This is a genomic window from Desulfofalx alkaliphila DSM 12257 (assembly GCF_000711975.1).
Taxonomy (GTDB): domain Bacteria; phylum Bacillota; class Desulfotomaculia; order Desulfotomaculales; family Desulfohalotomaculaceae; genus Desulfofalx; species Desulfofalx alkaliphila.
Map to the genome: position 1 here is coordinate 230,685 of NZ_JONT01000001.1, position 57,671 is coordinate 288,355.

Sequence of the window (57,671 nt, forward strand, 5' to 3'; positions counted from 1 at the left end):
CGGTGTGAATTTGTATATTTGTAGCAAACTCACACCTACCACCATAAAATATAGAGAGGTGGTATAGAGTGAGAAGCAACAAAAAAATCGGCCTGGCCCTGGGGGGAGGCTTTCTTCGTGGAGCAGCCCATATCGGTGTGCTGCGCGTGCTGGAAAAGGAGGGTTTTAAGCCTGACATGGTGGCCGGAACCAGTGCCGGGAGCATAGTGGCTTCACTGTATGCGGCGGGCTGGTCCGTTGATCGCATTGAAGATATGGCTTTATCATTAAGTGCCAAAGAAGTGTACGATGATGATTTGTCAACACTGGTAAATATAGGGTTGATAGCTGCCGGCAGCATTACCGGCATATTTAAACTACCCTGGCCCTTTAAAAGGCCCCTGGGTTTAATGAAGGGAAAAAGGCTGCAAAAATTTTTAGATAACAACTTGCAAGACCAGGAATTTAAAGATTTGCAAATGCTCTTAGCCATAACTGCGGTGGATGTAAATTGTGGTACCAAGGTTATATTTGTCCATGAACCGGTGCGCATCAGCGCCGCTCTGGATGAGGTATATTTACGCAAAGGTCGGGTGGCAGATGCGGTAAGGGCCAGCACAGCCGTGCCGGGCTTGTTTGAGCCTAAAACAATAGGCAATTACCAACTGATTGACGGCGGTTTAAGGGAACAGGTGCCTGCTGAAGTGCTGCATAAACTAGGGGCTGATGTTGTGTTGGCAGTTGATGTGGGTTATGACGGTGACCCCTATACCCGGGTCAACAGTATATTCCATGTGTTATTACAAACACTGGATATTATTCGGGCCGATGCCATTAAGCGGGAGTTGAGTCAATACGCAGATCTGGTATTAAGACCTCCCTTATCAAAGATCAGTCCCATGGACTTTCACCGCATACCCTTTGCCATAGCCCAGGGCGAAAAAACGGCCAGAGAGATGCTGCCGGAGATAGAGAAATTATTTAGATCTAGCTAGTGGGGTGATTTCAAATGCCCGTGGACTATCACCTGCATACCGCCCGCTGCGGTCATGCCAGTGGAACCATGGAAGAATATCTAAAGGTTGCAGTGGACAAAGGTATAACTGAAGTAGGTTTTGCAGACCATATTCCCATTTACTGGCTGCCCCCGGAGCAAAGGGATGGGGGTTTAGCCATGGCCAGTGAAGAGTTGCCGGCTTATGTGGTAGAGGTGAACAACTTACAAGAAATCTACCCCCAATTGAACATTAAATTGGGCTTGGAGGTAGACTATATTCCCGGCCACCTGCATACCGCCCGGCAATTGATAAAATCGTTGCCATTGGATTATGTGCTGGGCTCGGTACACTACGTTGAAGGTTGGGGTTTTGATAATCCTGATCTTATTGGGGAATATAAGAAGTGGGATTTAACAGAACTCTACCACAAATATTTTGAACTTGTTCGTCAAGCGGCAGCCAGCGGCCTTTTTGACATCATTGCCCACACCGACTTAATAAAAAAATTCGGTTACCGCCCCAACATGGACCTAAAACCCATTTACCGAAAGCTTGCCTCTACCTTCAGGGAGTGTGGCGTCTGTGTGGAGGTGAATACGGCGGGCTTGAGGGTGCCTGCCGGGGAATGTTACCCCTGCATAGAATTACTGCAAATGCTTTATCGGTATGGTGTGCCTGTGACCACCGGTTCCGATGCCCACAAACCGGAGCAGGTGGGTGAAGGACTTGACTTGGCCATTAACTTAATTAAATCGGTGGGCTACACCAAGATCACAGTTTTTAAAAATAGAAAAAGGCGATACATAGAAATATAGGGCCATCCTATCTTAATAGGACAAAGGTCCTATTTTTTCTTTTTCTTCCAGCGGTGGAAGGATTTTTAACACCAATTGTTGAATAAAAGTGGAGTGAAGTGGAGGAAAGTGGTGGATAATAACCCGTCAGTGGGGTGACTGGGCATGTTCATGGGTGAATACTCGCATACAATTGACAGTAAAGGAAGGCTAATTATTCCTGCCCGCTTCCGCGAAGGTCTGGGAGACAAGTTTGTTGTGACCAAAGGACTCGATAACTGCCTTTTTGTATACCCACAGCCTGAATGGGCTGCCTTGGAACAAAAACTTAAGTCGCTGCCCTTTACACGGGCAGATGCTCGGGCCTTCGTTAGATTTTTCTTTTCCGGTGCCACCGAGAGCAATCTGGATAAACAAGGGAGGGTATTATTGCCTTCTAATTTGCGTGAGTATGCCCAGTTGTCTAAAGATGTGGTGGTTTTAGGGGTATCATCACGGGTGGAAATCTGGTCTAAGGAGCGGTGGGATGAATACAACACCGCTGCAGGCCAATCCTTTGAGCAAATAGCTGAAAAAATTGTAGATTTGCTTTAGCAGCTTAAAGGGAATAACTAAGGACATAAACTACTTTGAAAGGTGAGTCTTGCAATTGGATTTCTACCATGAGCCTGTGATGTTGGAAGAAGTGATGGAGGGGCTAAAACTAAAGCCCGGCGGTGTATATGTGGACTGCACCTTAGGCGGTGCGGGGCATAGCAGCGAAATTTTGAGGCGCACTGCCCCCGACGGCCGGCTGATTGGTTTAGACCAGGACCCGGAGGCATTGAAAGCGGCAAATAAACGGTTGTTGGAATTTGGCCGCCGGGTGACCACCGTCAGGGCAAATTTTTCCGACCTGCAGAGGGTACTCCAAGAACTAAATGTGACCCAGGTGGACGGCATACTGTTTGACCTGGGAGTTTCTTCACCCCAGCTGGATAACCCCGCAAGGGGGTTCTCCTATATGCATGATGCCACCTTAGATATGCGCATGAATCCTGACCAATCCTTCACAGCAAAGGACCTGGTTAACAGTTTTTCGGAAGATGAACTGTTCGGTATAATCCGTGACTACGGTGAAGAAAAGTGGGCCAAGAGAATAGCGCGTTTTATTGTTGAACAGCGGCAAAAACAACCCATTAATACCACCTTTGAGTTGGTAGAGATAATCAAAAGGGCGATACCAGCCGCAGCAAGACGCTCTGGACCACACCCCGCCAAACGCACATTTCAAGCTATACGCATCGCAGTAAATGATGAATTAAATATCTTAACGACTGCTTTTTCCCAAGCAATTGACGCCTTGAAGCCAGGGGGCAGATTGTGCGTCATTACCTTTCATTCGTTAGAGGATCGCATTACCAAAGATTTGTTTAAATATAAGGCGGCTCCCTGTACATGTCCGCCGCGGCTACCGGTCTGTACCTGTGGCAAAAAGTCAGAAATAAAAATAATTACCCGCAAACCAATAGAATCTTCAACTGCCGAAGTGGCGCAAAACCCACGGGCGCGCAGTGCAAAATTAAGGATTGCAGAAAAACTGGCATAGGTTCTAAATTGCCGGGAGGGTGAATAAATTTTGGTATTAGCAAGGGAAAGTAAGGAATATAGCCTATCGCAAGAGGAAATTAAACAGCCACCTCAGCCCCAAAGACAAGGGCGGCGGGCCTTTCGTCGCTCGGTGGTAAAACAAAAGCTTGTGCTCACTGCCATGGTGTTGTGCTGCTTTGTGATGGGGGTTATGGTGGCTTACTACTATGCCCAAGTTGCCTATGTGGGGTACAAGATTGACTTGCTACAGGGTAAGCTGGCAGAGTTGAGGATTGAGAGTAACAATCTGGAACAAGAGGTAAATAAGCTAGTATCGTTAAAACAGATAGAGGCCATTGCCATGGGTGAATTAGGCATGGTTAGACCCGACGGTGACAAGGTGGTATTGGTGGCCGGGACGTCAGTAACTCCGGAAACAGCAGGGGAAGAAAGGTCGGCCACACATAGGGACACCGCCTACCGGGACAGACCGCGGGAGAGCATCACCATGCAGGAAACACCCCAAGACCGGCAAACACAGCGCAACAGCATTATCCAAGCCTTTACCGAGATGGTGCAGCGTTGGAACTCTTAAGCTGAGTCACAGGGAGGCAGGGCCTTTACAGGAGGTTTGTAATGAGAACCACCAATATAGTCACACGTAAACGCATTGCCCTGCTGTTTTTGGGAGCAATTGTTCTCCTGTCGCTGCTAATGCTCAGGCTGGCTTGGATACAATTTGTACGGGGCGATGAACTGAGCCAAAAGGCAGCCTCCTATCGAATGCGGGAAGTACCCGTTGAAGCCAAAAGGGGAACGATATATGACCGCAATATGAATGAGCTAGTGACCAGCGTCAGCTCCGACTCGGTATACGCCATCCCTTCCCATGTGGAAAACAAAGAAGAAACGGCTAAACACCTGGCCCAGTTATTAAATATGGACGAAGAAACAATACTAAATAAATTAAAAAAACAGAGCTCCTTTGAATGGATTAAGCGCAAGATGGATTGGGATACCGCCCAGAAGCTAAAGGAGCTAAATTTAGAAGGAATCGGTTTTGCTGAAGAGAGCAGGCGCTTTTACACCCAGGAAGGGCTGGCCTCCCATTTGTTGGGCTTCACCGGGATGGATAACCAAGGGCTAATAGGGATAGAAAAAAGCTATGATGAGCAACTGATGGGCATACCCGGTCAAATTGTAGTGGAACATGATGCGGCCGGGCGGGAAATACCCCATGCCCTGCATCACTATATACCGCCTGAACAGGGCAATCACCTGGTTTTAACCATTGACCAAACCATTCAGTATTTTGTTGAAAGGGAACTGGATAAAATTGTTGCTGATTTCAATCCCACCAGTGCAGTAATTATAGTAATGGACCCCAATACCGGTGAAATTTTAGGGATGGGCAACCGCCCAACCTTTGATCCCAACAATTGGCAGGATTATCAATCCTCCATTTGGGATCGCAACCATGCCATTTGGTATAATTATGAGCCCGGTTCAACCTTTAAAATTATTACCGCAGCCGCTGCCTTGGAAGAAAATGCAGTGAAGTTAGATGATCATTTTTATGATCCCGGCTACATAAAGGTGGCAGATCGTCGCATCCGCTGCCATAAGGCCGGGGGTCACGGCAGTCAAAGCTTTCGGGAGGTGGTTTGCAACTCCTGCAACCCCGGCTTTGTTGAAGTTGGACTAAATTTGGGTGTAGAAAGGTTCTATAAATACATTACTGCCTTTGGTTTTAACCAACTGACCGGTATAGAACTGCCCGGCGAGGCCAAAGGGATCTTGATTAACGAAAAAAATGCCACCAACTTGAACATAGCCACCATGTCCATGGGGCAGTCAATTGCGGTAACTCCAATCCAGTTAATTAGTGCGGTTTCGGCTACCATTAACGGCGGCAACTTAATGAGGCCCTACATAGTAAAAGAAATACGCGACAGTGAAAATAAGGTGGTAAAAAATTTTAAACCCCAAGAGGTGCGGCAGGTTATTTCAGAGGATACATCTAAGCTGCTGAGGGAACTGCTGGAGGATGTTGTGTTAAACGGTACCGGTAGAAATGCCTATGTGGAGGGTTATCCCGCCGGGGGTAAAACCGGTACTGCCCAGGTGGTGGGTAGCAGCGGTGGCTATGTGAGCGGTAAGTATGTATCTTCCTTTGCCGGTTTTGCACCGGTGGATGACCCGCAAATTGCTGTACTGATCATGGTGCAAGAGCCTAAGGGCGGTATTTATTACGGCAGCCAGGTGGCGGCCCCGGTCTTTGCACCCCTGGCCAGGGATATTTTAAGGTATATGGGTATTCCTGAGACCAGGGACATGGAGCGTCCGGTGAGACCCTTTGAAACAGTTGAAAAGCAGGTGGAAACGGAAGTACCCAATGTGGTGAATTTGCCCTTGACTGAGGCCCAGAGGGAGTTAAGGGCAGCCGGGTTGGCCTTTCAAACCAAGGGTGAAGGCCAGGTGGTTTACCGGCAAACCCCAAAGGCCGGCGCAGTGGTGAAATCGGGTTCTACGGTGATAATTGATGTTAATCCCCCGGAAGATTTGCCTGAAGGCAAGGTCACCATGCCCAATTTACGCGGCTCAACCATAAAAGAAGCCGGGACGCTGTTAGAAAGCATTGGTTTGCGTATGCAACCCACCGGCACAGGCTTGGCGGTCAGCCAAAGCATAAAGGCAGGAACACAAGTTAATAAAGGTAGCACAGTGCAGGTAGAATTTAAGCCGCCCGGTGCCACACAGCAACAGCAAGAACAAACTCAGGTAAGGCCATAGAAAGCTATGGCCCCCTGAGTTTTTTAAAGATAGAAAGTTGCTTCAGGAAATATTTGCATAATATTTGGGAAACAATAGAAATAAGATAAATTAGGTACGACAGATGTAAGCTATGGCGAAAACTGAGTCAAATGGGGGGAGGAAAAAAATGCTGCTTAGCGAATTAGTGGTGAATATAAAGGTATTAGATAGCAAAGGTGATTTGGCGGTACCAATCAAAGGTATTGCCTATGACTCCCGCAAGGTGCAGCCGGGGTTTTTGTTTGTGGCTGTGCCGGGGTTTGTAACTGACGGTCACCACTATATAGACCAGGCCGTGGCCAAGGGTGCGGGAGCTTTGATTGTGGAAAAACCCTCGGAAGCGGATATTCCCACTGTCCAGGTGGAAGACAGCCGCTTGGCGCTGGCCCTGGTTGCGGCGGAGTTTTACAATCATCCTTCCCAAAGCTTAACCATAACCGGCATTACCGGTACCAATGGTAAAACAACCACCACTCACCTGGTGGCGGCCATATATAAGGCTGCCGGAAATAGGGTTGGTTTGGTAGGTACCATTCAAAATCTAATAGGCGGTAAGGAGGCACCGGCCAGCAACACTACGCCGGAGTCTTTGGATTTACAGCGCTTGTTTAATGATATGCTAAAGGCCGGCGTATCCCATGCTGCCATGGAGGTTTCATCCCATGCCCTGACACTGAACAGGGTTGCCGGGGTGGAATTTAACGCTGCGGTGTTTACAAACTTATCCCAGGACCACCTGGATTTCCATAGGGACATGGACGACTATGCTGCAGCCAAGGCAAAGCTTTTTACCCGGTCTCCTTTGGCGATAATTAATGCCGATGATGCCCGGTCCGGCCAAATGATTAAGGCCTCCACAGGGAAGGTAGTCACTTACGGTTTGAAAAACCAATCTGATGTGGGAGCCAAGGATATTAAAATAAGCACCCGGGGTGTTTCTTTTGTTACCACTGGCATATACGGCCAACATCGGTTAAACTTAAAGCTGACCGGCGAATTTAATGTCTATAATGCTTTGGCGGCCTTTACCGCTGGGATGGCCCAGGGCTTTAATGGGGAATTGGTGGTATCTGCCCTGGAAACAGTACCCGGCGTGGCCGGAAGGTTTGAGCTTGTGGACCAAGGTCAGCCCTTTGCAGTGGTGGTGGATTATGCCCATACCCCTGACGGTCTGGAAAACATATTAAAAACTGCTAAACAGATGGCAAAGAAGAGGTTGATATCGGTGTTTGGCTGTGGCGGTGACCGGGATCGAAGCAAAAGGCCCATTATGGGCCAAATAGGAACATCCTACAGCCATTTGGCAGTAATTACCTCAGACAATCCCCGTACCGAAGATCCACAGCAAATAATTGAGGATATTTTGATTGGGGTAAAAAGTCTTGCCAATGCCCAACACAAATATGAGGTAATACCCGACCGTCGAAAGGCCATTGCCTATGCCATAGGGGAGGCCGGCCCTGGAGATGTGGTAATAATTGCGGGTAAAGGCCACGAAACCTATCAAATTATAGGCAATAAAAAATATGATTTTGACGATCGCGCAGTTGCTGCCGAAGCTTTGGCATCGCTGGGATATCATCAAGAAAAACAGTAAGGTGGAAATGTATGAAAAAGGTTACCATAGGAGAAATTGTTTCTGCAGTTAAGGGAGATTTGCTGCAGGGAGATCCAAACAGGCCGGTGGAGCGGGTGAGCACTGACACCAGAAGCTTATTGCCGGGTGATATTTTTTTTGCACTGGTGGGAGCAAACCATGACGGGCATCAATATGCCCTGCAGGCGGTGGATAAGGGTGCTGCTGCACTGGTGCTGGCCAAGGCCATACCCGGTATTGACAGCAGGGTACCGGTAATAAAGGTGTCAGATACCCTGCTGGCCCTACAAGCTCTGGCAGCTTACAACCGGCGGCAATTTGACATTCCGGTGATAGCGGTTACCGGCAGTAACGGCAAAACAACCACTAAGGATTTGATATATTCAGTCTTAAGTCAGAAATATCGGGTACTAAAGACCAGGGGTAATTTCAATAATGAAATTGGCTTACCCCTTACCCTGTTAGAACTAAACGAAGAACATGACATGGCAGTGCTGGAAATGGGAATGCGTGGACTGGGGCAAATTGATGAACTGTGCAAAATAGCAGGCATTAATGCCGGCATTATAACCAATATTGGTGAAACCCACCTGGAGGTGCTTGGCAGCATAGAAAATATCGCCCAGGCAAAGGGAGAAATATTGCAAAATGTGCCCCCGGAAGGTTTTGGCTTGATACCGGCGGAGAGCCAAGAAGCCCTAAAACAGGCAGGGCGCTGTAGAGGTAAGGTGCTGACTTTTGGGTTGGATTGTGTCGGCGACTATGTGGCCGTTGACGTCCAGACGGGACGGTGCGGCAGCAGCTTTGTTGCTGTTACACCGGTGGGTGAACTCTTAATAAAACTGCCCTTGCCGGGGAGGCACAATGTTTCCAATGCCATGGCTGCCCTGGCGGTGGGTTTAAAAATGGGCTTAAGCTTAAACGAAGTTGCCACAGGCCTTGCCAAGGCAGAAATTTCAGATATGAGACTGCAAGTTATACATACCGGGAAGTTTACCATAATAAACGACGCTTATAACGCTAACCCCCAGTCAACTAAAGCGGCCCTGACCGCCTTGGCCGATTTGGCCGGCGAGCGCCGTCAAGTGGCAGTGCTGGGTAACATGTATGAATTGGGCCAGCGGGAACAGCAGGGACATTATGAAGTGGGTTTGGCGGCAAAGAACGTTGACATGTTAGTAACAGTGGGTCAGTTGGCAAAATATACTGCCCAAGGGGGCAGACTTTCCGGAATAAAGCCGGGGAACGTATATTGGTTTGCAGACAATGGTTCTGCTACTGATTTTTTAAAAAAAGCCCTTAAACCCCACGATGTGATATTAGTTAAAGGTTCCCGGGGGATGGGAATGGAGGAAATTGTAGAGTCCATTAAAGATATGTAGCCTTGGCACCTTGGCTTCTGCCCGGGCCCATGCTTGACCGTCATAAATGGGCACATTTTTGTGTTTGTTTGGGCTTTTGGGCATGAAATTAACAGGGGGCTTAGGCCCTTTGTCGGGAGGTCTCAGCTTGGAACAGATATATAAATATCTGGGCGTGGCTTTTATTATGGCCTTTGCCATTACGGCGGTTTTAGCGCCTCTATTTATACCGGTATTGAGAAGACTTAAATTCGGGCAGAACGTACGGGATGACGGACCGGCCAGCCATTTGAAGAAAAGCGGAACACCTACCATGGGTGGCGTAATTTTTTTAGTGGCCATTGCCATTGCCGGCTTAACCCTCTTGCGGCCGAAAATACCACTGCCGGGTGCCACCGAAGGGTTAGTGGTGCTGGCGGTGACACTGGGATTTGGTTTAATAGGTTTTCTCGATGATTTCATTAAAATTGGCATGAAAAGGTCATTGGGCCTGCGGGCACGGGAAAAATTATTGGGACAAATAATTTTGGCCCTGGGCCTGGCTTATATTGCGGTCTCTGTATTGGGACGGGGCACCGATGTGGTGATACCCTTTTCCGGTTTTTTTGTTGACAATGGCCTGCGATATGACCTTGGTTTAATTGGTTTTTTGCTATTTACCACCTTAGTGGTGGTGGGGACCACCAATGCCGTTAACTTAACAGACGGCTTGGACGGTCTTGCTTCCGGCACCACCCTGGTGGCCACCCTGCCCTTTATAGCCATTGCCCTTATTAGCGATAAGGCCGGTGTTGCATTGGTGTTGGCAGCGGTTGCCGGGGGCTGTTTGGGTTTTTTATTGTATAACCGCTATCCTGCAAAGGTGTTCATGGGTGATACCGGCTCACTGGCGTTGGGCGGAGCGCTGGGAGCAGCTGCAGTATTAACCCGCAGCGAGCTGTTCCTGGTAATTATTGGCGGTGTCTTTGTAATAGAAGCTTTGTCGGTGATGATTCAAGTTATATCCTTTAAAACCACCGGCAAACGTGTTTTTCGCATGAGTCCGCTACATCACCACTTTGAGTTAGGTGGCTGGTCTGAATGGCGGGTGGTGCTGACATTTTGGCTTGCAGCTGTCATCCTTGCGGTTGTGGGGTTAGCGGCCCTATATAACTTAACTTAGGAGAGTAGAGGTATGCACTTAGATGATAAAAAAATACTGGTGGTGGGGGCGGCCCTGAGCGGCATAGCCGTTGCTGATTTTTTAGTTAACAAGGGTGCGCAAGTAACCCTCACCGATGCCAAATCTGCGGACAAGCTGGATCAGTCAGTTCAGCGCTTGGCAGACAAGGGGGTTAAGTTAGCCCTTGAGGGCCAATACCCCAATCTGGCAGAAGAACCATATCACCTGCTGGTGGTAAGCCCCGGGGTGCCGCTGACCGCCCCTCCGGTGGCCCAGGCATATGAGAGAGCTATACCGGTCATAGGGGAATTGGAATTGGCCTTCCGATTTGCTGAAGCACCCATAATTGCTGTCACCGGAACAAACGGCAAAACCACCACCGCCACACTGGTTGGTGAAATAATGAAAAATGCCGGCTTTAATACGCTGGTGGCGGGCAACATCGGTTTACCTTTAATCAGTCAGGTGGAAAATGAGCAAAGGGATTACATAGTGGCCGAAGTTTCCAGTTTTCAACTGGAAACCATACAAACCTTTCGGCCGGCGGTGGGGGCCATACTTAACATAACCCCCGATCATTTAGACAGGCATGGCACCATGGAGAATTATACATCTGCCAAAACAAAAATATTCGCCAACCAGGTGCCGCTGGATTACACCGTTTTAAATTATGATCAACCGGAAACTGCAAAATTGGCAGCACAATCAATGGGACGGGTTATATTTTTCAGCCGCAAGCATAACTTAGAAACAGGGGTATACATCCAAAATCACCATATGGTGGCAACTTTGGATGGTGTTACCACAAAAATTATGCCGGTAAATGAACTGAACATACCCGGCGGGCACAACTTGGAAAATGCCCTTGCTGCAGTGGCCTGTACCTTTGTGCTGGGGGTAGAACCCAATACAATAGCCAAAGCCCTGAGAAACTTTAAAGGGGTGGCCCATCGCCTGGAACCGGTGGCTGAAATCAATGGGGTGCAATACGTTAATGATTCCAAAGGAACTAACCCCGATGCAACCATAAAGGCATTGGAAGCCTACAAGCAACCAATAATACTGATTGCCGGCGGTCTAAACAAAGGCAGTGACTTTACCCGGCTGGCCAAAGTAATTAAGGAGAAGGTGCGGGTATTGATACTGTTGGGCCAGCATGGGTATCAAATACAAGGGGCAGTGGAGAAGGAAGGTTATAACACCTTTGTCAATGTTCAAGACTACATGGAAGCAGTGAAGGTGGCCCACCAAGTGGCCAAACCAGGAGAGGTAGTCTTATTGTCGCCGGCCTGCGCAAGTTGGGATATGTTCAAAAGCTATGAAGAGCGCGGAGAGGTCTTCCGACAGTTGGTGCTCAAACTGAGGGGGTAAAAATTTTGCGGTTAAAGAAAAGGTCACCGGACTTTATCCTTTTTCTAACCGTCTTAATGCTTTTGAGCGTGGGTATTGTGATGGTGTTCAGCGCAAGTCAATATGTTACCATAATACGCTACCAAAATGCCTTTTATTACTTTGAACGGCAGATGTTGTGGGCCTTAATAGGCGTCACCGCAATGATTGTGATTATGAACATTGACTATTACCGCATTAAACGGTGGATTGGCCCCATTGTGGTGATAGCCTTTGTATTGTTAATTATGGTGCTGATACCGGGTATTGGAAAAGAAGTTAACGGTTCAATGCGGTGGATAGATTTAAAGATAATCAGCTTTGCACCGGCTGAATTGGTAAAGCTGTGTCTAATAGCTTTTGTAGCTTTCGGTCTTTCCAAAAGACCGGGCCTGGTGCAGAATTTCAGCAAAGGCTTATTGCCCTACTTGGCAATTATGGCTGCCGCGGCAGGCCTAATACTAATGCAGCCTGACCTGGGCACGGCGGTTACCCTGTGCGGCACCATTATTATTATGTTTTTAGCCGCCGGCGCAAGAATATCTCATATTTTAGGTCTTGGTGTCGCCGGCCTGTGTGCGGTGATGGTGGCAATTATCGTGAAACCATACCGGGTAAAACGTTTTTTAGCTTTCCTTGACCCCACTGCAGACCCGCAGGGATCCGGTTATCATATCATTCAATCCCTATATGCCTTGGGCTCCGGGGGACTTTTCGGAATGGGCTTGGGTCAGAGCAAACAAAAATTTTTGTACCTGCCGGAAAACCACACCGACTTTATATTTGCCATTATTGGTGAAGAACTGGGTTTTATTGGTGCCTCACTGGTGATACTCTTATTCATGTTGTTGGTATGGCGGGGTTTAAAGATAGCCATAACCTCACCGGACCCCTTTGCCAGTTTACTGGCCACCGGAATAACCTGCGGCATAGCACTGCAGGCCATCATTAACATTGGTGTGGTCACCGGTTCAATGCCGGTAACGGGGGTGCCGCTGCCCTTTATTAGCTTTGGCGGAACTTCCTTGCTATTTACATTGATGGGAGTGGGAATACTATTAAATATTTCCAAATATACCTCTCCACGCTAACTTATTAAATTGCTGGTAACGAAAGAAGGTGAAGGTGCTTGCGGGCTATTGTCACAGGTGGCGGCACAGGGGGGCATATCTACCCTGCCCTTGCCATTGCCAAGGGAATTGAAAACCGCTACCCCGGCGCCGAAATTCTATACGTGGGTACAAACAAAGGTTTAGAGTCAGATCTTGTGCCTAAGGCGGGCTATCCCTTTGCATCAATAGAGGTATCCGGCTTTCGCCGCAAGCTGTCACCGGAAAATTTGAAGGTGCTTTGGCAGGCGGGGCGAGGAGTTTTTCAAGCGGCCCAAATAGTAAAAAAATTTAAACCGCATGTTGTTATCGGTACCGGGGGGTATGTTTGCGGCCCCGTGGTGATGTCGGCGGCCCTGAGGGGTATACCGACCTTAATTCATGAACAAAATGCCCTGCCCGGTGTAACCAACCGAATTCTTTCCCGCTTTGCCAGCAGAGTGGCCGTAACCTTTGAGGACTCCATAAAACACTTCCCAAACAAGGCCGGTGTAAAGCTTACCGGCCTGCCTGTGCGTCCGGAAATACTTAATTGTAATAAGGAAGAAGCCTATACTAAACTGGGCCTACAACCGGGCAAGCCGGTTCTGCTGGTATTTGGCGGCAGTAGGGGTGCCCGGCGCATTAACATGGCCATGGTTAAGGTTGTACAAGTTTTTTCCCAAAGAAGTGATATTCAGATATTGCATGCCACCGGCCAGGTGGGTTATGATGAATATCTGGCAGAGGTGGAAAAGTTAGGTATAGCACTGGTTAATAATGGGAACATTACCACTGTACCCTATTTGTATAATATGCACCACGCTCTAGCTGTCAGTGATTTAGTGGTGTGCCGGGCAGGCGCTGCCACTCTGGCAGAAATAACTGCCCTGGGTTTACCCAGTATATTGGTACCCTACCCTTATGCTGCAGAAAACCACCAAGAGCATAACGCCCGGGCACTGGTAGAACGGGGTGCAGCCTTAATGATTCACGACAGCGAACTCACCGGTGAGCTGCTGGTGAAAAAAATAGAAGAGTTACTATTATCGCCAACTAAACTGAAAGAGATGGCTGAAAAAAGTTCTTTCCTTGGTCGTCCAAAGGCTTTGGCTGATATTATAGAACTGGTTGACGTTATTACAGACAAGCAAAGTAACACATAAAACTTTTGTTGCATAATATATCCCGAGCACATCATTGCTGTGGGGTGGCCTGTTTGGGAAGGAGATGAAAGCATAGTGAAAGAAATCCCCAGGAGAGTTCACTTTATAGGAATTGGCGGAGCAGGTATGAGCGGCATTGCCCGGATATTAGCAGGTTTGGGTTATCAGGTCAGTGGCTCGGATTTAAACCGGACCGAAGTAACCCGTAAACTGGAGGCCATTGGTATTAAATGTTTTACCGGTCACAATGCAGATAACCTAACAGATGCCCAACTGGTGGTGGTATCCACAGCCATACCCCCCCATAATCCTGAGTTACTGGCCGCAAAAGAACGGAATATACCAATTGTTCACCGGGCACAGATGCTGGCCCAACTAATGATGCGGCAAAAGGGCATTGCTGTTGCCGGAGCCCATGGTAAAACCACCACCACCTCTATGTTGGCCTTGGTGATGGAAAGGGGCAGCTATCGTCCCACCATTGTAATAGGAGGTGAACTGAACGACATCGGTGGCAACGCAAAACTGGGAGACGGAGAGTACCTGGTGGCGGAAGCCGATGAAAGTGACGGTTCTTTTGTATTATTAAATCCATACCATGCCATAATCACTAATATTGAAGATGATCACCTGGATTATTATGGCAACACAGAGAGAATATTAGATGCCTTTAAGCAGTTTTTAAATAATATCCACCCGGAGGGCGTGGCGGTATTATATGCAGACGATGCTAATATTCAAAGAGTTGCGGCGGATTATAAAGGAAAGATAATCACCTACGGTTTTAATGGCAAGGCTGATTATACCATAAAAAACATGTCCTTAAACGGTAAGGCCAATGGGGGGGACGTGTACCGGGGTGAAGGGTTCATCGGTCGCCTGGAATTGGGTATTCCCGGTCAACACAACCTTTTAAACGCCCTGGCCGTTACTGCCATGGCAATGCATATCGGCATAGATTTTGACACCGTGGCCCAATCACTGAAGGACTTTAGAGGAGCTCACCGGCGCTATGAAGTGCTGGGTGAAGTGAGTGGGGTAAAAGTAGTTGATGACTATGCCCACCATCCCACCGAAGTAAAGGCAACCCTCAAGGCGGCAAGGCAGGCTCACCCAGGAAGAATAATTGGGGTTTTTCAGCCCCACAGGTACACAAGAACTAAGCATTTATATCAACAGTTTGGCAAAGCCTTTGAAGATGCTGATATTGTGGTAATCAATAATATATACAGTGCAGGGGAGCAGCCCCTAGAAGGTGTCAGTGCTCAACTAATTGTTGATGCAGTTAAAAACAACACCGGCGCCGAGGTTATATATATCGAGGACCTAGGTGATGTTTCCGAGTATCTTTTAAACATTGCCAGGCCGGGAGACATTATTTTAACCATGGGTGCAGGAAATATTTGGACCAGCGGAACAGAGCTGGTTAAAAAGTTAGAGGAACGTAATTAATGAATAAAACTGTAGTACAGCATACACTGCAATCAAAGTTAAATACCAAGCTGCTAATTGGTGAGCCAATGCATAAACATACCAGTTGGCGGATTGGCGGCGAGGCAGAGTATTTTGTTGAGCCCACAGACCTTACGGAATTGCAAAAGTGTATTGTGCTCGCCAATGAACTGCAAATACCGCTCACAGTGATTGGCAATGGCACAAACCTATTGGTGCTGGACAGCGGTATACAGGGATTGGTGGTTAAAATCGGCCGCGGGCTGGACCATATAAAAATAGATAAAACCACCATTACCGCCGGTGCCGGTGCCCTGCTGCCGGTGCTGGCCCGCCGGGCCATGGAAAAGGGCCTAGCGGGGTTTGCTTGGTCGGCAGGTATACCGGGAAGCATTGGCGGTGCAGTGATAATGAATGCCGGTGCATACGGGGCCAGCATCAGTGATGTTATACAAGCTGCCCTGGTGCTGGATCAAGACGGTCAATTAAGGAGACTTAATAAAGAACAAATGGGCTTTGGCTACCGTACCAGTGCTTTGCAAAATGGCCCTTGGGTGGTGGTAGAAGCGGTCTTTAATTGTTTGCCCGGAGATAAAGAGGCCATTAAGGCACAGATGGATGAAAACAATGCCAAACGGAAGGCTGTGCAGCCCCAAGGCTACCCCAATGCCGGCAGTGTGTTTAAAAATCCACCGGGGGATTCTGCCGGCAGATTGATAGAACTGGCAGGTTGTAAAGGTTTGAAGGTGGGCAATGCTCAAGTTTCAACCCACCATGCCAATTGGATTGTTAATCTCGGCGGTGCCACTGCCCGGGATGTTTTAAGTTTAATAGATATTATCAAAGGGAGAGTAAAAGAGAAGTTTGACGTTGCCCTCCAGCTAGAGGTACGTGTGCTGGGCTAGCATACCTGGAGGTGCTGCAGCGTGAGTATTTCTAGTCAAAAGTTCCTCATTGTAGGCAAAAGCAGGTTAAAGGGAACAGTTAAAATAAATGGCAGCAAAAATGCCACCCTTCCCATCTTGGCGGCCACCCTATTGTGCAGTGAGACTGCCACTGTAAAGGACTTACCCAACCTACATGATGTCAATACCATGAAGGATGTGCTGACCTATTTAGGTGCGCGGGTTAATCGGGAAGGAAGAAAAATGATTGTGGATAGCAGCGAGGTACAGTCGCTGGAGATTTCCGAAGACCTGATGAGACGGATGCGGGCTTCCAATTTGGTGCTGGGTCCGCTATTGGCCCGTTTTGGCTATGTTAAGATAAGTTACCCCGGAGGCTGTAACATTGGCAGTAGGCCGATGAACCTGCATCTTAAGGGTTTACAGGCCATGGGTGCTGTGATTACAGAAAAATTTGGTTACATTACAGCGGAAACCCCCTTTGGTTTGCAGGGGACGGAAATTCATCTAGATATGCCCAGTGTAGGGGCCACTGAGAATTTAATGATGGCGGCGGCTTTGGCAGATGGTATTACAACCATACGCAATGCAGCAAAAGAACCGGAAATTGTTGATTTGCAAAGCTTCCTCGTCTCAATGGGGGCTAAAATTTCCGGCGCCGGCACAGATACCATTAGAATTGAAGGGGTGCAAGCATTAAAGGGGACAGAACACACCGTAATACCGGATCGCATTGAAGCAGGCACCTACATGGTGGCAGCAGCCATTACCAATGGCGATATTACTTTAACAAATGTGATACCTGTTCACCTGGATGCTGTCATTGCTAAACTAAGGGAGGCGGGTGTTCAGGTAACGGTAAATGAAGACACCATACGGGTGCAGGGTGTTGAAAGACCCAAGGCGGTGGATATTAAAACTATGCCCTACCCGGGATTCCCCACCGATATGCAGCCACAGTTTTTAGCCCTGATGTCCATTGCCGAAGGTACCAGTATTATTTCTGAAACAATATTTGAAAACAGATTTAAACACGTGGCAGAGCTGCGGCGCATGGGGGCTGATATCCGTTTAGAAGGAAATACTGCCATAGTACGGGGCGTACCCGGCCTTACCGGTGCCTATGTGGAAGCATCGGACCTGCGGGCGGGGGCGGCATTGACACTGGCAGCCATGGCCGCTGAAGACGGTACGGTGCTGGACGGCATTGAACATATCGACAGGGGCTACGAAAGGATGGAGAAGAAATATAACCCCCTAGGGGCTAGGATTATTCGTGTAAACAGTTAATCACATCCACCCATTAGAAGACGGCTTGTGGCGGCGGACGACAGAGTCCGCCTTTTTTGTATTTACCAACTATAATTATTATAATTATTCCCTACCACATCATTTATTTTTGGACAAGGTCAGGTCTGTTCGGGTATAATTATTAACAGAAAGTGGTTTCCTCTGCAAAAATATGGTATTGTAGGTGAAGACATTGACCGGAGTTAGACCGCTTCCGCCCAAGAAAAAGCACAATATGCTGCAAGGGGCATTAATTATTTTCCTGGTAGGTTTTACCATGTATGTTTTGCTGCAGTCAACGGTTTTTGAAGTGCGCCAAATTGAGATTGTAGGCAGAAATGAAATATCCCAGGATGAATTGATTAAGTTATCCGGTGTGGTGCTGGGCAGCAATATTTTTAAACTGGACTTAATGAGCGGGGAAGAAAAAATTAGACTGCTGCCAATGATCAAAGAAGTAAAACTATTGCGCAAGTATCCTTCTACAGTGGTAATTGAGATTTTGGAAAGAAAACCCGTAGCCCTCTTACCGTTTAATGAAGGTTTTTTAACTGTTGATATTGAAGGTATTTACTTACGGGAAGGCAGTATAAATTCAGATTCCTTGCCTGTCATCACAGGCTACAACGATATTAGGGCTGTGCCCGGTCAAAGGGTGGAAAATGAAAAGGTTGCCACCGGGCTGCAGGTAATAGGCGATTTGCCTGCCCCCTTAGTGGAAAACCTTTCAGAAATACACATTGACCGGCAAAACAGGGTATTTATATATACCACCGATGGCATCCAAGGCAGATTGGGCTTGGCAGAAAAAATCTCCAGTAAGGGTGAAATCTTTTTGCAAGTAATTGAACAAATTTCTCAGGATCAGCCGGTGGACTATGTTGATATTTCTTCATTTAAGTCACCGGTTGTAAAGTATGCCGATGAGGCAAGGGGGGGTGCACAGTGAAGGTAAAGGGCTACCTATGGGGTATTGCTTTGGTGGCAGTGGTGTTTGGTTTTATGCTTGCCATGCAGCTTAAGGCCGACACAGTGGAGGACCCTTCCCTGGAAAGTACCAACAGATTAGCCGAACAGATCGAGCAGAGGCAAAAGGATGTACAGGAATTACAAGAGAAGGTAGACAACATGCGCCTGGCATTGGAAGAGGCTGCAAATCAACCTGAGTTAAGAACTATTCAAAGGCAGCTAAGTACCGCCAGCATTATGGCCGGCGTCACTCCCGTAACCGGGCCGGGAATAGAAGTTGTTTTAAATGACAGTAATGTGGTATTACAGCCGGGGCAAAACCCAAATCTGTATGTGCTGCATGACGAGGATGTATTAAAGGTGCTAAATGAACTTAAGGCTGCCGGGGCAGAGGCCCTGGCTCTTAATGACCAACGAATGATAGCCACCAGTGAAATCCGCTGCACGGGTCCTACCATTTTAACCAATGGAAATAAGCGCCTGGCTGCCCCCTTTGTAATTACAGCCATTGGCGACCCTGACACCCTGTACAATGCCTTATTTATGAAGGGCGGCGTGGCAGAACAATTAAAATTTTGGGGTATACAGGTGTCAGCCAAAAAAATGAAAGAAGTGGTCATTCCCAGCTACGGTGGGGCAATATCCTATGACTTAAATGTAGGAGGGGAACGGTCTTGAAAAAGAGCATGTACCTTTCACTCCTGGCAGTGGGTGTGGTGCTGGGCTTGATGCTGGCCCTTCAATTTCGGACCAATGTCGGGGGTGCACCCTATGATCGTCCCCAGGCCTTAGCCCAGGAATTGGCACAGCTGGAACAAAACTATCAAATGTTGCTAAAGGAAGCTGCGGATTTACAAGGCAACTTAGAAAAAATAAATGAGGGTACCACCATGAGTTACGATGCCCTACAAAAGGAGTTACAAAAGGTTCGCCTGGCAGCAGGAATGGAGCCCGTTACCGGGCCTGGGGTGGTGGTAATTTTGGAAAACATTGAGGAAGACCTAAGGCCCGGAATTGACCCCAGTGCCTTTACCATTAAGTTTGAAGATTTACTTCGAGTGGTGAACGAATTGCGGGTTGCCGATGCCAAGGCCATATCCATTAACGGACAAAGATTGGTGGCAACCAGCGAGATTCGCAGTGCCGGTAGATTTATAGATGTGAACTTGGTCAGGTTAGCACCGCCCTATCAAATTAAGGCAGTGGGCGATCCGGAAAAACTGGAAAGCAGTTTAAAAATTAAGGGTGGTCTGGTGGATACGTTGCGGGAGTGGTCCATAGGGGTGACAGTAATCCCGGAAGAAGAGTTAACTGTTCCTGCATACGAAGGGCCTGTAGAATTCAATTATGCTAAACCCCTGAAGGAAGGTGAGAATAGGTAATGTGGCTGGGAATTTTAATAGCGGGCCTAGGATTGTTTTTAGGCCTCTTTATCGGACTTAATATACCTATTGTACTTCCTGAGGGATATGCACCCTATCTGGGTTTGGCAGTGCTGGCAGCGCTAGACTCAATCTTTGGCGGTATTAGAGCGGGAATGGAAGATAATTTTGATAATGGTGTTTTTTTATCAGGATTTTTTAGTAATATTTTGCTGGCCGCAGGGCTGGCTTACATAGGTGAGCGTTTGGGTGTACCCCTTTCCCTTGCTGCAGTGGTGGCCTTTGGAGTTAGATTATTCCAAAATTTAGCCATTATTAGGCGTCATTTGCTAAAAAAATAGAATTTTACTAAATTATTAAAGGAAATTTCCTATTAACGTTGAATTTACAGATAAAGTAAGAGTAAGGGGGTTGCTTACTGTGGGCAGTGGAGTATTAGCAGCCCTGGATATTGGAACCTACAATATATCTGCCGCAATTTTTAGCATTAAGGATGGAGAAGCGGAAATAATTGCCTGTGGTGAATCGCCTGCCCTTGGTATGAAGAGGGGTAGCGTTTGCGATATTGATGCTTGCGCCAGGTCTATTGCCACTGCGGTGAAAGAAGCTGAAAAAACTGCCGGCTTTTTGATGCCGGCTGCCTTTGTGGGCTTTTCCGGATGCAGCATATCAAGCACCAATGTGGTTTCGGGCATTGATATACTGGACCCAGCGCAGGGAGTAACTGATGTGGATTTACAGCTGCTGATGGAAAGTTGCCGGGCCGGCTCGGCAACCGATGAAATGATTTTGGTACAGCAGCTACCTATTGATTATGGTATAGATGGTTGTTGGGGCTTGTCTCAACCCAGGGGTGCCAAAGGAAAGCGCCTGGAAGCTGAGGTGCATCTTGTTTACGGACAGGCTGAAGCAATAAATAATTTATTGGCTTCCCTACATAGGGGCAATATAAGACCCAAGGCTTTGTATTATAATCCACTGGTGTTGGCGGACCAGGTGTTACAGCATGCAGATAAACAGCTGGGAGCCCTATTGGTGGATCTTGGAGGTGCTACCACTGACCTTTGTTGGTATCATCGCGGTTTGCCACGGATGACCCTTTCCCTACCCATAGGCGGTGAGCATATCACCGGTGACTTAGCCATTGGCTTGCATGTGCCGATATCTGTGGCAGCTAAAATAAAGATTGATAATAATGAGAACAAAGGTATGGATACAAAAACCAATCAGTTTATTAACGAAATAATAGATTCCCGCGTGACAGAGTTGGCTGACATGATAGAAAATTCCATTAATACCTATGGGCACGGTGCCCGGCCAACTAAGCTGGTTTTAATTGGGGGCGGTGCAAAACTAAAAGGACTGCCAGGCATGTTAGAGGGTAATTTAAACCTGCCGGTTCATTTAATTGATGAACAGGAAGGTGTGCATACAAGCTTAAATGCCGTTGCATTAATTAAATATGGACAAAAAAACCACATGGGTGTTCATGATAAAAAAAGTAATTTGTTAGCCCGTGTAAAAGGTGGATTCAAAAGCGTGATTCATAAATTTACATTTTAACCACGACAGTAGTAGTGGCAGATTTAAGTGGAGGAGGATTACTGCATGCTGGATTTTGAGATGGACTTTGATCAATATGCCAATATTAAAGTAATCGGTGTTGGTGGGGGTGGCAATAATGCCGTTAACCGCATGATTGCCGCCGGTTTAAAAGGTGTTGAATTTATTTCCGTAAATACGGATGCCCAGGCCTTGCAATTAGCCCAAAGCAGCAGCAGAATACAAATTGGTGCCAAACTAACCAAGGGTCTGGGTGCAGGGGCCAACCCTGAAATTGGGAAAAAAGCCGCTGAGGAAAGTCGGGAAGAGATTCAAGAGGCCCTAAAAGGTGCCGATATGGTCTTTGTCACTGCCGGTATGGGCGGCGGTACAGGCACCGGTGCAGCTCCGGTGGTGGCGGAGGTGGCCAAAGAAATAGGTGCGCTTACAGTCGGTGTTGTCACCAAGCCCTTTACCTTTGAAGGTCGTAAGCGGCTTAACCAAGCGGAATTTGGTATTAATGAACTAAAAAGCAAGGTGGACACACTGATTACCATCCCCAATGACCGATTACTTCAGGTAATTGATAAACATACTTCAATTGTTGAGGCATTTCGCATTGCCGACGATGTGCTCCGTCAAGGTGTGCAAGGCATATCAGACCTGATAGCAGTGCCCGGCTTAATTAATCTTGACTTTGCCGACGTCAAAACCATTATGAAAGATACCGGCTCTGCCTTGATGGGTATTGGATCCTCCAGTGGGGATAATAGGGCCACAGAGGCAGCCAGGGGCGCCATTTCCAGCCCCTTGTTAGAGACCTCAATTGAAGGTGCCCGGGGTGTTCTGTTAAATATTACAGGAGGGCCGTCCCTGGGGCTGTTTGAGGTAAATGAGGCTGCAGAAATAATTGCCCAGGCAGCTGATCCCGAAGCAAATATTATTTTTGGGGCAGTGATAGACGAAGCCATGAATGAGGATGTGCGGGTAACGGTAATAGCCACCGGTTTTGACCACCGCCCCACCAATGATAAGAAAGACGGCTTGAAGAACGAGATGGATATTAAGCCTTTTACCAACCATGATGAGTTGGATATACCTGCCTTTTTACGCCGCAGAAGTTAATTGTCATATTATATGTGATAAGGAAATATTTTTTATTAGGGTCTTTGTATAGAGACCCTTTTTTGTACTAATCGCAGAGATTTAGGGGGTTAAGATGTTAAAAGATTTTAAATTACGCCCTTATTTAGTTTTCGCCCTAAAGGCGGAAATACTTTTTGTGCTCATTTTACTTGGCATGGCCTATTATACAGTTAACGTAATAAAAGACAGTGCCCTACTTATGGAATTTATGGACCAACTCTTTGCAGGGCTGGCCCAGAAGGTGGGTCATACCACCTTGGCGGGAATGACCGTAAAAATATTTGTGAACAATTTTCTCATAACCATTGCCCCTCTGGCTATTTTCTTAATTTCCCTGTTACCTGTGAGGGGATTAAAGGTGCTGGCAGTGTTTTTTTCCGCTGCGGTGGGTGTGTTTTTATACTTTATTAACGCCCTGGTAGCGGGAATTGCCCTTGGAGCCATGAGCATAACCACCGGGGTCAGCTACGGCAGCTTAATTGCAGTTACCATGGTGCATGGGTCCCTGGAACTGTTTGCCATGGCCGCAGGTACAATGTTTTCTGTCTATTATCTATATAAAATATCGAAAAGGCCGCCAAACAATAATGAAAGCAGAATACATATTTATTTACCTGCAGCCCGGCAACTTATTTTCAAACTAATTTTGATATTGGCCTTGATTCTTGCTGCGGCCGCTATTATTGAAACATATATATCCATGGCTTTAGCCGAAAGATTATTGGCCTAATTAACACTGGGATAACAGCCCAGCACCCGCAAATCATTAACCCGCAGCTTTATTGAACCCAGCAAATTATTCATTAAACCCTCTTGGTAGTGCCAGATAAAATCGACGAAAAAGCGATAGCTACCCAATTCATTTTTAGTGGGGCGTGATTCTATGCGGGTTAAATTTATGTTTCTTTGGGCAAACTCCCCCAGCAGATGATACAGTGCCCCCGGTTGGTGTGGCAGGGTAAACACCAGTGATGTTTTACATTGGCTGCATGGCGGTGCTTTAGCTTTGGCAGATATTATTAAAAACCGAGTGGTGTTATTGGCATAGTCATTAATGTTCTCTGCCATGGGCTGCAAATTATTTAACTTACCTGCCATACTGCTGCCGATGGCCGCCCAGGGATCCCCGGCTTCAGAAACGAGGGTGGCGGCCAGGGCAGAGCTGGATACCTCCACAATTTCAGCCCGGGGCAGATGTGCAGCCAACCACTGGCGGCACTGCCCGATGGCCTGGGGATGGGAAAGTACCCGGGTCAGCTGATCCAATTGCACACCGGGCTTTGTCAGCAACTGATGAGAAACTGCCAATAATAGTTCACCAATAATCTTTACCTTGCCGTGGTAGGCCAATAAATCTAAAACTATACCCACCGAACCTTCGGCAGAATTTTCAACCGGCACCACCCCGGTGGTAATTTCCTTTTTCTCCACTGCTGCCACTAGGCTTGCCAATGATGAGTAGGGGACCAATACCGTGTCGGTCCCCTTTTTCCACTTTTCTGCAGCGCAATGGGAAAAGGTGCCTGCCGGCCCTAAGTAGCCAAGGGTTGCTTTATTATTATAATTCCTGCTTATCCCCCCGCCCGCCATAGGATCAATTGATGATGCTAGCATTTTTATTCCCCCTTGCTTTTATAAAAAATTCTTACACCAATGTGAATTATCAGCTAAATAAAAAAGCCTGCACTTCACCCCAATTATTGGGACGAAAACTGCAAGCTTCCGCGGTACCACCCAAATTAGCCGCTCAAAATGCGGCTCCCCTCGCTAGGGTACAGGAATACTGCTTATTCTGTCACCTTTTAAAAGGGTGTAAAAATAAAAATCTTCCGCCCCATCAGGGACGGAAGAGTAATCTTTTCCGCGATACCACCCTGGTTACCCATGCAATAAATATGCATTGGGTCACCTCTGACAGAGTACAGGAATAAACCGATACCCCCTCCCCTGTAACGCCGGGAGAATTGCGGCCCAGCCTACTTTCTTTGTAACACAAAGTTTCAGCCTGCATCTCAAGAGTGAACTTCAGCAAGTCATTTTTTAGAAGTGCTTTCAGCCGGTGACACTTCCTCTCTGGAAAAAATGTTCCTTACCTACTTTTCTCTGTCATTGAATTTAGAGCCATATAAATTAAATTGTAGTATAACACCAAGTCAAGCTATTATCAAGTTTTAATTTGTTTATATTTATTAAACTTGTGCCCTGCCGGCATGGCCGGTTATAAGAAAAATTTAAATACTGATTAAATCCGAAAAAATAGACAAAAATAATTGCGGCCCCGTTACCACATATTGACAATTTTAACAAGCTTTAGGGTGTATAATAATCTCAAGGAGTTGTTGCAAAAAAATTCATATTTGTATTTTTGCGGCCATATAATCTACTGCGGAGTTTTCAATTATTTGCCAGGGCCGCTTTTGGAGGTCTTTAAATGACCCAGGTGGTTTATCTGGACACGGTGGTTTTGGGAAACCTGGTGATGAATTATGCAATCCTGTGGGCCACAGCCAAGTTTGCCCAGTTTTACCCCAGTCGCTGGCGACTGCTATGTGGCGCAGCGGTGGGGTCAATTTATGCTTTAACGGTTTTTATTCCACCCCTGCAGTGGATGCTAATTTGGTGTTTTAAGCTTTTGCTGTCTCTCTTAATGGTGCTGGCTGCCTTCGGTTTTTTGCCCTGGCGGCGTTTGCTAATAACCTTGGCCTATTTTTACCTGGCCTCCTTTGCCATTGGCGGAGCGGTATTTGCTGCCCTTTTCTTTCTTCAATCCAGTGGTTACTACGGAAAACTAAAGGATATTACCACAGCTTTAGAAAGCAATTTTTGGTGGGCGATAGCATTTGCCCTGGTATTAACCGCTGCCACCGGTTGGTGGGGGGCAGCCTTGTACCGCAAAAGCCTGCACCAAAAGAGCTACAAGAGAATGGTAACCATTGATATGTTAGGCCGGCAGGTACAAATAAGTGCCCTTATTGACAGCGGTAATGCTTTGTATGATCCCCTCACCGGGCTGCCTGTCACTGTGGTGGAGTATGGGGCCATAAAAGGGTTGTTGCCCGCCGCCATACAAGAGCTTTACGAGCAAAAGGGGACTGTTGATTATCAGCAATGGCAAAGGGTGCTATCAGGTAGCCCATGGGCAGGGCGATTTAAATTGATACCATACCGGTCACTGGGTAAATCCCAAGGTATGTTATGGGGCTTTACTCCCGATAAGATTCAAATAGATAACGGTAGTCAAACAATAAGCACATCTAAAGTAATAGTGGCGGTACATAGGGGAGTGCTTACTGCGGATAATGGATACCGGGCTTTGCTGCACCCGCAATTAATAAAAGCAGCCTAATAGTAATCCCGGGGAGTGATAGGCACTTGAGTAACATTAACCATGTAGAAATGATGATGAAATTAACAATAGTAAGACTGCTGCATTGGCTGGGCTACCAGCCTGAAATCCATTATGTGGGCAGCAGTGAAGCACTGCCGCCCCCTCTCACCTCCGATGAGGAAAGTGACTTAATTCATCAATTGGAAATGGGAGATAACTCCGTCAAGAGTGTTTTAATCGAGCGAAACTTGCGCCTGGTGGTCTACATAGCCCGTAAGTTTGAAAATACCGGCGTAGGCATTGAGGATTTGGTTTCCATTGGCACCATCGGATTGATAAAGGCGGTAAACACATTTGATCCGGTTAAAAAAATCAAACTGGCCACCTATGCATCCAGGTGTATAGAGAACGAAATTTTAATGCACCTGCGCAGAAACAATAAAACAAAGACGGAAGTGTCCTTTGATGAGCCCTTAAATATTGATTGGGACGGCAATGAATTGTTGCTATCTGATGTGCTGGGAACGGAAAATGATGTAATTTATAAATACATAGAAGAAGAGGTGGATAAAAAACTGCTTCATTTGGCACTGCAAAAACTAAATGGCCGTGAAAGAAGAATAATGGAATTGCGGTTTGGGTTAAATAATTGTGAAGAAAAAACCCAGAAGGAAGTGGCTGATTTGCTGGGCATTTCTCAATCTTATATCTCAAGATTAGAAAAAAGAATAATTCGCCGTTTGAAAAAAGAAATACACCGGATGGAATAGGGGTACAGATTGTAATGTATATTTAAAAAGCACCAAGGCAATAATTGAACTAAGCAAGTTAATAAAGCTGAAACGAGGTGGGGAACACTGATGCTGGTCAACAAAGTTGAAATCTGCGGTGTAAACACTTCTAAACTTCCTGTACTATCAAGCAGTCAGATGCGTACTTTGTTTGAGGCCATGCAAAACGGCGACACCGAGGCTCGAAACAAGCTCACCAACGGCAACTTGAGGTTGGTGCTCAGTGTTATACAAAGGTTTACCAACCGTGGGGAATGTGTGGATGACCTGTTTCAAGTGGGCTGTATCGGTTTGATGAAGGCTATTGATAATTTTGATTTAAGTCAAAATGTTAAGTTCTCCACCTATGCTGTTCCCATGATAATAGGTGAAATCAGGCGTTATTTAAGAGATAACAACCCAATTAGGGTAAGCAGATCCTTAAGGGATATAGCTTACAAGGCCCTTCAAGTAAGAGACTCATTGGTAAACAAGCACTCAAGGGAACCGTCCATCAACGAGATAGCCAGTGCCCTGAACATCCCCAGGGAGGATATAGTATTTGCCCTGGATGCCATTCAAGAACCTATTTCGCTCTTTGAACCCATTTACCACGACGGGGGAGACCCTATCTTTGTGATGGACCAAATAAGTGATGAAAAAAGTCTTGACCTCAGCTGGCTGGAGGGTATTGCCATAAGAGATGCACTCAGTAGGCTCAGTGACCGGGAAAAACACATACTGACATTGCGGTTTTTTGAGGGTAAAACCCAGATGGAAGTGGCTGAAGAAATAGGTATTTCCCAGGCCCAGGTGTCCCGCTTGGAAAAGGCTGCCTTAAATCATATGCGAAAACATGTCTAACAGGGGGGATGGAAATGGGCAAAGTAATTGCGCAAGCAATACTAATCATTTTAGTGGCCGTTACCACCTTCACGGCAAGCCACTTCAATCATTATCACCCTGCCATTGAAGCTTATAACGCCAGCAACTTATACCGTGACTATACTGCCACCATAAGTAAGGAAGAAGTTTACCAATGGACAGCAGAAGTGGAAAATGATGATTACCGGAATGGATCTCTTTGATAAGGTCCATTCTTTTTTTGTTCAGAAAAGCTCCCCCGGCACATATATATACTAGGGGAGGTGCAAAGACATGGTTAAAATATCCGACCTGCGGGCCAGGGAAATAATAAATGTGGTTGACGGCAGGAGATTAGGGGTAATAAAAGATATAGACATAGATTTAGAACAGGGTAAAATCAGCGCCCTAATTCTACCCGGTTCCGGAAGAGTCTTGAGCTTTTGGGGAAGAGAGGAGGAGTTTGTTGTTCCCTGGGAAAAAATAGTCAAAATAGGCATGGATGTAATATTAGTGGAGGTAAACCCAATATCTGAAAGACGTCCGGAGCTGCTTAGGTAATTTATACAAAATACTCTATTCTTGAAAAAGGAAATTTTTCATTTATGGAGGCTGTAAAGAAATCCTTCACCTCTTGCATGGTTTCCTTGGGGTAAATGTATTTTCCGTAACCAAACTGACCGTACTTATAGGTTCTTGTTTCTTCGTCCATGTCTAAGTCGGTGTTCGGAAACACCCGGCCAATGACATCTTTGGCTCGCTTGGTAAATCGGTGGGTAATTAATTCAAAGGTAATTTCATGCTGCAAGTGATCGGGCAGGTTTTTGGCCAGGGAGGTTAACATTTCTGTATAGCTTTCTTGCCAGCTGCTGTGAACAAAAATAGGTCCAATGATAAAGCCTAAGGGATAACCGGCCCTAGCCACCTTTTCTGCAGCTTTTATCCTCTGCAGCATCCGGGGGGTGCCCTGTTCAAATTTTTTTATCACCTCAGCGCTGTTAATGCTGAAGCGAAACCGGGTATGATTGTTATGTGCTGCGTCCAGCAAGGAATCCACGGCGGTATATTTAGTGACAAAACGAAATTTTCCCAGCCTTTGCCTGCCAAAAAACTCAATGGTTTTTTTCAAAGCACCGGTATATATTTCAACGGGAATGGGGTCTGAAGTTGCAGCCCCTTCAAAAACAGTTACTTCGGGACTGTGCTTTTCAATGTATTTTGCGGCCCGCTCCAGTATTTCTTCAATGTTGACATAAACTCTGATATAAGGTTTTTTACCCAGGTTGGTTGCCAGGTAACAATACTGGCACTTTCCCGGGCAGCTGGTAACCAGTGGCAATTGATAATGGGCAGAAGGTTTACAAGTTTGAAAATCCATACTGCGCCGTATTCCCACCACTAGGGTGCGCTTGCCCTCCATGTATGCCTCTTGGGGGGTGCTGCCGGGAATTCCGATTACCCTGTTATGGGAAGATGTATATTTTATTTCCACCCCCATCTGGCTAAAACGTTTTTTTAGTTCCTCACCCAGCGGATACTCCAGTGCATCCGGCTCAAAAAACACCCTTTTTGGGACAAAGGACCTATCCATAATCTCACCTCAGTTTTATATTTTCCCAATTGCAACAATTAAGTCTTCTAGTTATCCGGAAAATAATGTATAATAACAGCGGCACTATTTTGAAGTGGCTAAAATACATTGGAAAATTTTAAAACCGCAAGTATGGGTAGGAATTTTTTGATTTTTTTGTCTTTTAGGCACGTTGACCAACTAGATATAGTATATTAAAATAGGTACACCCACTACATGTTGGGTGTGCTTGTTTTTAAGCCCATTATGCCAAGGGGTGAAATCTATGCGGTGCCCTTTCTGCGGTTACTTAGAAAGTCGGGTATTGGACTCCCGCTCCGCCGATGATGGACATGCCATTCGTCGCCGCCGGGAGTGCGGCCAATGCAACAAGCGGTTTACCACCTACGAGCGGGTTGATGAACTGCCGCTGGTGGTGGTAAAAAAGGATGGGCGCAGGCAGGTGTTTGACCGAAGCAAGCTGTTAAGCGGCTTAATTAAGGCCTGCGAAAAGCGACCTATCCCCGTTGATACCTTGGAAAAACTTGTGAAGCAAATTGAAAAAGACTTACGTAACACCATGGAAAATGAAGTTAGCAGCATAGCAATCGGTGAAAAGGTGATGGATTGGCTGCGGCAAAAGGATGAAGTGGCTTATGTACGGTTTGCCTCGGTTTACCGGGAGTTTCAAGATGTTTATAGCTTTATGCAGGAACTGGAAAGGTTCCTGAAAAAAGACAAAAAATAATAGAGTTACGCCATGAGGGGGTAAATTATGTTTAAGACCATTAGAAAGAGAGATGGGCGCGAAGTTCCCTTTGATGAATCTAAAATCACCGATGCCATCTTTAAGGCCGCCCTGGCTGTGGGGGGAGAGGACCGTACCACTGCCATGGAACTTACCTTAGATGTGCTTAAAATGTTAAAGCAAAAGTATAACGGACATATCTTTGGCGTAGAAGAAGTGCAAGACGTGGTGGAAAAGGTGCTGATTGAAAGGGGACATGCTCGCACTGCCAAAGCATATATCTTGCACCGGGATAAAAGAACCCGTATGCGTGAAGCTAAGAGCGACCTGATGGATGCGGTGGAGGAAATTTTGGAGGAAACCAGCAAGGAAAATGCTAACGTAAGCAATTCTCCTTCGGCTAAAATGCTCCAAATTGCCAGTGCAGCCAGTAAAAAGTATTACCTAACCCGCCTAATTCCTGAAGAAATGTCTAACGCCCACATTAAGGGTGATATACATATTCATGACCTTGATTTTTACGGTAAGACACTGACCTGTATTCAAATTCCGCTGGGCAGATTGCTACAAGAAGGGTTTAACACCGGGCACGGCTATATTCGCCCACCCAAGCGGCCCACTTCGGCCACTGCCCTGGCGGCCATTATATTGCAAAGTGCGCAAAATGACATGCACGGTGGACAATCCTTTGCCTTTTTTGATCGGGATATGGCTCAGTTTGTGGCCGATGCCGATGACTTTGAAACCTATCAGGCAATGGAGGCGTTGATATATAACTTAAACTCGATGCACAGCCGGGCCGGGGCCCAGGTGCCCTTTAGCTCCATTAATGTTGGCACCGATACCTCTGAGGCAGGACGCCGCACCACCCGCAACCTGTTGCTGGCCTATGAAGCAGGTTTGGGCAGGGGAGAAAACCCCATCTTTCCCAACATTATTTTCCGCTTGCAGGATGGGGTAAACTTAAACCCCGGCGACCCAAACTATGATTTGTTTAAATTGGCCATTAGGGTGGCTGCAAAGAGGCTAAACCCCAGCTTTAGCTTTATGGACAGCTCCTTTAATAAGGAATTTGGGGATCAGGTCAGCTACATGGGCTGCCGCAGCAGGGTAATGGCCAATCGCAGGGGGCCTGCCGTTACCGACGGCCGGGGCAACCTTTCTTTTACCACCATCAATTTACCGCGGATAGCCATAAAGGCTGAGCGAAACATGAAAAAGTTTTTCCACATGTTGGATGACATTATTGACTTGACCAAGCGCCAGCTGTATCACCGCTATCAGGTGCAGAGCAAGCTCAAAGTAAAAGACATGCCCTTTTTAATGGGCCAGAAACTTTACTTGGGGTCTGAAAACTTAGGCATGAATGATACCATTGAAGAAGCAATTAAACATGGTACACTGGCCATTGGCTTTATCGGTTTGGCGGAAACCCTAACTTCACTGATAGGGGTGCACCACGGCCAAAGTGAAGACGCCCAGGCCTTGGGGGATGAAATAGTTTCTTTTATCCGCAAAAAAGTAGACGAGGCATGTGAGGAGTATGATTTAAACTTTACTTTGTTGGCAACTCCGGCAGAGGGCCTGTCCGGTCGCTTTGTTAAACTTGACCGCAAAGAGTACGGCATTATACCCGGTGTTAGCAATAAAGATTACTACACCAACTCTTTCCACGTGCCGGTAGATTATTCTATCAGTGCCTTTGAAAAAATTGCCCTTGAGGGGCCATACCACAAGTACTGTAATGCCGGCCATATCAGCTATGTGGAATTGCCCAGCCCGCCGGTGCACAACTTAGAGGCAATGGAATCCATTATTCGGTTTATGCGGGAAAATGATATGGGCTATTCGGCCGTTAACTTCCCGGTGGACTTTTGCACCAACTGCAGCCTGTTGGGAGTAATAGATGAACAAACCTGTCCCCGCTGTGGTTCAGCCTTTATACGCCGGGTGAGACGAATCACCGGTTACTTAAGCACCACCGACCGGTTCAATGACAGCAAGGTTGCTGAGTTAAACGACAGAACTATTCACTCCCTATAGGAGAGGATACGATGATAAAAGCTCGTGTGGCCGGTATTACCGCCGGCAGTGTTGTGGACGGGCTGGGTATTCGCACAGTGGTGTTCTTCCAAGGCTGCCCCAGGCAGTGCCCGGGCTGCCATAATCCCACTGAAATCCCCTTTGAGGGGGGCCAAGAGATATGGGTGGACCGGCTGGCGGAAAAGATAATGGACAAAACCACTGTACTCACCAAAGGTATAACCTTTTCCGGCGGTGACCCATTGGCTCAACCGGAAGCATTGCTTGAAACCATAAAACTGATAAAACAGCAAAAACCGCAATTTGATATTTGGGTATATACGGGCTATACCTTTGAAGAAGTAAAACATTTACCGGTGATTCCATTGATTGATGTTTTGGTGGACGGCCCCTTTATTCAGGAAAAAAGGGATCTGTCGCTGGCCTTTAGGGGCTCATCTAACCAGCGTCTAATTGATGTGGTAAGGACCTTAGAGACAGGTGAAATAGTTGAGCTAGCTATTGATTCTGAAGAATAACATAAAAAGCGGTAGGAAACGAATTGTTTCCTACCGCTTTGTTATCAGGTAAGAATATGCTTCTATCCTATACTGTCATAAGATACTTATCTACATGCTGCGCAGTTGCTTGAGGTGCAGCTTGTACAACTATCACCTCGGCTGCCGCGCAGTGAATCGGCACTGTCACTTCTAAAGCTGGACATCACCCTTTTGGGCTTATTGGCCTGACATTTAGGGCAAGTAAGATTCTCTCCTGTCTCACCCAGCTGACACAGCCGTTCAAATTTATGTTGACATGATTGACAGCGGAATTCATATATTGGCATTTTAATCCCCCCTCTTGGCTGGTTTAAAATATTCCATGGCTTTAAACACTAATTATTATAACATAAGTTGCAGCTAAAGCCTCGCCCCTGATAAAAAGCTTTAGGCTTAATAATTATGCGGGCTTCGGAAAGAGGCAGCTGACACCGGCTGGCTTTTCTTTACAGGGATTTTAAGGTTTTATGTAGTGCATGGATTGAAATCCTGGTACTAATGTAATCCAGTGCATCCGGATAAAGTTGCACTCCACACGGAGTGCATGGATTGAAATGGCGGGAAATTGTCAAATTAACCCCTTTTCAGCAGGGAAACCCCTACTTTTGCTTGAACTTATATCATAAGTGTTGTCAAAAGGACGGGAGGTTATTTACAGTGCGTATTAAATTTTTAGGTGCGGCCCAGGTGGTAACCGGGTCTTGCTTTCTGTTAGAGGTGGGCAACCATAAAATTGCAGTGGACTGTGGTTTGTTCCAAGGCACCAAGGAGCTTAAGGAGCGCAACTATCGTGACTTTGTGGTACCCCCCAGCAGCATTGATTTTGTGTTACTTACCCATGCCCACATCGATCACAGCGGGCTATTGCCTAAACTGATAAAGCATGGTTTTAAGGGCCGTGTGTTCGCCACCTCGGCCACTGCAGACCTGTGTGAAGTAATGCTGCCCGATGCCGGGTACATACAGGAGATGGAATGTGAACGCAAGAACCGAAAGTACCGCCGCTCCGGTCGTAAGTTAATTGAGCCTATCTATACTGCCGAAGACGGTGAGAAAGCAATGCAATATTTTGAGCGAGTTGCCTACGGGGACATCATTCCCATTACCCCTCAAATAACGGCACGATTTTTAGATGCCGGCCATATCCTAGGTTCGTCAATGCTTGAAATATGGGTCAATGAGGGTGGCCAGGAAACTAAGTTGGTGTTTTCCGGTGATATCGGTAATGTCAAGCAGCCCTTTATTAACGAACCGTCATTTATATTCAATGCGGATTATGTAATAATGGAGTCCACCTACGGCAATAGAACCCACAAACACAAAGATGATAAACAAGATATGCTGCGCCAGGCCATTGTGGATACCTACCAAAAGGGCGGCAACTTAATTATTCCTGCCTTTGCCGTGGGAAGAACCCAGGATATAGTCTATGAAATAGCCCGGTTACAAAAACAAGGCAGTATTCCGGTGGTCCCCATCTACATTGACAGCCCCATGGCTATCAAAGCCACCCAGGTTTTAGATCGCCATCCCAGCATGTACAATGAAGAGGTCAACCAATTAATTAGCGAGGGTTGGCATCCCTTAAGACTGGAAAACCTACACTATTCTGTTACCGCAGAACAATCCAGGGCGTTAAATGAGAAGCCCGGCTTTAATATTATCATTTCTGCCAGCGGCATGTGTGATGCAGGGCGCATTAAACACCACCTGCGCCATAACCTGTGGCGGCCTGAATGCACCATACTGTTTGTGGGCTACCAGGCTTTAGGTACACTGGGAAGGCGGCTGGTTTCCGGGGAGAAATTAATTCGTATTCATGGCGAGGAGGTGGCTGTGCGGGCTGAAATCAGAAACATAGACGGTTTTTCTGCCCATGCTGACCAAACGGCTTTGTTGGCTTGGTTGAGACAATTTATAAAGCCGCCCCGCCAGGTGTTTGTTACCCACGGTGAAACTGCGGCTGCAAATAAACTGGCCCAACTAATTGATGAGCAGTTGAATATTGAGGCCATTGTGCCGGAAATGTTGCAGGAATTTGATCTTACGGTGGATGTTAAAGCTAAGTGTGAATTACTGCGTGAAAACTACCAAAATGTTGCCCAGAAGCTGGAACTGTATATGCAATCGGGTATGGATATCAGTGATTGTGATACCCTATTAAGACGATTAAGAGAACTGGAACGCTGGCTGGATTCTGTTATATAGTAGTACCAATGGTATGGTTAGGGGTGATAGTTTTTGCAGCGAGCCGGCGGTGGTTTTTTACTCAATGACTTGGGCCCGGTCACTTATTTAAGCATTCCTTCCTTTACGGCAACGTCGTTGGTTGCTCACGGTTTTACTACCCGCTTAGGAGGGGTCAGCGAAGGCAGATACAGTTCTTTAAATTTAGGCCTTCATGTTGGCGATGAGCATCAAGCGGTGTTGGTTAACCGGCGTAGGGCCTGCAATGCCATTGGAATAGACAGTGGGCGCTTGGTGGCAGGTCAACAGGTACACCAAGACCAAGTGGCGGTGGTGACAGAGCAGCACCTGGGCAGGGGCAGCCGTAGCTATCAATCTGCCCTGCCCGGGGTGGATGCTTTAATTACCAAGACACCTGGAGTGCCGCTGTCCAGCTATTATGCAGATTGTGTGCCTCTTTTTTTTCTGGACCCGGTACAAAAGGCAGTGGGTTTGGCCCATGCGGGATGGAAAGGTACGGTAAGCAAAATTGGCGCCAAGACGGTGCAGCAGATGACTAAGACCTTTGGCAGTGACCCTAAAGAAATTATCGCAGCCATTGGTCCCTCCATTGGGCCATGCTGTTATCTTGTTGATAAACCTGTCATTGATAAATTGAAGAGGTCATTTAGCTATTGGCATCAACTGGTGAAGGCCTGCGGTGACGGCCAATGGCTCTTAAACTTGTGGGAGACCAATTTACGGGTACTGATAGATGCCGGCATAAGGGGTGAAAATATAAGCATTGCAGCCATTTGTACTTGCTGCAACAGCCATATGTTTTTTTCCTACCGGGCTGCCGGTGGCATAACCGGCAGAATGGCATCCTTTATTATGCTAATATAGTTCTAAAGGGAGGGGGACAATGCCCAAGGAAAAAATTTTAGTGGTGGATGACGAAGAACACATTATTGAGTTGGTGAAGTTTAACCTTGAGCGGGAAGGCTACCGGGTGATCACAACCGGTAACGGTGACCGGGCGCTGGAGCTTGCCAGGCAAGAAAAACCGGATCTGGTGGTGCTGGATATAATGCTTCCCGGCACCGACGGATTAACCGTTTGCCGTACTTTAAACAGTGATCCGGAGACAAAGGTTATTCCGGTAATTTTGCTCAGTGCCAGGGCAGAGGAGTTTGACAGGGTGCTGGGCCTGGAGATGGGGGCGGACGACTACATAGTTAAGCCCTTTTCTCCAAGGGAACTGGTGGCCAGGGTGAAAGCCCGACTGCGCAGGCAGGCTGAATATGCTACTGACAAAAAGGATATTTATACCAATAAGCTCCACATTGGCGGGATGACAATAGACGAAGATCGCTTTGTGGTCAGTGTAAATGATACTAAATTAGAACTAACCCCCAAGGAGTTTGAGCTGACGCGTTTTTTAGCCCGGCATCCCGGCAAGGTGTTTACCAGGGATTTTTTATTGGAAAGAATATGGGGTTATGATTATACCGGTGACTCTAGAACGGTGGACGTGCACATCAGATATATACGGAAAAAGTTAGAGCAAGTTCCCGGCAACCCACAACTGATAGAAACGGTGCGAGGTGTAGGTTATCGGTTTAAGGAGGTATAACAGGTGAAACTGGGGATTAAGACTCGTACCATTGCCAGTTATCTTATATTACTGGCGATTTTTCTTTTATTAATGCTTTTATATGCCAATGGCCTTATTACCCTTTTAACTGCGGTGCCGGTCTTGGTTGCAGCCACCGCTGTTACCGCTTACATAATGGTATCGAGACTAATCGCCCCTTTGGAGCAAGTTACCACCACTGCATATGAGATGGCCGGCGGCATATTAGAACAGGAAATTACAGTGCGGGGCACGGAAGAAATAGATGATTTGGCTATCAGCATTAACACAATGGCTAATCAACTGCGCCAACACATCACCAAGATTAACGAAGAGCGCAACCGGGCCAAGGCCATCTTAGACAGCATGGGTGACGGTGTTATTGCCCTGGACTCCCAAGGGAGGGTGTTAATGATTAATCCGTCCATGGAAAGGCTTTTTAAAGTTGGACGTAAGGAGTGTCTGGGTGAAAAAGTAAATAAAGTAATCAGAAACCATGAATTGGATCAACTCTTGCGCCGGGTTTTAGATCATTGCCAACCCTTAAGCCGGGAAATAAAAATATTGCTGCCGGAGCCCAGAATATTTAAGGTGAAGGCCACACCGCTAAAGGGAAACCGCACAAAGCACCTTGGTGTAGTGGCCATAATGAGTGACGTTACAGAAAGACGTCATTTAGAGAAGATGCGCAGTGAGTTTGTGGCCAATGTCTCCCATGAACTGCGCACGCCTTTGACCTCCATTAAAGGCTTTTTAGAAACCCTCTTGGACGGAGCCATAGATAACCCCAAAACCGCCTATAATTTTTTAAACATCATGAATGTAGAAACTGAAAGGCTGACAAGATTGATAGATGACCTGCTGAAACTGTCTAAGTTAGAGAATAAGCGTACCATGTTAAAGAAGCAAGAGGTGGATCTATCAGCCATCATTACCCAAGCACTGAAAATTTTTAAGCCCCAGGCTGAATACAAGGCCATTAAACTTGAAACTGCAATACCAAGCCACCTGCCCTTGATACAAGGGGAAAAGGACCTTTTGTTTCAAGTATTGATCAATCTGATCGATAATGCCATTAAATACACTCCGGTGGGCGGTAAGGTGGCTGTTATGGTAACCCTGCATCCAAAGGAACTGAAGGTGTCGGTACATGATACCGGACCGGGAATACCGGAAGAGGTCAAGACCAGAGTTTTTGAGCGTTTTTATCGGGTGGACAAGGCCCGGTCAAGGGACGCCGGCGGAACGGGCTTGGGCCTTGCCATAGCTAAACATGTGGTAGAATTGCACGGCGGCACCATTACAGTGCAAAACCATAATCAGGGGGCGGTATTTAGCTTCACTGTACCGCTTAATTAACAAATTAAACCCATGAAGGTATTCAGATGCCCCACTTGTGCTATTAAACCCAGCCTAATTAAAAGGACAGACCCGGCGGACAACCCAATCCTTTTATTAACAATTGAACGGTTGTGGGAAGGATTTAAAAAGTGACCGTCGAATAAATTTTGGAAGCCTATCAATATTATGTTAAAGGAATGCAGCCCTTGAGTCGCTTAAGAAAAAGAAAGAAAAGACTTTTTTTCGGGTCATGTATTATCTTTTTAATACTGGCAATATTAGTTTGGACCATTGTTAATGTTGCGCGCCCGATGGTGTTAAATCAACTGATAAGTATCAATACCATCAGTAAAGATACCGTTAGCATAACCCTTCCGGTTGAAGGCTTAGTTGCTAAAGAAGAGGCTGTAATACGGTCTCCCATAAATGGTGAGTTGGAACTGGTGGTGGAACAGGGTAGGCGGGTTGCTGCCCATGCGGTGGTGGCAAAGGTAAGCGCCCTGAGTTTAGACACTCCGGGAGGCAGCCGGGTGCATAATCTTGCGGCTCCCACAGCAGGTGCCGTCTGTACTAACATTGACGGTCTGGAGGAAGTATTAACCCCTGCCACCCTTCGTGAATTGGATTTATCCGGAATTGGTACCATAAGGAAAAAGGTCACTGCTCAGCCCGGTGGTCAAACCACCATGGTGGAGCGAGGACAAGCGGTGGTTAAACTGGTGGATAACCTAAGACCGGTGCTAATATACCTTGAATTAAAAGATGAAAAAATTCCACCCAAGCTGTTGGAGGAAGGACAAGGTCTTAACCTGATGTACCAAGGCCAATGGTTTACCAGCCGGATAATAAAATCCCAGGCAAAAAAGGAGAATCAATCGGTGTTGGTGGAGGCAAACAGCTATCCTGAGGAATTGATTTTCCAGAGAGTTGCGGAATTTGAATTGCTAAAAACTGAACTGACAGGTTTGTTGGTGGAGGAGGCTAACCTGGTATATAGGGATACACAGCCAGGTTTATACATTGTACAAAGACAAAAGATATGTTGGGTACCGGTGGAAATAAAAGGTGTTCTTCAAGGTAAGGTGGCGGTAGAAAGCCCTGCCCTTTCCGGTGGGGTAAGATATGTTGCCAACCCTCACCTGGTTAAAGAAGGGGACAGAGTTAATAAGTAAATACCAATGCAAACCTGTGCCCGACGAACTGCTTGTTAAATACTATATAGGGAGCGGCTTGTATTGACTGATATTAATGTGTTAGATAACTTAACTAAGGTACAAAAACAAATTAAGGAAGCGGAATTGCGCGGTGGTCGACCCCCCGGCTCTGTTAAGCTGTTGCCGGTTACCAAAACCGTACCCCAACAATACATTACCCAAGTAATGGAGGCCGGGATTGTTGATTTTGGTGAAAACCGTGTGCAAGAACTGGTGGAAAAATACCGGCACTTTCCCAAGGCCAACTGGCACATGATTGGCCATTTGCAAACCAACAAGGTTAAAAAACTGTTGGGGAAAACGGTGTTAATTCACTCGCTGGACCGTTGGTCGCTGGCAGAAAAAATCAACAGTTTATCCCTAAGCAACAATATAAAAACCAAAGTATTAGTTCAGGTTAACGTTTCCGGTGAAAAATCAAAGTACGGTTTAAATCCGCTGGAGCTGGAAGACTTTATTTACCACGCCATTGACTTAGAGGGCATAGAAATACAGGGTTTAATGACCATGGCCCCTTTTGTTGACAAGCCCGAAGAAGTCAGACCTGTGTTTAGGGAACTTGCCCGGTGGCGGGATAAATTGGCATCCCGGTGGCCCGGCATAAGGATCTTATCCATGGGCATGACCAATGATTTCACAGTGGCCATTGAAGAAGGGGCGGATATAGTTAGGGTTGGTTCGGCCATTTTTCGTAGACAGACGCTATAAAATAAGGGGGCGGAAAAATGAGTAAAAGGTTTATGGATAAAATGATGGGTATTATTGGCTTGGAAGAAGAAATAGTGGATGATGAACAGGAGCAAAAAGGAGTTGACAACGCCTGGCAGGGTAAGCAAAAGGCCAATATAGTCAGCTTGCACAGTCAACGTCAGGTGCAGGTTGTTGTTGTAGAACCTTCAACCTATGATGAGGTGCAAGGCATTGCTGATAATTTAAGAAACCGGTGCCCGGTAATAGTAAACTTAGAAAAATTAGATGCTGACTTAGGACGCCGGATAGTTGATTTTTTAAGCGGCTCTACCTATGCTTTAAACGGTAGCATGCAAAAGGTGGGCCAAAACATCTTTTTATTTGTGCCTAACAACATTGATATAGCCAGCGAAATTAAAGAACGGGTGCGGGAAAAGGGCATCTTTTCCATTCTGCAGTCATAGTTAATTAGGGGGAGATTTTATGCCTTTGGATGGGCAGCTGATTGGGTTTTTGGGTGGCGGCGTTATGGCAGAGTCGTTAATAGGCGGCTTAATAAAAAATGGCATTGTCAAGCCGGAAAAGATTTTTGTAAGTGACCCAGACGAAGAAAGGCTGCAATTATTAAAAGAAAAGACCGGTATTAAAACTGTGGCTGATAACCTGCAGTTAACCCAGTCAGCCCAGCTGCTAATAATTGCGGTAAAGCCCCAGGTGATCAGTGAAGTACTTGCTGATATTAAACAAAATATTAAGGCTGAACACTCAGTAATATCTTTTGTGGCAGGAATATCGACAGATTACATAGAAAGTTATTTAGGCGGCACACCGGTGGTAAGGGTTATGACTAATACTGCCTGCCTGGTTTCAGAAGGTGCCAGCGCCTTATGTGGTGGTAAATATGCCGAATCTAAACATATTGATATTGCCAAAACAATTTTTTCTTCGGTGGGCAAGGTAGTTACCGTTAAGGAAGAATTGTTAGATGCGGTGACCGGCCTTTCGGGCAGCGGACCGGCTTACATGTATGTTATTTTAGAAGCGCTGATAGATGCCGGTGTTAGGGTGGGCTTGCCCCGTAAAGTTGCCACCGCCCTTACTACGCAAACAATGCTGGGAGCGGCCAAAATGGTGTTAGAGACAGGTGAGCACCCCGGACGGCTAAAGGATATGGTTATCACCCCTGGGGGTACAACGTCGGCGGGAATGTACGCCCTTGAAGACGGGGGGCTGAGGGTAACACTGATGAATGCTGTAATGGCCGCCACAGAACAGTCTAAACAAATGTCTAAAGGGCCAAAATAAGTAATGAGGTGGGTGGATTTTGAAGATAATTTACGATATTGTTAATGTAGGTTTTGAAGTTTATAAATTTATGTTGCTTGGGCGTATTATTTTATCATTTGTAAAGCACAACCCCTACAATCCGGCCATTAGATTTATATATGATTTGACAGAACCTTATCTGGGAATTTTCAGGCGTTTTATTCCTCCGGTGGGTATGATAGACTTCTCACCCATTGCTGCTTTCTTTACCTTAGCCATCATCCAGTACTGGCTTGTATTACCGCTAATTAGGGCGATATTCTAATGTCAGTGATAGACCGAGAGCGGATATTAAACCGTTATGCAGGTGCAGAGGAGAAAACACTGCTGGCCCGGGTTATGGATATGGCAGAAAATGTACTCAAAAACCACCAGCCGGCAGTTACTGATTTTTATGACCCCTACCACACCGGCCTGGTACGTTCTGCCATAAACCCAATAGCGGATCTGGAAACCTATGTGGATGGCGGATACCCCGAAGCTGAACGCTGTCGGGTGGTGATATATCCTGATTATTTGCCGGTGGAAGAGGTGGATGCAAAATTAGCCTTTCTGTCGGTGGAAGGCAATTTTAAACTGGCAAAGGTTAACCACCGGGATTACTTAGGCTCTTTAATGGGCCTGGGGCTGAAAAGAGAAAAAATTGGCGATCTAATAGTGGACGAAAGGGGTGCCCAATTGGTGGTGGATGCCGATGTGGCGTCCTATATCAGGGCCAGCCTATGTAAGGTGGGCAGGGTGGGGGTTACGGTTAAGGAAATCACCCGCCGGCAGCTGCAACTGCCCCAAGCCAAGATTAAAATAATAAACGCCACCGTAGCATCAATGCGCCTGGATGCCGTGGCGGCGGCAGGTTACGGTACATCCCGCAGTAAGCTGCTCAGAGAGATCCAAGCGGAAAGATTAAATCTAAACTGGGCCACCTGCAGTAACCCGGCCGCCCCCGTAAAAGAAGGGGACATGCTTTCAATGCGAGGCCGCGGTAGAGTAAAGGTTGCAGAGCTTAAAGGTAATACAAAAAAGGGCCGTATTTCATTAGTGCTACATAGGTACTTGTAGAATTATTTATTAAAAGGTGGTGTCATCGGTGCTTACTCCCCTTGATATTAGGCAAATGGAATTTAAAAAGAACTTTCGGGGTTATGATGAGCGGCAGGTGGACAAGTTTATGGAAGAAGTTGCCGATGCAATGGAAGAACTGTTGCGGCAAAACCATCACCTGCAACAGAGTCTGGCAGATAGCGAAACCCGCCACGAAAAATACCGTGATATAGAAGAAGCAATTAAAAACACACTGGTAATTGCCCAGAAAAACGCCCAGGACATGAAAGAAACCGCAGACAAGGAAATTAAAGTAATGATGCGGGATGCAATGCAGCGGGCAGAGAACATAATTCAACAGGCGGAAGAAGAGGGCAAAAAAATAATTGCCGACGCCCAGGCCCAGGCAGAAGAAATAGAGAAGAAATACCGTGAAATACAAAAGCAAGCGGAAGTTTTTCGCACACAGTTTCGCACCTTCTTAGAGGTGCAGTTAGATCTCATTAATAATGAGGACCTGGCGCAAAAAAAACTTTTGGAAGAAGAGACAAATGACCAAACAAATGAACAGGAAGAGGCGGTATAGCCAGACAAAAAGTTGACCGATAACATTACTTTTTGTATAATTGTGTAATGCAATATAATTAAACAAATAATACCTATGATCGGAACAGTAGGCATGGTTTAAATGTTACAGAGAGCCCGCCATGGTGGAACCGGGTACATTTCCCTTGCTGAATATCCTCCGGGAGGTGTGCGACTCCAAAGGTTTTACAACCCAGTAGATCGCATCGGCTACACCGACGTTAACGGTGCTTGAGTGATTCAGGTATGCCATACGCCTGTTTCACAAGGGTGGTACCGCGGAAAAATCCGTCCCTTGGGGGGCGGTTTTTTTATTTAGCAATCATAATCGGGTATTTTTGGCAGTGGCTACAGGTATTTTAGTCGGATTGTGCCCATGGGCATAGCCGGTTAACATAAAAAACTTTGAACTTGGAAAGATAAAACTAATTAAGAGGTGAGCAATTAATTATGGACTATGCTAAGACACTCAACCTGCCCAAAACGGATTTTCCCATGCGGGGCAACTTGCCCAAGCGGGAGCCGGAAATATTAAAATGGTGGGAAGAAATTGATATTTATAAGCAAGTGCAAGAGAAGAACCAGGGCAGACCAAAATTTATTTTACACGACGGCCCTCCCTATGCCAACGGCCACATTCACCTGGGCCATACACTGAACAAGGTATTAAAGGATATGATCGTTAAATACCGCTCCATGGCGGGCTACGATTCACCATATGTGCCCGGGTGGGATACCCACGGCCTTCCCATTGAGCAGCAGGCCATTAAAAACCTAAAAATTAACCGACATAAGGTGCACCCGGTGGACTTTAGGAAGCAGTGCAAGGAGTATGCCTTAAAATTTATTGATATTCAAAGGGAAGAATTTAAACGCCTTGGTGTGCGGGGGGATTGGGAAAACCCCTACCTTACCTTGCTGCCCCAGTTTGAAGCCAAGCAAATTCGTGTCTTTGGCGAAATGGCCAAGGCAGGCTATATCTACAAAGGGCTCAAGCCGGTTTATTGGTGTGCCAGCTGTGAAACTGCCCTGGCTGAAGCGGAAGTGGAATATGCTGACAAAAGCTCACCGTCCATTTACGTGAAGTTTCCGGTGGTGGACGGCAAAGGCATCTTGCCCGAACAAGAAACATATGTGGTAATTTGGACCACCACCCCCTGGACAATTCCTGCTAACGTGGCCATTGCCCTACATCCGGAACTGGATTATGTACTGGTGCAATTGGATGATGAAAAACATCTTCTTGCAAAAGAGCTTTTAGAGAAATACTTAGAGTTAATAGACCGGCAAGGGGCCCAAATATTGCAGCAATTTAAGGGTGAAGAGCTGGAGCGTGTGGTCTGCCGGCACCCCTTTGTAGAAAGAGATTCATTGGTTATTCTAGGTGATCACGTGACCACTGAAACAGGTACAGGGTGTGTGCATACAGCGCCCGGCCACGGTGAAGAAGACTTCTTAGTGGGTAAAGAATACAAACTGCCGGTTATATCTCCGGTGGACAATCGGGGTACCTTTACCGCCGAAGGCGGCAAATTTGCCGGACAAAAGATATGGGATGCCAACAAAGATATTATTGATGAAATAAGCAGTCAAGGTAAGCTGGTGCACCAAGATAAAGTTCAACACTCTTACCCCCACTGCTGGCGTTGTAAAAACCCGGTGTTTTTCCGGGCCACCGAGCAGTGGTTTGCTTCAGTGGAAGGATTCCGCCAAAAGGCACTGGATGCCATCCGCAATAAGGTGCAGTGGATTCCTGCCTGGGGTGAAGATCGCATTTACAACATGGTGGAAGGCCGCAGTGACTGGTGTATTTCCCGCCAGCGCACCTGGGGCGTTCCCATTCCGATTTTCTACTGTAAAGACTGCGGCAAAGAACTGATTACCGAAGAAACCATTGCCCACCTGGAGGAAATATTTGCCGAGCATGGTTCCGATGCCTGGTTTGCCCGGGAGGCAAAGGACCTGATGCCCCAAGGCATCACCTGCCAATGCGGCGGCACAGCCTTTGAGAAAGAAACAGACATCATGGATGTATGGTTTGACAGCGGCAGCAGCCATATGGGCGTGCTAAAGCAACCTGATTTGTGGCCCGAACTGCGCTGGCCGGCCGATTTATACTTAGAAGGCAGCGACCAGCACCGGGGTTGGTTCAACTCATCCCTATCCACTGCCGTTGCAGTGACCGGAGAACCCCCCTACAAGGCGGTGCTGACCCACGGTTTTGTGGTGGATGAAAAGGGCCGCAAAATGTCCAAGTCAATGGGTAACGTGGTAGACCCCTTAAAGGTAATTAACCAAATGGGTGCCGATATTTTGCGCCTTTGGGTGGCATCCACCGATTACCGGGGCGACTTAGCGGTCTCTAACAACATTATTAAGCAAATGACCGAATCTTACCGCAAAATTCGCAATACCTGCCGCTTCTTAATGGGCAACATTCATGACTTCGACCCTGCACAGCACAGTGTAGCCTATCAAGAATTGCTGGAGCTGGACCGCTGGGCACTGCTGCGCTTGCAAAGGTTAAACGAGAAAGTACTAAAGGCTTACGATAACTATGAATTCCACCTGGTTTACCATGCCATCCACAATTTCTGTGTGTTGGATATGAGTGCCCGTTACTTGGATATTATTAAAGACCGCCTTTACACCGCCCCGGCCCAATCCCAAGAACGCAGGGCGGCTCAAACGGTGCTCTACCTGGTGTTAGACTCCTTAGTGCGGCTGCTAACACCCATACTGGCCTTTACCACAGAAGAAATCTATCGCTATATGCCTAAAGGCTCGGACGCACCCCAAAGTGTGCAGTTGTTAGATATGCCTAAGTTAAAGGAAGAGTACATCGACCTGGAACTGGAGCAAAAGTGGGATCGATTGATGCAGGTGCGGGCGGAGGTGCTTAAACACCTGGAAAATGCCCGCCGGGAAAAAATTATCGGTAATTCCTTGGAAGCGGCAGTGCATGTTTATGCCGACGAGGAACTGTATAACTTCTTAAAACCAATGGAAGAACAATTGCACATACTGTTTATTACTTCCAAAGCCCAGCTGTATAAGGGCATCCCTGCGGATGCTGTCACCGGCGAAACCATTACCGGTATGGCCCTAAAAGTAGAATCGGCACCGGGAGAAAAATGCGAGCGCTGCTGGATGTACCACGAAGAGGTGGGGCAGAGTGCAGAACATCCCACCCTGTGTCCCCGCTGCGCCGGTGTGGTAAACCAATAAGATAATCACTGTCAAAACCCGGGAATTATTATCCCGGGTTTTGGTTGTTGTGTGACAGAAAATTTGATAAACTGTATTAGTACAATAATACATTATTAGCAAAATATAACTGAGGGCCGGCTTCAATACCTGCATATATTTATTAAGGTTTTGAATCTTTAAAAGGGGTGAAAAGGTTGATTAAGTGTACCATCTATCCGGAGAAAGTGGCGGATTTAAGCAAAGAAGAAATGGAGGCTTTAATTGTTTCTGTTTTACACCATGTTAACCGTTCAATTACCTACAACACTGGCCCCATTGAGTTATCCAATCGCATTTTAACAGAACTGGTGGAGAAGGACTTGTTAGATGTAATAGGCGGGGGTTGCGGAGGATGCACCTCCTGTGCTCCACCCATGAAATACGGTAAACCCAAAGAAGGCAAGGTTATTAAATTCCCCACCAAAGAGTAGCTGTTAGTGGTTTTTGGCCTTATAATCGGTAATCAACCCTTTTTTTATACGCTGGGTGATAATACCTCCGATACGTCCTGCTTCTTTGGCGTTGAGGCTCCCCCAGCCATACTTGCGTATTTTATCTCCCAAACCCAATTCTTCGGCTATTTCTAACCGCAGCAAATCTTCTTTTGTGGGTGGCTTAGGTTTCTTTCTGTTAGCTTTTTTCTTTGTCATTATTTAAACACTCCTTTCTTAGAATAAAAACCGAAATCCAAAACCCTTCTCAGCCAAGAGAAGGGTTTCTCGGTGAAACCCGCAAAACATTTCAGCCACCGCTCGCCCTGTAACATATTATAGGCAGTTACCTGATAATTATAAGGACCTGTCAATAGGAAACATTTTGCATAATCGGCAGGAACTAAAAGTGACAGTGTCGAAAAATTAACTACCCACCTTATAAAGCGGAGAAAACACTTCCATGCGGTTTTCTCGGCCTTATTTGTTACATACTAATACAACGGTAGACAATGATACGGAGGTTAAATAATGTCCGAACTTAAACGCACACCCTTATATCAGGTTCACCTGCAGACCGGGGCAAAAATGGTGGAGTTTGGCGGTTGGCATATGCCGGTGCAGTATCAGGGTATTATCAAAGAGCACCAAGCCACCAGAGAATCTGCAGGGCTGTTTGATGTATCACACATGGGAGAGATACTTGTGGAGGGGGCCGACGCTTTACCCTTCTTACAGCGGCTGGTGACCAACGATGTGTCTAAGATTGGCATTGGCCGGATCCTTTATACCCCCATGGTGAAAGAAGACGGTGGAACGGTGGATGACCTGTTAATATATAACCTGGGGTTAAACCGTTACCTGCTGGTGGTAAATGCCGCCAATAAAGAAAAGGACCTGCTGTGGATAGAATCTCACCTCAGCGGCCAGGTGGGAGTGGCAGACAAGTCTGATGAATACGCCCTCTTGGCACTGCAAGGCCCTGGGGCAGAAAAAATTCTGCAGCAAATTACTGCCTTGGACCTAAAAACCATAAAAAAATACCACTTCACTGTGGGAGCGGTGTCCGGGGTGCCATGCTTGGTGTCTCGCACCGGCTACACCGGCGAAGATGGATTTGAGCTCTACTGCCATCCTGAAGGGGTAGAGCAGCTGTGGCATGCACTGATGGAGGCCGGCAGAGATGAAGGACTGACTCCTGCGGGACTGGGGGCCCGGGACACCTTGAGAATGGAGGCGGCCCTGCCCCTCTACGGCCAAGAGTTATCGGAAGAAATAAACCCCCTCATGGCAGGTTTAGGCTGGACTGTGAAATTTGATAAGGAAGACTTTATAGGTAAAGGGGCCCTGCTAAAAATAAAAGAGCAGGGGGCGGACCATCGCTTGATCGGCCTAGAAATGGTGGGGCGGGGCATACCCCGTACCGGATACCAAATACAGGCCGGGGGACAGCCTGTGGGTTGGGTAACTTCCGGCGGCTTTGCACCTTCATTAAATACCAACATAGCATTGGCCTACGTTAAACCGGAGTTTGCAGCGGTGGATACCGAATTAGAGGTGCTTATTCGGGGTAAGGAAATAAAGGCCAAGGTAGTTACAAAACCTTTCTACAAAAAAAGCCTTTAAGTAACGGCTCTTATAAATTATGCATTGGATCAGATAATTAAGGAGGAATAAATATGAGCAAAGTACCGGTAGAACTGAAGTACAGCAATGACCACGAATGGGTATTGTTAGAAGGCAACCGCGCAACGGTAGGTATTACTGACTATGCGCAGCAGTCCTTGGGGGACATAGTTTTTCTTGAATTGCCCCAGGTGGATGACATTATAGAAGCAGGGGACGCCTTTGGTGTGGTGGAGTCTGTTAAAGCCGCTTCTGATTTAATGATGCCCCTCACCGGCAAGGTGATTGAGGTTAACGAAGAGCTGATGGATTCGCCTGAAATTATCAATGAAGACCCCTACGAAAAGGGTTGGATGATAGTGGTAGAGTTTACAGACGCATCTCAGATAGAAGATTTGCTGTCCAGCGAACAGTATGAGCAACTAATAGAGGAGAATGCCTAGTGAATTTCATTCCCCATACCGAAGAAGACCTTCGGCAAATGTTGACCGAGCTCGGTGTTGATAGCATTGAGCAGTTGTTTGCGGAAATACCCCGGGAAGTTAGGCTGCAGCAAACACTGCAAATACCCGGCCCCATGGCCGAACCCCTGCTGGCCAGGCATTTAAACCGGCTGGCGGCCAAGAACAGCCAGCTGCTGTCTTTTTTAGGGGCCGGAGCATACCAGCATTATATACCCAGCGCAGTGCGACACCTTATTATGCGTTCAGAGTTTTACACTGCCTACACACCCTACCAGGCGGAAATGAGCCAGGGAATGCTGCAGGCCATATTTGAGTATCAAAGTATCATCTGTGAGCTAACCGGCATGGATGTGGCCAATGCTTCAATGTACGACGGAGCTTCTGCCACGGCCGAGGCGGCCTTGATGGCCTGTGCCGCCACCAGGCGCAGCAAGGTGCTCATTTCTAAAACGGTGCATCCGGAATACCGGGAAGTGCTGCGCACCTATGCCCTGGGGCCGGAACTGCAGATAGAAGAAATTGATTTTGAAGAGGGAGCCACCGACCTTAATCATCTAAACCAACTTCTGGATCAAGAAGTGGCAGCGGTTATAATCCAGCAGCCAAACTTTTTTGGGGTACTGGAAGACTTAACCGCCATAAGCCAGGCTGCCCATGGGGCCAAGGCACTGACGGTGGCCTGCGCCGACCCGGTGGCCTTGGGATTAATTGCCGACCCGGGCAGCTGTGGTGTAGATATTGCAGTGGGTGAAGGCCAGAGCTTAGGTATCCCGCTGTCCTATGGCGGCCCCTATCTGGGATTTATGGCCTGCACCGATAAACTGCTGCGCCGCATGCCCGGACGTATAGTGGGAGAAACCACTGACAGTAAAGGGCAAAGGGGTTTTGTGCTTACGCTCCAGGCCAGGGAGCAACATATTCGCCGTGAAAAGGCCACCTCAAATATTTGCTCCAATCAGGCCCTCTGTGCCCTGGCAGCCACTGTGCACCTAAGCTTGCTGGGGCCGGAGGGGTTAAAACAGGTGGCTGAGCAATGTTTGCAAAAGGCTCATTTTGCCTATCAAGGGATAATAAATCTGCCCGGCTTTAGTCCGGTGTGGTCGGCCCCCTTTTTTAAAGAATTTGTAGTCCGCCTACCTCACCCAGCGGAAGAAATTAACAAGGCTCTCTTGGACCAGGGCATCATTGGCGGATTAAACTTGGCTGAATACTACCCTGAAATGAAAAACTGCATGCTATTTTGCGTGACCGAAGTCCATACCAGGGAAGAAATAGAGCGATTAGTAGAGGCCTTAAGGGGGTTTAGTAAATGACCGAACCACTGATTTTTGAAAAATCGCGGCCGGGCCGTCAGGGCATAGCTATGCCTGACAGTGATGTACCCCATCAGCCGGTGGAGCAGCTGCTGCCTGCCAATATGCTGCGCCGGCAGGCACCCGGTCTGCCTCAAGTTAGCGAACTTGATACAGTGCGCCATTACACCAGGCTATCCCGCAAGAACTTTGGTGTGGATGTGGGTTTTTACCCCCTGGGTTCCTGCACCATGAAATACAATCCGAAAATTTGTGAAGATGCCGCCAACCTGCCGGGTTTTACCCAGCTGCACCCCTATCAGCCCGTGGAAACGGTGCAGGGGGCACTGGAACTGCTCTACCATACCCAGAATTACCTGGCGGAAGTAACCGGCATGGATGCCATATCACTGCAGCCTGCCGCCGGTGCCCACGGTGAGCTTACCGGCCTCTTGATAATTAAGGCCTATTTAGAGCATAAAGGTGAAAAGCGAAATAAAGTAATTGTGCCCGACTCAGCCCATGGCACAAACCCTGCCACCGCTACACTGGCCGGCTTTAAGGTGGTAACGGTGAAGTCTGACAGGCGGGGTAATGTGGATGTCGATGAATTGCGCAGTCTGGTGGATGAGCAAACCGCTGCCCTTATGCTTACTAACCCCAATACGCTGGGTTTATTTGAAGAAAATATTCTTGAAATTTCAGAAATAGTGCACAAGGCAGGGGCCTTGCTGTACTACGACGGGGCCAATATGAATGCCATTATGGGTATCACCCGCCCCGGCGATATGGGGTTTGATGTGGTGCACCTAAACCTGCACAAAACCTTTGCCACTCCCCATGGGGGCGGTGGCCCGGGCAGTGGCCCGGTGGGGGTTTCTGCGCAATTAGAACCCTTTTTACCTAAACCTGTGGTCGTTAAAGAAGACAATGGCTACCGGCTGGATTACAACCGGCCCTTATCCATTGGCAGGGTGCGCAGTTTTTACTGCAGTTTTGCTGTTATAGTAAAGGCCTACACCTACATGCTTTCCCAGGGAGGCAGGGGCTTAAAATCGGTCAGCGAGCATGCCGTGCTCAATGCCAACTACCTCATGCACCGCCTGGCGCCCCATCTAAATATGCCCTTTGAACGCCACTGTATGCATGAGTTTGTTTGCCAACCGAAGAAGGGGCTTAAGGAGAAGGGAGTGCGCACCCTGGATTTAGCCAAACGAATGGTGGACTATGGATACCATCCACCCACCGTTTATTTTCCGCTGATTATTGATGAAGTGATGATGATGGAACCCACTGAGACGGAGAGTAAAGAAACACTGGATGATTTTGCAGACAGTGTTATTAAAATACTGCAAGAGGCGGAAGAAGAGCCGGAACTGGTCAAGACGGCACCCCACAATACCGGTATAGGCCGTTTGGACGAAGTTAGGGCTGCCCGGCGTCCGGTGCTGAGATATAAGGCCAATGACAGCAAATAATTTATTGACACCTAAATCTTAGAATGATAAAATTAATTTGAAGTAAATAATTCAAGTCAGGTCTTATAAACCGGGCCTTAGGGCAGCGGGAATTTCCCGTGGGACAGTCAAAATCGACCCCCACGGGTTTTTGTTTTAGAGCACCTTTCCCAAGGGTTCATCCCCGCGGTCTATGTTTGTCTTAATTTCATTTTCAGCTTGTGCCCGCCGGGCACGGCAGTAGTTTTATAGAGGTTCGATTTATCGAACCCACCGGTAGGGAGGATTTATTCTTGGATTCTAAAGCGAAGGTTGCCCGCCTGGCAATGATATCAAACAGTTTTTTGCTTGTGGGTAAACTGACGGCGGGTATAATGATGGGATCAATCAGTGTCATTTCTGATGCTATGCACTCAGGGTTAGATGTGGTGGCATCCTTCATAGCCTTTTTGTCAGTGCGTCAATCGGCTAAACCGGCAGACGATTTACACCGATACGGCCATGGAAAGTATGAAAATCTTGCCGCCATAGTAGAGGCACTTTTGATTGTTTGTGCGGCACTGGCCATACTTTGGCATGCTATTCCCAGACTGATTTACGGTCAAGGGGATGTGGATGCTTTAGGGCTGGGCATGGCTGTGATGATGGTGTCCGCTGCTGTTAACTGGTATATTTCATCCCGTTTATTTAAGGTGGCCAAGGAGACAGACTCCCCTGCCTTAGAGGCAGATGGCTGGCACCTGCGCACCGACGTCTATAGCTCGGTGGCAGTATTTATTGGTATTGTGTTAATTAAAATCACCGGTTGGCATATCATTGACCCCATTGTTGCCATATGTGTAACGGTATTGATATTAAGGGTGGCTTTTGGATTATTGCGGGATTCCCTGGGCAGCATGCTGGATACCAGTCTGCCGGCAGAAGATGAGGAAGTCATTCATAAATTGTTAAAAGGTCATGAAAGGCAATATGTCAGCTACCACAAGCTGCGCACCAGAAAGGCCGGTTCCCACCGCCATGTGGATTTACATCTGGTGGTGCCCCGGTGCAGAACAATACAGGAGGCGCACCAACTGTGCGATGCAATTGAAAGTGAAATAGAAAAGGAGCTGCCTCTCAGTACCGTTTTGATTCATAGTGAACCATGCCGCCCGCCGGAGAATTGTGAAGGGTGTAAGGCAAAATGTCAGGGCAAAAAAAATGAGGAGACTTCCTGTGGGGAGTAAAGTGGGGGATAATTTTAATGGCGGACCGTGTGTCCGCCATTCTTACATATAGTAGGATATTGTTTTGTTCTTGATGTTATAGCTATATCTTTCTGTATTGCTTTTAGATCCGCTACCAAGGGAGAAGCTGTCAAACCTCCAATCGGCAGGCAAGCTTAAACGGTACTTGGCGGCTAAATGTCTTACAAAAATTTCATACAATATATTAAGAAATTCCCGATAAAGCATTTGCATTTTAGTATTATAGCTAATTAACATCATTAGGTCAGTAATTGTCTCTGATTGGGGCAGTGTCTTTCTGCGCAAGCGATACCTTCCTTTACCCGGGGTGCCCGGTTTTTGCTGCACCGGACGCACCAATTCAAAGCCCAATTCTTCGATGTCATTAATATAACGATAGATGTTCCTTGTGCTCACCTTACATAATTTAGCGAGCTCATCCAGTGTGGCTCCTCCGGAAGGAGTTTTTTTTCTTAAATATTGTAACATTAGTTCTATGTTTTTGCTGCGGTTGTGTCTAACAGTGCTTAGCCTTTCTGCTTTAGACATTTTCAAACCCCCACATAATATTATAGGTTAAGTGCCCTTATAAATCCCTGCATAATCAATATCCTTACTGAGGCAGTATTTATTAATTAATTAAAATAAAGTACATTCAAAATATACAAGGCATGCATAATATCAGACAAGATTGCCTATGCCCAGCCATTTAAGACAATTGTAGCATAATATTAATAAAATTACCAGGGGGAAACTGTCTGAAATCATATAGGGTGAGTTTAAAAACACACTTATACCACTGTGGTGCTGCTAAATCTCATTAAATCGGCCATTTATCATGACCGGCCAACCCTTATCTATGGCTAATAACTGATTAGTGACCGACTGAGCCCAAGATGCCCGATGCGGCTACAACCAGTACCGCCACTTCAACGACGGCAATGGTTAAAAAGGCAGTGTCCTTTTTCTTAAAATATGCAGGAACTAAAAAGGCCAAATAACCTATAATGGTTAAGCTGGCTAGCCAGGCGATGCCCAGAATGCTTAAAAAGTTACCGTATTCTAGCATGCCCAGCCATGCCCACCCACTGGGTGTTCCGGTGGCGCTTATAAACTGTTCACTGCTTAAATGCCAATAATGGGCCACCTCGTGGGGTTGAATATTACCGGGAACAACACCAAATATATAGGCTAAAAAGGTGACAGACAGCATTGCAATACCAATTAAGGAACCGTATTTTATCATCTTTGCATAAGCAATTTGCTCTTCGGGTACAAGCATTCTGCCGCCTCTACTGCGCTTGTGTTTACGCTTCTTTCTATCTGTATGAATTTGTTGATTACTTAATTTTTGTTGAGTCATTGTGCTACCCCCTATCTATTAAATCTATATAAATCTATTAAATTATTCCCAAACCCTTTATCATTGAGTTGATACCGGCGAACAAGAGCATGAAGATTACCAGGTATCTAACTGCCTTAGGCTTAGATTTAGACAATAACCTTACACCCACAAGTGAACCTAACATAATACCGATAACCGAAGGAATGGTAATAATGGGCAAAACAGCACCTTTATTTAAGTAAATCCAAGCGGCGGAAGTATCAGTAATGGAAAGAAGAAACTTACTGGAGCCCACTGCTAACTTTAACGGGGCACCCATTAAGAGGTTTAGCACCGGTACGTTGGCCCAGCCTGCACCTAAACCAAACATTCCGGCTATTAGGCCAATCAGAATAAAGGCTAAGTAGCCCTGGGCGGTGCGCCAAACGGTCCATTTGATTTGTTTACCGGTGGATTCTTCCACATAAGTACCGGATATGTTTAACCGGCGGGCTATTTTGTCGGGGCCGGGTACATTTGGAATATCGCTGTCTTTGGAAAAGATAAACAGTGCGGCTATGGCGCATATGGTAACTCCCATTGCCACCTGTAAAATATCTTGGGGTAAGGCTAAGCCTATAAAGGCTCCAATTATGCTAAAACTGGATGCAATCAATGCAACGGGCAAGGCCAATCGCAGGTTGGCCAAACCCTTAATAAGCAAGCTGGGCCCTGCGGCCAGTGCCCCTGCCAAGGCCACAATCAAACCTGCCCCCCTAACAAAGTCCAGGTGAAAGGGGAAGAAGGTGCCAACAATAGGTACAAACAATACTCCTCCGCCAACACCTGCCAGTACCGCTATGATACCCAAAATAAATGTAGTAAAAAACAAGAGTACAGGCCATACCCACCAGGCAGTATCGGGATTGGATGATGCTGAAAAAATTGAGTTAGTTACATTTGGTAAAGCAGAAGAGACTTTTAAGTATAGGAAGCTAAAATGTTCTGCTAGATTGTTTATCATTAATCAACCTCCGACTGAAATTTCTAAATATACAAGCAATATTGCTAAAACATCTTGATTATTGAATGATATCAGACTCACAACCCAGAACCCCATTAACATTAATAATTAGCAATAACATTTTTCATAAAAATGAATGTATACCCTTAAACAACAATATTTTTGTGTTATAATAACAATAAGTAGCTATGCTTGCCGGTGTTTGTTAACAAAATAACAATCTGTTTTCATTAAATATTTACCCAAACACCGGAATTACAAACAATACCAATTAGACACCAAAGTGCGTTGCTTAATAATAGACTGCAACATAAGAAATTGGCTGATTTGATTCAATTATACCATAAGTTTACCAAAATCAACAGGGACAAACTGTATGAAATCAAGCAATAGTAATGGGAAGCGCTCGGAAATACACTGTTTATGTGGAGGGGGTGCATAAAAGCTCTCTTTTGAAAGGATTTTGGTATGCCTGCTTTTGTTGTTGTTTCTGATTTCAACCGGAATAGCTGCACGGCACCCCGGTAAAAAGAGAGAATTACCTATGGGCAGGTGTGCAATAATGACTACTAAGTGTTTGATAACAAACAGCTGTCTATAACTGTTGTTACTGTTTTATATGTGTGCTACAATAATGAAGTAAAAAAATTGATAAGGAAATAAATAGCTCTAAATTATCGATTCTTTTGTTATAGTAAGTGTTTGCCGAAATTTATCTACCTTTATGTTAGAGTTTACAAAGCGGGGTGAAAAAGAATGATCCCTAAGATACTGATTATTGATGATGAAGAACAAATGTGCAAGGCTTTAAAGGATGCCATGGAAGAGGAAGGCTATCGGGTTATTACAGCCACCAATGGGGTGGACGGCATAAAACTGTTAAAGGATAAAGGCCCGTCGCTTGTGTTGCTGGACTTGGTAATGCCGCAAATGGACGGCATTGAAGTATTAAAGGTTATTAAAGAAATCCATCCCCATATACCGGTCATAATCAGCACAGATTATGGCACCAATGAAACTGCCATGTCGGCCATGAAACTGGGGGCCTTTGACTATATTACAAAACCCTTTGATAAAGAAGAATTGAGGATGGTTGTAAAAAATGCCCTTGATTTGAGCCAATTGGTATCGCAGGTTTCTTTCTTAAAATCTGAGTTAAGTAAACAATATGGAGCTATTATTGGGGAGAGCCATGCAATAAAAGAAGTAATAATGCTCATTGAGCGGGTTGCAGCAACCAACGCCACTGTATTGATTACAGGGGAAACCGGTACCGGCAAGGCAGTAACGGCTTTGGCAATTCATCAGGCCAGCAACAGAAAGGATCGGCCATTTGTGGCCTTAAACTGTGCTGCCCTGTCCAAACAATTATTGGCAAGTGAGTTATTTGGCCACGAAAAAGGGGCCTTTACCGGTGCGGTGGCATTAAAGTATGGCCGCTTCGAAATGGCCCATAAGGGAACTATTTTCCTTGAGGAAGTTGCCGATATGCCCCTTGAACTGCAGGAAAAACTATTAAGGGTAATTAAGGATAAGTCCTTTGAACGGGTGGGGGGAAATCACTCCTTGAATGTGGACGTGAGGGTAATAGCCGCTACCCGTAAAGATATTGGCAAAGCAGTGGAAATGGGGGAGTTTAGAGAGGATTTGTACAATCGGCTCAATGTGATAAACATTCACCTGCCGCCGCTGCGTGAACGCAAGGAAGATATTCCGCTTTTGGCCAGTAATTTTTTATCCAAGCATGCCATAGGAACATACCCGGTAAAAGGTATTTCTGACGAGGCTATGGAATTATTAATAAATTATCATTGGCCCGGTAATGTTCAAGAGCTGCAGAATGTCATTGAAAGGGCGGTAATCATTTGTCCGAAGGAAGAAATTACTCCGGAGCATTTACCCAAAGAGCTGCAGCGCAACACCGATGCCCAGTCTGAGACAATAATAGATCTTCCTGAAGGTGGCATTTCGCTGCACCAGGTGGAAAAGGAACTGATTTTAAAAGCCTTAGAAAAAAGTGCCGGCAATCAAACTAAGGCTGCACAACTGCTGGGCATTACCCGGTCAGCACTTATTTACCGCACTCAAAAATACAATATAAAATTAAATTAATAATAGAAGGGGTAACGTCATAATAAATATGGTGTCATCCCTTCTATTTTTTACTAGCCCATGTTCTTAAAGCCCTGCTGGCGCAGTGCTTCATACAGTACAATTGCCACAGAATTGGATAAATTCAATGAACGCATACCGGCAATCATAGGAATGCGTATACATTTGTCTTTATTGGCTGCCAGCAGTTCCTTGGGTAATCCGGCAGTTTCTTTGCCGAAAACTAAAAAATCCCCCGGTTGATATTTTATTTCACTGTAAGAGCGGCTGCCCTTGGTGGTAACGTACCAAAACCTGCCCTGGGGATATTTTTGCTGCACTTGGGCAAAATTGTCGTAATAGTGTAAGTCCAGTGTATGCCAATAGTCTAAACCGGCCCTTTTTAAATGCTTGTCGTCGGTGGAAAAACCAAGGGGTCTGACAAGGTGTAAGCCGGTCCCGGTCACTGAACAGGTGCGGGATATGTTGCCGGCATTTGCCGGTATCTCCGGTTCCACTAAAACAATGTGCATTTATTTCTCTCCTTTTAAACGATGGGGGCATAAATCCCATAGAACACAATCATTGCACTTGGGACGCCTGGCGTCACAGGTTTCCCGCCCGTGGGCAATAAACCAGTGGTGGGCAGGTTGCCACAATTCTTTATCAATACAGGCCATTAATTCCTGTTCGGTGGTATTTGGGTTTTTGCCGCTGGCCAAACCCAGACGATGGGCTACCCGGTGTACGTGGGTATCCACCGGAAGTGTGGCTTGATTATAAGCTACCCCTAACACCACCCCGGCTGTTTTGCGCCCTACCCCCGGCAGTGCTTCCAGAGCCTCTCGCCGGTCGGGTACCTTACCTTGATATTTTTCTACCAACAGGCGGCAGGTCTCGACAATTGCCTTGCTTTTATTGCGGTGTAAACCGCAGCCCTTTATTTCCTCTGCCAGTTTTTCCGGGGTTAGCTCTGCAAAGTGTCGGGGAGTGGGGTATTTCTCAAAAAGTTTTTCAGTGATA

At 46.6% G+C, this 57,671-nt stretch carries 58 protein-coding genes and 2 other annotated features (1 of these 60 only partly in view); of the genes, 49 read left to right on the top strand and 9 right to left on the bottom strand.

The window, feature by feature from the left end:
• The first annotated feature begins 68 nt into the window (after positions 1-68).
• The 22 genes from BR02_RS0101185 to BR02_RS0101290 all read left to right on the top strand — a co-directional run bounded on the left by BR02_RS0101185 (position 69) and on the right by BR02_RS0101290 (position 23,333).
• Positions 69-974 (top strand): patatin-like phospholipase family protein, encoded by a 906-nt coding sequence (locus BR02_RS0101185; RefSeq protein ID WP_031513401.1) that lies wholly within the window; start codon positions 69-71, stop codon positions 972-974.
• A 14-nt stretch (positions 975-988) separates the two neighbouring features.
• Positions 989-1,792 (top strand): histidinol-phosphatase HisJ family protein, encoded by an 804-nt coding sequence (locus BR02_RS0101190; RefSeq protein ID WP_031513403.1) that lies wholly within the window; start codon positions 989-991, stop codon positions 1,790-1,792.
• A gap of 144 nt (positions 1,793-1,936) precedes the next feature.
• Entirely contained in the window at positions 1,937-2,365 is a 429-nt protein-coding gene (mraZ, locus tag BR02_RS0101195; RefSeq protein WP_031513404.1) for a division/cell wall cluster transcriptional repressor MraZ, read from the top strand.
• 55 nt (positions 2,366-2,420) lie between these two features.
• A complete protein-coding gene (rsmH, locus tag BR02_RS0101200) occupies positions 2,421-3,359 on the top strand; it encodes a 16S rRNA (cytosine(1402)-N(4))-methyltransferase RsmH (RefSeq protein ID WP_031513406.1) in 939 nt (312 codons plus the stop codon).
• A 30-nt stretch (positions 3,360-3,389) separates the two neighbouring features.
• Positions 3,390-3,935 (top strand): cell division protein FtsL, encoded by a 546-nt coding sequence (locus BR02_RS0101205; RefSeq protein ID WP_051688055.1) that lies wholly within the window; start codon positions 3,390-3,392, stop codon positions 3,933-3,935.
• Between the two features lie 41 nt (positions 3,936-3,976).
• The gene (locus BR02_RS0101210; protein ID WP_031513410.1) at positions 3,977-6,133 is read left to right on the top strand and encodes a stage V sporulation protein D; all 2,157 of its coding nucleotides are present in this window, start codon (positions 3,977-3,979) and stop codon (positions 6,131-6,133) included.
• Positions 6,134-6,281: 148 nt separating this feature from the next.
• Positions 6,282-7,751 (top strand): UDP-N-acetylmuramoyl-L-alanyl-D-glutamate--2,6-diaminopimelate ligase, encoded by a 1,470-nt coding sequence (locus BR02_RS0101215; protein WP_031513412.1) that lies wholly within the window; start codon positions 6,282-6,284, stop codon positions 7,749-7,751.
• Between the two features lie 11 nt (positions 7,752-7,762).
• Positions 7,763-9,133, top strand: coding sequence for a UDP-N-acetylmuramoyl-tripeptide--D-alanyl-D-alanine ligase (locus BR02_RS0101220; protein ID WP_031513414.1), 1,371 nt, complete (start codon positions 7,763-7,765; stop codon positions 9,131-9,133).
• Positions 9,134-9,299: 166 nt separating this feature from the next.
• Entirely contained in the window at positions 9,300-10,274 is a 975-nt protein-coding gene (mraY, locus tag BR02_RS0101225) for a phospho-N-acetylmuramoyl-pentapeptide-transferase (protein ID WP_114638760.1), read from the top strand.
• Between the two features lie 12 nt (positions 10,275-10,286).
• Positions 10,287-11,645: a UDP-N-acetylmuramoyl-L-alanine--D-glutamate ligase gene (gene murD / locus BR02_RS0101230; protein WP_031513418.1), complete on the top strand. Its 1,359-nt coding sequence runs from the start codon at positions 10,287-10,289 to the stop codon at positions 11,643-11,645.
• Positions 11,646-11,650: 5 nt separating this feature from the next.
• The gene (gene spoVE, locus BR02_RS0101235; RefSeq protein WP_031513420.1) at positions 11,651-12,754 is read left to right on the top strand and encodes a stage V sporulation protein E; all 1,104 of its coding nucleotides are present in this window, start codon (positions 11,651-11,653) and stop codon (positions 12,752-12,754) included.
• Positions 12,755-12,792: 38 nt separating this feature from the next.
• A complete protein-coding gene (gene murG / locus BR02_RS0101240; RefSeq protein WP_031513422.1) occupies positions 12,793-13,917 on the top strand; it encodes an undecaprenyldiphospho-muramoylpentapeptide beta-N-acetylglucosaminyltransferase in 1,125 nt (374 codons plus the stop codon).
• A gap of 75 nt (positions 13,918-13,992) precedes the next feature.
• Positions 13,993-15,369, top strand: a complete 1,377-nt coding sequence (gene murC / locus BR02_RS0101245) for a UDP-N-acetylmuramate--L-alanine ligase (protein ID WP_031513424.1) — start codon at positions 13,993-13,995, stop codon at positions 15,367-15,369.
• Positions 15,369-16,274, top strand: coding sequence for a UDP-N-acetylmuramate dehydrogenase (gene murB / locus BR02_RS0101250; protein WP_031513426.1), 906 nt, complete (start codon positions 15,369-15,371; stop codon positions 16,272-16,274). The genes murC and murB overlap by 1 nt, the downstream gene beginning before the upstream one ends.
• 27 nt (positions 16,275-16,301) lie before the next feature.
• Positions 16,302-17,564 carry a UDP-N-acetylglucosamine 1-carboxyvinyltransferase gene (gene murA, locus BR02_RS0101255; protein ID WP_031513427.1) on the top strand — a complete coding sequence of 421 codons (1,263 nt, stop codon included), beginning with the start codon at positions 16,302-16,304 and terminating at the stop codon, positions 17,562-17,564.
• A gap of 193 nt (positions 17,565-17,757) precedes the next feature.
• Positions 17,758-18,513, top strand: coding sequence for a cell division protein FtsQ/DivIB (locus BR02_RS0101260; RefSeq protein WP_031513429.1), 756 nt, complete (start codon positions 17,758-17,760; stop codon positions 18,511-18,513).
• Positions 18,510-19,211, top strand: coding sequence for a DUF881 domain-containing protein (locus BR02_RS0101265; protein WP_031513431.1), 702 nt, complete (start codon positions 18,510-18,512; stop codon positions 19,209-19,211). Before BR02_RS0101260 ends, BR02_RS0101265 begins: the two co-directional genes overlap by 4 nt.
• Complete coding sequence (locus tag BR02_RS0101270; protein WP_031513434.1) at positions 19,208-19,915, top strand: DUF881 domain-containing protein; 708 nt, start codon at positions 19,208-19,210, stop codon at positions 19,913-19,915. The genes BR02_RS0101265 and BR02_RS0101270 overlap by 4 nt, the downstream gene beginning before the upstream one ends.
• Entirely contained in the window at positions 19,915-20,256 is a 342-nt protein-coding gene (locus BR02_RS0101275) for a small basic family protein (protein WP_031513436.1), read from the top strand. Before BR02_RS0101270 ends, BR02_RS0101275 begins: the two co-directional genes overlap by 1 nt.
• A 79-nt stretch (positions 20,257-20,335) precedes the next feature.
• Entirely contained in the window at positions 20,336-21,478 is a 1,143-nt protein-coding gene (gene ftsA, locus BR02_RS0101280; protein ID WP_031513437.1) for a cell division protein FtsA, read from the top strand.
• Between the two features lie 45 nt (positions 21,479-21,523).
• Positions 21,524-22,582: a cell division protein FtsZ gene (ftsZ, locus tag BR02_RS0101285; RefSeq protein WP_031513439.1), complete on the top strand. Its 1,059-nt coding sequence runs from the start codon at positions 21,524-21,526 to the stop codon at positions 22,580-22,582.
• 94 nt (positions 22,583-22,676) lie between these two features.
• A complete protein-coding gene (locus tag BR02_RS0101290) occupies positions 22,677-23,333 on the top strand; it encodes a stage II sporulation protein M (protein ID WP_031513441.1) in 657 nt (218 codons plus the stop codon).
• Here the strand turns inward: BR02_RS0101290 and pheA are convergent.
• Entirely contained in the window at positions 23,330-24,217 is an 888-nt protein-coding gene (gene pheA / locus BR02_RS0101295) for a prephenate dehydratase (protein WP_084170880.1), read from the bottom strand. The two genes, BR02_RS0101290 and pheA, sit on opposite strands and share 4 nt — an antisense overlap.
• Before the next feature lie 222 nt (positions 24,218-24,439).
• Positions 24,440-24,722 (bottom strand) — a binding site (T-box leader).
• 312 nt (positions 24,723-25,034) lie between these two features.
• Here pheA and spoIIGA point away from each other — a divergent pair.
• The 5 genes from spoIIGA to BR02_RS0101325 all read left to right on the top strand — a co-directional run bounded on the left by spoIIGA (position 25,035) and on the right by BR02_RS0101325 (position 28,126).
• Positions 25,035-25,949, top strand: coding sequence for a sigma-E processing peptidase SpoIIGA (gene spoIIGA / locus BR02_RS0101305; protein WP_031513446.1), 915 nt, complete (start codon positions 25,035-25,037; stop codon positions 25,947-25,949).
• A 50-nt stretch (positions 25,950-25,999) separates the two neighbouring features.
• A complete protein-coding gene (gene sigE / locus BR02_RS0101310) occupies positions 26,000-26,701 on the top strand; it encodes an RNA polymerase sporulation sigma factor SigE (RefSeq protein WP_031513447.1) in 702 nt (233 codons plus the stop codon).
• Between the two features lie 90 nt (positions 26,702-26,791).
• Positions 26,792-27,565: an RNA polymerase sporulation sigma factor SigG gene (sigG, locus tag BR02_RS0101315; protein WP_031513449.1), complete on the top strand. Its 774-nt coding sequence runs from the start codon at positions 26,792-26,794 to the stop codon at positions 27,563-27,565.
• A gap of 14 nt (positions 27,566-27,579) precedes the next feature.
• The gene (locus BR02_RS0101320) at positions 27,580-27,789 is read left to right on the top strand and encodes a hypothetical protein (RefSeq protein ID WP_031513451.1); all 210 of its coding nucleotides are present in this window, start codon (positions 27,580-27,582) and stop codon (positions 27,787-27,789) included.
• A gap of 70 nt (positions 27,790-27,859) precedes the next feature.
• Positions 27,860-28,126 carry a YlmC/YmxH family sporulation protein gene (locus tag BR02_RS0101325; protein WP_031513452.1) on the top strand — a complete coding sequence of 89 codons (267 nt, stop codon included), beginning with the start codon at positions 27,860-27,862 and terminating at the stop codon, positions 28,124-28,126.
• A 1-nt stretch (position 28,127) separates the two neighbouring features.
• On the opposite strand, the gene splB is transcribed toward BR02_RS0101325, so the two are convergent.
• The gene (gene splB / locus BR02_RS0101330) at positions 28,128-29,156 is read right to left on the bottom strand and encodes a spore photoproduct lyase (protein WP_031513454.1); all 1,029 of its coding nucleotides are present in this window, start codon (positions 29,154-29,156) and stop codon (positions 28,128-28,130) included.
• Positions 29,157-29,421: 265 nt separating this feature from the next.
• Here splB and nrdR point away from each other — a divergent pair, with 265 nt between their 5' ends.
• The 3 genes from nrdR to nrdG are packed head-to-tail and all read left to right on the top strand — an operon-like array spanning position 29,422 to position 32,444.
• A complete protein-coding gene (gene nrdR / locus BR02_RS0101335; RefSeq protein WP_031513456.1) occupies positions 29,422-29,883 on the top strand; it encodes a transcriptional regulator NrdR in 462 nt (153 codons plus the stop codon).
• Between the two features lie 27 nt (positions 29,884-29,910).
• A complete protein-coding gene (nrdD, locus tag BR02_RS0101340; RefSeq protein WP_031513458.1) occupies positions 29,911-31,926 on the top strand; it encodes an anaerobic ribonucleoside-triphosphate reductase in 2,016 nt (671 codons plus the stop codon).
• An 11-nt stretch (positions 31,927-31,937) separates the two neighbouring features.
• Positions 31,938-32,444 carry an anaerobic ribonucleoside-triphosphate reductase activating protein gene (nrdG, locus tag BR02_RS0101345; protein ID WP_031513460.1) on the top strand — a complete coding sequence of 169 codons (507 nt, stop codon included), beginning with the start codon at positions 31,938-31,940 and terminating at the stop codon, positions 32,442-32,444.
• 86 nt (positions 32,445-32,530) lie between these two features.
• On the opposite strand, the gene BR02_RS15000 is transcribed toward nrdG, so the two are convergent.
• Complete coding sequence (locus BR02_RS15000; RefSeq protein ID WP_084170881.1) at positions 32,531-32,752, bottom strand: FmdB family zinc ribbon protein; 222 nt, start codon at positions 32,750-32,752, stop codon at positions 32,531-32,533.
• A gap of 370 nt (positions 32,753-33,122) precedes the next feature.
• Between BR02_RS15000 and BR02_RS0101350 the strand changes: the two genes are divergently transcribed.
• The 13 genes from BR02_RS0101350 to BR02_RS0101410 all read left to right on the top strand — a co-directional run bounded on the left by BR02_RS0101350 (position 33,123) and on the right by BR02_RS0101410 (position 46,144).
• Positions 33,123-34,673, top strand: a complete 1,551-nt coding sequence (locus BR02_RS0101350; protein WP_031513461.1) for an MBL fold metallo-hydrolase RNA specificity domain-containing protein — start codon at positions 33,123-33,125, stop codon at positions 34,671-34,673.
• Between the two features lie 33 nt (positions 34,674-34,706).
• Complete coding sequence (pgeF, locus tag BR02_RS0101355; protein ID WP_207640965.1) at positions 34,707-35,537, top strand: peptidoglycan editing factor PgeF; 831 nt, start codon at positions 34,707-34,709, stop codon at positions 35,535-35,537.
• A 19-nt stretch (positions 35,538-35,556) separates the two neighbouring features.
• Entirely contained in the window at positions 35,557-36,267 is a 711-nt protein-coding gene (locus tag BR02_RS0101360) for a winged helix-turn-helix domain-containing protein (protein WP_031513466.1), read from the top strand.
• A 3-nt stretch (positions 36,268-36,270) separates the two neighbouring features.
• Positions 36,271-37,626, top strand: a complete 1,356-nt coding sequence (gene pnpS / locus BR02_RS0101365; protein WP_031513468.1) for a two-component system histidine kinase PnpS — start codon at positions 36,271-36,273, stop codon at positions 37,624-37,626.
• A gap of 293 nt (positions 37,627-37,919) precedes the next feature.
• A complete protein-coding gene (locus BR02_RS0101370; protein WP_476580445.1) occupies positions 37,920-38,780 on the top strand; it encodes a biotin/lipoyl attachment domain-containing protein in 861 nt (286 codons plus the stop codon).
• A 63-nt stretch (positions 38,781-38,843) separates the two neighbouring features.
• A complete protein-coding gene (locus BR02_RS0101375; protein WP_337999107.1) occupies positions 38,844-39,530 on the top strand; it encodes a YggS family pyridoxal phosphate-dependent enzyme in 687 nt (228 codons plus the stop codon).
• A 17-nt stretch (positions 39,531-39,547) separates the two neighbouring features.
• A complete protein-coding gene (locus BR02_RS0101380; RefSeq protein WP_031513474.1) occupies positions 39,548-39,976 on the top strand; it encodes a cell division protein SepF in 429 nt (142 codons plus the stop codon).
• 19 nt (positions 39,977-39,995) lie between these two features.
• On the top strand, positions 39,996-40,817 hold the full coding sequence (gene proC, locus BR02_RS0101385) for a pyrroline-5-carboxylate reductase (protein ID WP_031513476.1): 822 nt from the start codon (positions 39,996-39,998) through the stop codon (positions 40,815-40,817).
• Positions 40,818-40,836: 19 nt separating this feature from the next.
• Positions 40,837-41,103, top strand: coding sequence for a YggT family protein (locus BR02_RS0101390; protein ID WP_031513478.1), 267 nt, complete (start codon positions 40,837-40,839; stop codon positions 41,101-41,103).
• Positions 41,103-41,897: a photosystem II electron transport protein, Sll1252 family gene (locus BR02_RS0101395; protein WP_031513480.1), complete on the top strand. Its 795-nt coding sequence runs from the start codon at positions 41,103-41,105 to the stop codon at positions 41,895-41,897. Before BR02_RS0101390 ends, BR02_RS0101395 begins: the two co-directional genes overlap by 1 nt.
• Before the next feature lie 28 nt (positions 41,898-41,925).
• Positions 41,926-42,465 carry a DivIVA domain-containing protein gene (locus BR02_RS0101400; RefSeq protein WP_051688056.1) on the top strand — a complete coding sequence of 180 codons (540 nt, stop codon included), beginning with the start codon at positions 41,926-41,928 and terminating at the stop codon, positions 42,463-42,465.
• Between the two features lie 66 nt (positions 42,466-42,531).
• Positions 42,532-42,763, top strand: a binding site (T-box leader).
• A gap of 151 nt (positions 42,764-42,914) precedes the next feature.
• The gene (gene ileS / locus BR02_RS0101405; protein ID WP_031513484.1) at positions 42,915-45,692 is read left to right on the top strand and encodes an isoleucine--tRNA ligase; all 2,778 of its coding nucleotides are present in this window, start codon (positions 42,915-42,917) and stop codon (positions 45,690-45,692) included.
• 176 nt (positions 45,693-45,868) lie between these two features.
• The gene (locus tag BR02_RS0101410) at positions 45,869-46,144 is read left to right on the top strand and encodes a hypothetical protein (protein WP_031513486.1); all 276 of its coding nucleotides are present in this window, start codon (positions 45,869-45,871) and stop codon (positions 46,142-46,144) included.
• Between the two features lie 3 nt (positions 46,145-46,147).
• Here BR02_RS0101410 and BR02_RS0101415 read toward each other — a convergent pair whose 3' ends face one another.
• A complete protein-coding gene (locus BR02_RS0101415; RefSeq protein WP_031513488.1) occupies positions 46,148-46,363 on the bottom strand; it encodes an alpha/beta-type small acid-soluble spore protein in 216 nt (71 codons plus the stop codon).
• A 312-nt stretch (positions 46,364-46,675) separates the two neighbouring features.
• Here BR02_RS0101415 and gcvT point away from each other — a divergent pair, with 312 nt between their 5' ends.
• The 5 genes from gcvT to BR02_RS0101440 all read left to right on the top strand — a co-directional run bounded on the left by gcvT (position 46,676) and on the right by BR02_RS0101440 (position 52,209).
• A complete protein-coding gene (gene gcvT / locus BR02_RS0101420; RefSeq protein ID WP_031513491.1) occupies positions 46,676-47,770 on the top strand; it encodes a glycine cleavage system aminomethyltransferase GcvT in 1,095 nt (364 codons plus the stop codon).
• A 53-nt stretch (positions 47,771-47,823) separates the two neighbouring features.
• Complete coding sequence (gcvH, locus tag BR02_RS0101425) at positions 47,824-48,213, top strand: glycine cleavage system protein GcvH (RefSeq protein ID WP_031513493.1); 390 nt, start codon at positions 47,824-47,826, stop codon at positions 48,211-48,213.
• On the top strand, positions 48,213-49,547 hold the full coding sequence (gcvPA, locus tag BR02_RS0101430; RefSeq protein ID WP_031513494.1) for an aminomethyl-transferring glycine dehydrogenase subunit GcvPA: 1,335 nt from the start codon (positions 48,213-48,215) through the stop codon (positions 49,545-49,547). The genes gcvH and gcvPA overlap by 1 nt, the downstream gene beginning before the upstream one ends.
• Positions 49,544-51,004, top strand: coding sequence for an aminomethyl-transferring glycine dehydrogenase subunit GcvPB (gene gcvPB / locus BR02_RS0101435; RefSeq protein ID WP_031513496.1), 1,461 nt, complete (start codon positions 49,544-49,546; stop codon positions 51,002-51,004). The genes gcvPA and gcvPB overlap by 4 nt, the downstream gene beginning before the upstream one ends.
• A 272-nt stretch (positions 51,005-51,276) precedes the next feature.
• Positions 51,277-52,209 (top strand): cation diffusion facilitator family transporter, encoded by a 933-nt coding sequence (locus BR02_RS0101440; RefSeq protein ID WP_034638617.1) that lies wholly within the window; start codon positions 51,277-51,279, stop codon positions 52,207-52,209.
• A gap of 42 nt (positions 52,210-52,251) precedes the next feature.
• On the opposite strand, the gene BR02_RS0101445 is transcribed toward BR02_RS0101440, so the two are convergent.
• The 3 genes from BR02_RS0101445 to BR02_RS0101455 all read right to left on the bottom strand — a co-directional run bounded on the left by BR02_RS0101445 (position 52,252) and on the right by BR02_RS0101455 (position 54,557).
• Complete coding sequence (locus tag BR02_RS0101445) at positions 52,252-52,758, bottom strand: HTH domain-containing protein (protein ID WP_031513499.1); 507 nt, start codon at positions 52,756-52,758, stop codon at positions 52,252-52,254.
• Positions 52,759-53,083: 325 nt separating this feature from the next.
• Positions 53,084-53,572: a hypothetical protein gene (locus tag BR02_RS0101450; RefSeq protein WP_051688057.1), complete on the bottom strand. Its 489-nt coding sequence runs from the start codon at positions 53,570-53,572 to the stop codon at positions 53,084-53,086.
• A 37-nt stretch (positions 53,573-53,609) separates the two neighbouring features.
• Complete coding sequence (locus tag BR02_RS0101455; protein ID WP_031513503.1) at positions 53,610-54,557, bottom strand: sulfite exporter TauE/SafE family protein; 948 nt, start codon at positions 54,555-54,557, stop codon at positions 53,610-53,612.
• A 756-nt stretch (positions 54,558-55,313) separates the two neighbouring features.
• Here BR02_RS0101455 and BR02_RS0101460 point away from each other — a divergent pair.
• Complete coding sequence (locus BR02_RS0101460) at positions 55,314-56,669, top strand: sigma-54-dependent transcriptional regulator (RefSeq protein WP_031513505.1); 1,356 nt, start codon at positions 55,314-55,316, stop codon at positions 56,667-56,669.
• A 53-nt stretch (positions 56,670-56,722) separates the two neighbouring features.
• On the opposite strand, the gene trmL is transcribed toward BR02_RS0101460, so the two are convergent.
• Both trmL and nth read right to left on the bottom strand, forming a co-directional pair.
• On the bottom strand, positions 56,723-57,181 hold the full coding sequence (trmL, locus tag BR02_RS0101465; protein ID WP_031513506.1) for a tRNA (uridine(34)/cytosine(34)/5-carboxymethylaminomethyluridine(34)-2'-O)-methyltransferase TrmL: 459 nt from the start codon (positions 57,179-57,181) through the stop codon (positions 56,723-56,725).
• Positions 57,182-57,671: the 3' portion of an endonuclease III gene (gene nth / locus BR02_RS0101470; protein ID WP_031513508.1), read on the bottom strand. It continues 143 nt past the right edge of the window; only the last 490 of its 633 coding nucleotides appear in the window; its start codon lies off the right edge, out of view; it ends in the stop codon at positions 57,182-57,184.

Bases quoted from the DNA above. Each gene is read 5' to 3' on its own strand.
- BR02_RS0101460 (WP_031513505.1), top strand. From the start codon at position 55,314: ATGATCCCTAAGATACTGATTATTGATGATGAAGAACAAATGTGCAAG.
- mraY (WP_114638760.1), top strand. From the start codon at position 9,300: ATGGCCTTTGCCATTACGGCGGTTTTAGCGCCTCTATTTATACCGGTA.
- BR02_RS0101215 (WP_031513412.1), top strand. From the start codon at position 6,282: ATGCTGCTTAGCGAATTAGTGGTGAATATAAAGGTATTAGATAGCAAA.
- BR02_RS0101450 (WP_051688057.1), bottom strand. From the start codon at position 53,572: ATGACTCAACAAAAATTAAGTAATCAACAAATTCATACAGATAGAAAG.
- sigE (WP_031513447.1), top strand. From the start codon at position 26,000: ATGATGATGAAATTAACAATAGTAAGACTGCTGCATTGGCTGGGCTAC.
- BR02_RS0101445 (WP_031513499.1), bottom strand. From the start codon at position 52,758: ATGTCTAAAGCAGAAAGGCTAAGCACTGTTAGACACAACCGCAGCAAA.
- BR02_RS0101325 (WP_031513452.1), top strand. From the start codon at position 27,860: ATGGTTAAAATATCCGACCTGCGGGCCAGGGAAATAATAAATGTGGTT.
- gcvT (WP_031513491.1), top strand. From the start codon at position 46,676: ATGTCCGAACTTAAACGCACACCCTTATATCAGGTTCACCTGCAGACC.
- BR02_RS0101320 (WP_031513451.1), top strand. From the start codon at position 27,580: ATGGGCAAAGTAATTGCGCAAGCAATACTAATCATTTTAGTGGCCGTT.
- BR02_RS0101360 (WP_031513466.1), top strand. From the start codon at position 35,557: ATGCCCAAGGAAAAAATTTTAGTGGTGGATGACGAAGAACACATTATT.
- BR02_RS0101220 (WP_031513414.1), top strand. From the start codon at position 7,763: ATGAAAAAGGTTACCATAGGAGAAATTGTTTCTGCAGTTAAGGGAGAT.
- BR02_RS0101395 (WP_031513480.1), top strand. From the start codon at position 41,103: ATGTCAGTGATAGACCGAGAGCGGATATTAAACCGTTATGCAGGTGCA.
- murD (WP_031513418.1), top strand. From the start codon at position 10,287: ATGCACTTAGATGATAAAAAAATACTGGTGGTGGGGGCGGCCCTGAGC.
- BR02_RS0101380 (WP_031513474.1), top strand. From the start codon at position 39,548: ATGAGTAAAAGGTTTATGGATAAAATGATGGGTATTATTGGCTTGGAA.
- nrdD (WP_031513458.1), top strand. From the start codon at position 29,911: ATGTTTAAGACCATTAGAAAGAGAGATGGGCGCGAAGTTCCCTTTGAT.
- nrdG (WP_031513460.1), top strand. From the start codon at position 31,938: ATGATAAAAGCTCGTGTGGCCGGTATTACCGCCGGCAGTGTTGTGGAC.
- sigG (WP_031513449.1), top strand. From the start codon at position 26,792: ATGCTGGTCAACAAAGTTGAAATCTGCGGTGTAAACACTTCTAAACTT.
- BR02_RS0101210 (WP_031513410.1), top strand. From the start codon at position 3,977: ATGAGAACCACCAATATAGTCACACGTAAACGCATTGCCCTGCTGTTT.
- ftsZ (WP_031513439.1), top strand. From the start codon at position 21,524: ATGCTGGATTTTGAGATGGACTTTGATCAATATGCCAATATTAAAGTA.
- splB (WP_031513454.1), bottom strand. From the start codon at position 29,156: ATGGATAGGTCCTTTGTCCCAAAAAGGGTGTTTTTTGAGCCGGATGCA.
- nrdR (WP_031513456.1), top strand. From the start codon at position 29,422: ATGCGGTGCCCTTTCTGCGGTTACTTAGAAAGTCGGGTATTGGACTCC.
- BR02_RS15000 (WP_084170881.1), bottom strand. From the start codon at position 32,752: ATGCCAATATATGAATTCCGCTGTCAATCATGTCAACATAAATTTGAA.
- murB (WP_031513426.1), top strand. From the start codon at position 15,369: ATGAATAAAACTGTAGTACAGCATACACTGCAATCAAAGTTAAATACC.
- gcvH (WP_031513493.1), top strand. From the start codon at position 47,824: ATGAGCAAAGTACCGGTAGAACTGAAGTACAGCAATGACCACGAATGG.
- BR02_RS0101370 (WP_476580445.1), top strand. From the start codon at position 37,920: ATGGTGTTAAATCAACTGATAAGTATCAATACCATCAGTAAAGATACC.
- gcvPB (WP_031513496.1), top strand. From the start codon at position 49,544: ATGACCGAACCACTGATTTTTGAAAAATCGCGGCCGGGCCGTCAGGGC.
- trmL (WP_031513506.1), bottom strand. From the start codon at position 57,181: ATGCACATTGTTTTAGTGGAACCGGAGATACCGGCAAATGCCGGCAAC.
- BR02_RS0101190 (WP_031513403.1), top strand. From the start codon at position 989: ATGCCCGTGGACTATCACCTGCATACCGCCCGCTGCGGTCATGCCAGT.
- BR02_RS0101290 (WP_031513441.1), top strand. From the start codon at position 22,677: ATGTTAAAAGATTTTAAATTACGCCCTTATTTAGTTTTCGCCCTAAAG.
- spoIIGA (WP_031513446.1), top strand. From the start codon at position 25,035: ATGACCCAGGTGGTTTATCTGGACACGGTGGTTTTGGGAAACCTGGTG.
- pheA (WP_084170880.1), bottom strand. From the start codon at position 24,217: ATGCTAGCATCATCAATTGATCCTATGGCGGGCGGGGGGATAAGCAGG.
- BR02_RS0101415 (WP_031513488.1), bottom strand. From the start codon at position 46,363: ATGACAAAGAAAAAAGCTAACAGAAAGAAACCTAAGCCACCCACAAAA.
- BR02_RS0101275 (WP_031513436.1), top strand. From the start codon at position 19,915: ATGTGGCTGGGAATTTTAATAGCGGGCCTAGGATTGTTTTTAGGCCTC.
- proC (WP_031513476.1), top strand. From the start codon at position 39,996: ATGCCTTTGGATGGGCAGCTGATTGGGTTTTTGGGTGGCGGCGTTATG.
- BR02_RS0101455 (WP_031513503.1), bottom strand. From the start codon at position 54,557: ATGATAAACAATCTAGCAGAACATTTTAGCTTCCTATACTTAAAAGTC.
- mraZ (WP_031513404.1), top strand. From the start codon at position 1,937: ATGTTCATGGGTGAATACTCGCATACAATTGACAGTAAAGGAAGGCTA.
- ileS (WP_031513484.1), top strand. From the start codon at position 42,915: ATGGACTATGCTAAGACACTCAACCTGCCCAAAACGGATTTTCCCATG.